Raw genomic sequence first — 57,671 nt, 5'->3', positions numbered from 1 at the left:
TCCACGGCGCGAGCTCCCCGTCCGTCGTCCACAGGGCACCCGGACGGCCCAACCGCGGGCCCGGTCGCCGTGGAAGGATGCGGGCGCCAGCCCCGCAGCGGGAGCACCGGCGCCGCACCGTTCCGCACCACCCCGCCACGCCCTGCCCCCGCAGCGCGCCCCGAGAGACCGGGAGGTCGTCCGTGACAGCCCGCTTCCTGCCCCTGGCGGACGTCGCCGAGATGCTGGCGATCTCCTCCGCGCAGGCCTACGCCCTCGTGCGCAGCGGCGACCTGCCGGCCATCAAGGTGGGCGGGCGCGGCCAGTGGCGGGTCGAGGAGTCGGTCCTCGAGGCCTTCATCGCGCGCATGTACGAGCAGACGGCCCGCGAGACCGGGCACCACCACACCGCCCGCTGACCCGGCGGCCCACCACCCGGCTCAGCCCGGCAGCTCCTCGACGCTGAGGAGCGCGGCGAACGGCACCGTCGTCACCGCGCCGCGCGCACCGCCCGGCGGGACCACCCCCGGCGGCCCGCCGCTGACGTCGAGGTGGTCGCGGCCCACCCGCGCCACGCACCCGCGCACGTCCTGCGCGAAGGTGCGCACCAGCACCGGCTCGGGCCCCAGCAGCGCCCGCACCGCCAGCAGCAGCGGGCGCGGGCGCCCGCCGGCCCCCGCCGTCGGCAGGGAGAAGCGCTCGACCCCCCGCGCCAGCGCGACCGCCGCCGCGGGCACCAGGACCTGCCGCGGCGGCGTCCCCGCGCCCGGGGTCGCCGCGCGCAGGAGCACCCAGTCGTCCCCCGCGTCCAGGCACGGGCCCTCGAGCCAGCTGCCGTCGCGCAGCTGCAGCGCCACCTCGCCCCGGCTGGCCAGGACGCGCTGGGTCCAGCCGACCTCCGCGGCGTCGCGCAGGGCCCGGTCGGCGACCTCCGCCTCCAGGTCCTCCCGCTCCGCCTGCGCCGCGCGCCCGGACAGGTCCGCGAAGAGCTCGTCCCAGCGCACGGTCCCACGCTACGGCCGATCACCGGCTGTCACGCGCGTGCGCCCGATCGGGCGGAGAGGCCCGCGCACCGTGGCGTGGAGCGAGCGCCGAGCGCTACACATCGACTCCGAACGACATCAAACGACACCATCCGGCACCCACTGGCTCCGTCGAGGGCCGTCGTGCGCCGAAGAGGAGAGATCGTGCCCACCGCTCCGTCCCGCCCGGCCCGCTCGTCCCGGGCGCTCGCCGGGCAGCGGCCGTCCGCGGTGCGGCTCGTCGCGGCCGCCGCGACCGGGGCCGTGCTCACGGCCCTGCCGCCGGCCGGCGCCACCGCCCTGCTGCTAGTGGCACGACCCGCTCTCGCGGCCGCCGCCGGACCGGCCCGCAGCGGCGAGGACCTGCTGCTGGCCGCGGCCGCGCTGGCCGGCTCGCTCGTGCTGGCGCTGCTGACCGCGTCGGTCGCCGGTGCCGCGGTCGGCGAGCTGCGCGCCCTGCGCCACGGCCGGCGACGCACCTCCCGGGAGGCCGCCCGGCCCGTCGCCCGCGTCGTGGCGCTCCTCGTCGGCCTGGCCGTCGGGTCCGGGTCGGCCGCCGCTTCCGCCGCCCCGCGCACTCCCGACGCCGGGTGGGCCGTCGCCGCCACCGCTCCGGCGCTCGCCGGAGCGGGACAGCCGGGCGGGACGGTGCTGAACGCCACGGTGCCCGAGGTGCTCACGGCGGCGCGGGCCGGCGTGCCCGACGCAGGGTGGGCCCCGGCGCGGGCCGTGCCCGTCGACCTGCCCGGCGCGCTGCGCGCCCCCGCACCGGCCGGTCAGGGGGCCGGCCAGGGGGCCGAGCACGTCGTCCAGCGCGGCGACACGCTCTGGTCCCTGGCCGCCGACCGCCTGGGGCCCGACGCCGAGGCCGCCGACGTCCTCGCCGAGGCCCACCGGCTGCACGTCCTCAACACCGACGTCGTCGGCGCCGACCCCGACCGCCTGCTGCCCGGCCAGGTGCTGCGCCTGGGCTGACCCCGGCCCACCACCGCACCGGCCCGCCGGCCGCCCCCGCCGCCCTCGCCCACCCCGTCACCCAGGAGACCGCCGTGCCCACCGCGCTCGCGACCGCACCGCTCGCACCCGCCCCCGTCCTGCCGTCGCCGGCGCGCCCGCGCCTGCTGCGCCGGCCGGTGCCGCTGGCGGCACCGCCGCTCGTCGGCCAGCCGGGCGAGGTGCGCTCGGTCTTCGGGCACGTCAGCGACGGGCAGGGGGTCCTGCCCCTCGAGGTGCCCGACGCGGCGGGCCGGCCGGTGCCGGCCGAACTGCCCGAGCCCACCGACTGGACCCGGCGCTACGTGCACGTGCTGTTCGAGGTGCTCGCCGCGCGGCGCCCGCCGCAGCAGCTCCTGCGGGCCTGCTCGGCCGACGTCTACGCCTACGTGCAGCGCCGGGCCGTCCTCGTCGCCCAGACCGCCACCCGCGCGCCCGCGCGTGCGGGCACCCCGCGCCGGGCCGTGCCCGCCCGGCCGCCCGTGGTGGTGCGGGTCCTCGTCAGCCGGCCCCTCGACGACGTCGTCGAGGCCTGCGCCGTCGTCCGCGACGGCGAGCGGCACCGCGCGGTCGCGCTGCGCCTGGAGGCCACCGGCACCCGCTGGCGGGTCACCGCGCTGGAGCTGTGACGCGAGCGGCCGCGGCGCCCCGAGGGGCACCGCGGCCGGGTCGCGCGCCGCCGCGTCCTGCACGGCCGGGAGCGCTCAGCCGCGCTCGCGCTCCGCGGCGCGGCGCTGGGCGCGGTTGCCCACCGCGGCGTCCGTGCTCGACTCGTCGCCGGCGTGGACCTCGACGTCGCCCTCGGCCGTGGGCGCCGTGTACTGCAGCTGCTGGTGCGCCGGCTGGGCGAACTGCTGCGCGGCCTGCCCGGTCACCGCCGCGGCACCGGCCGCGGGCTGCACCTGCAGGCTGAACAGGTAGCCGACCGACTCCTCCTTGATGGCGTCGGTCATCGCCAGGAACAGCTGGTAGCCCTCGCGCTGGTACTCCACCAGCGGGTCGCGCTGCGCCATCGCGCGCAGCCCGATGCCCTCCTGCAGGTAGTCCATCTCGTACAGGTGCTCGCGCCACTTGCGGTCCAGCACGGACAGGACCACGCGCCGCTCCAGGTCGCGCACGACCTCGGCGCCCAGCTGCTCCTCGCGGGCGTCGTAGCAGGCCTGCGCGTCACCGCGCAGCTCCTCGACCAGGCGCTCGACGGTGAGGTTGCCGCGGCCGCCGGCGGCCTCCACGACCTCCTCGATCGTCACCGACACCGGGTACAGCGAGCGGACCGCCTCCCAGAGCGACTCCAGGTCCCAGTCCTCGCCGAAGCCCTCCGCGGCGGCCTCGGTGACGTAGGCGGCGACGGTGTCGTCGATGAAGTGGCGGACCTGCTCGTGCAGGTCCTCGCCCTCGAGCACCTTGCGGCGCTCGGCGTAGATGACCGCGCGCTGGCGGTTCAGGACGTCGTCGTACTTCAGGACGTTCTTGCGGATCTCGAAGTTGCGGGCCTCGACCTGGCCCTGGGCGCTCTGGATGGCCCGCGAGACCATCTTCGACTCGATGGGGACGTCCTCGGGGATGCCCGTGCGGGTCAGGAAGGTCTCCACCAGCGCCGCGTTGAACAGGCGCATGAGGTCGTCGGTCAGCGACAGGTAGAACCGCGACTCGCCCGGGTCGCCCTGGCGGCCCGAGCGCCCGCGCAGCTGGTTGTCGATGCGCCGCGACTCGTGCCGCTCGGTGCCCAGCACGTACAGCCCGCCGAGGTCGCGGACCTCGTCGTGCTCGGCGCGCACCGACGCCTCGGCCTGCTCCAGCACCTCCGGCCAGGCCGCCTCGTAGGCCTCCGGGTCCTCGTCCGCGTCCAGGCCGCGGTCCTTCATCGCCTGCACGGCGAGGAACTCCGCGTTGCCGCCCAGCATGATGTCCGTGCCGCGGCCGGCCATGTTCGTGGCGACGGTGACCGCGCCGCGGCGGCCGGCCTGCGCGACGATCGCGGCCTCGCGCTCGTGCTGCTTGGCGTTCAGGACGGTGTGCTCGACGCCGGCCTTCTCCAGCAGCTTCGACAGGTACTCGCTCTTCTCCACGCTCGTCGTGCCCACCAGCACCGGCTGGCCCGTCGCGTGGTGCTCCACGATGTCCTCGACGACCGCGTTGAACTTGGCGGTCTCGGTCTTGTAGACGAGGTCGGGCTGGTCCTTGCGGACCATCTCGCGGTTCGTCGGGATCGGCACGACGCCCAGCTGGTACGTGGACTGGAACTCCGCGGCCTCCGTCATGGCCGTGCCGGTCATCCCGGACAGCTTGTCGTACATGCGGAAGAAGTTCTGCAGCGTGATCGTCGCGAGCGTCTGGTTCTCGTTCTGGATCGGGACGCCCTCCTTGGCCTCGATGGCCTGGTGCATCCCCTCGTTGTAGCGGCGGCCGGCGAGGATGCGCCCGGTGTGCTCGTCGACGATGAGGACCTCGCCCTTGGGCGAGACGACGTAGTCCTTGTCGCGCTTGAACAGCTCCTTGACCTTGACGGCGTTGTTCAGGAAGCCGACCAGCGGGGTGTTCACCGACTCGTAGAGGTTGTCGATGCCGAGCAGGTCCTCGACCTTCTCGATGCCCGACTCCGTCACGCCCACGGTGCGCTTCTTCTCGTCGACCTCGTAGTCGACGTCCTTGGTGAGGCGCCGGGCGATCTTGGCGAACTCCGTGTACCACTTCGTCGGCTGGTCGGCCGGGCCGGAGATGATCAGCGGCGTGCGGGCCTCGTCGATGAGGATGGAGTCCACCTCGTCGATGACGGCGAAGTGGTGGCCGCGCTGGACCATCTCGGCCGTCGACCACGCCATGTTGTCGCGCAGGTAGTCGAAGCCGAACTCGTTGTTCGTGCCGTAGGTGATGTCGGCCGCGTACGCCTGGCGCCGCTCGTCCGGGCGCATCCGGGACAGGATGCAGGAGCTGGTCAGGCCCAGGAAGCGGTAGACGCGGCCCATCAGGTCGCTCTGGTACTCGGCGAGGAAGTCGTTGACCGTGATGACGTGCACGCCCTCGCCCGTCAGGGCGTTGAGGTACGCCGGCAGCGTCGCCACGAGGGTCTTGCCCTCGCCGGTGCGCATCTCGGCGATGTTGCCCTGGTGCAGCGCCGCGCCGCCCATCAGCTGCACGTCGAAGTGGCGCTGGCCCAGCGTGCGCCGGGACGCCTCGCGCACGACCGCGAACGCCTCCGGCAGGAGCGCGTCGAGCGTCTCCCCGGCGGCCAGGCGCTCCTTGAAGCGGTCGGTCTCGCCGCGCAGCTCCGCGTCGGACATCGCGCGGAAGTCGTCCTCGAGCGCGTTCACCTGCCCGGCGATGCGGTGCAGACGCTTGACGACGCGGCCCTCGCCCGCGCGCAGGACCTTCTCGACGATGGCAGGCACGACGCCACTGTAGTCGCGCGGCCCGCCGCGCAGAGCACCGACGGGACGAACGCCGTCGCGGTGCGTGACTCGGCGGTCATGGAGGGTCATCGGTCAGCGCGGCGGCCGGCGCGCCCGCCGCCACCGGCGGATCAGCGCTGCGCCCCCAGCAGACGGCGCAGCTCCGCCGGGCGCACCGCCCGCACCGGCGCGGGGGCGGGCGGCGCCCCGGGCGGCGGCCCGGGCGGGGCTGCGGCCACGCCCCCCTCGTCCTCGGCCACCTCGCCCTCGTCGAAGGGCCGGGCCGCGTCCCCCTCGTCCCCGGCCGCGTCGTCCCCGGCGCCGGCCGCGTCGTCCCCGGCGCCGGCCGCGTCGTCCCCGGCGCCGGCCGCGTCGTCCCCGGCGCCGGCCGCGTCGTCCCCGGCGCGCGCGAAGCCCGCCTCCAGGGCGGCCGCCACCGACCCGGCGGCCTCCGCGGCCGACACCAGCGCGAGCTCGGCCGCCGGCGCGGGCACCCCGAGCAGGTGCCCCTGGGCCTGCGAGCACCCCAGCTCCCGCAGCGCACCCGCCTGGTCGGCCCGCTCCACGCCAGCGGCGCCGACCCGCAGGCCCAGCGCGCTCGCCAGGCGCACCAGCGCCCCCACCGCCGGCGCCACCTCCTGCGCGCGCTCACCGGCCAGGGCCGCCACCAGCGAGCGGTCGAGCTTCACCCCGTCCAGCGGCAGGGTGCGCAGGGGCGCCAGCGCCCCCTCGCCCAGCACCCCCCCGCCCAGCACCGCTCCGCCCAGCACCGCCCCGGGCCGCCCGGCGCTCACCGCGGCGCCCACCCCGTCCACGACCAGGCACGCGCCCGTCTGGCGCAGGCGGTGCAGGCGCGCGCGCAGCAGGTCGTCGTCACCGGCCGCGGCGCCCTCGGCGGCGCCGCCCGCGCCACCGGCCAGGACGGGCACGAGCGCGGCCGGCAGCTCCAGCACCAGGGCCGCCGGGTCCAGCCCCGCCGCCACCACCGCCGCGCGCACGTCCTCGGCCGCCGAGCGCGACAGGGCGTGCGCCGCCGACAGGTTCACCGACACCCGGAAGCCGGGCGCGCGCCGGCACCAGCGCGCCGCGTCCTCGCACGCGCGGTGCAGCACCCAGCGCCACAGCCGGTCCGCCGCCGGCGAGCGCTCGGCGCCGGCCAGGAACGTCGCGGCGTCCAGCAGCCCCCGCGCCGGGTGCCGCCAGCGCAGCAGCGCCTCGGCCCCCACCACGGCGCCGTCGGCCAGCCGCACCACGGGCTGGTAGGCCAGCTCGAACTCCCCGCGCTCCACCGCGCCGGCCAGGTCGGACTCCAGCTCCCGGCGCAGGGCGTCGGCGTCGGCCAGGCGGGCGCTCCAGACGGCCACGCCCCCGGCCGCGTCCGCGTCCGGCCCCGCGTCACCCTCCCCGCCCGCGGCGGGGTCGGCGCCGTCGCGGGCGCTGAGCACGGCGCTGTCCGCGCGGCGCAGCAGCTCCGCGGCGCCCACCTCGCCGTCGGCGACCGCCACGCCCACGCTGCAGCCGACCCGCACGGCGCGCCCGTCCAGCTCCCACGGCTCCAGCAGGCTCCCGCGCGCCCGCTGCGCCACCCGCAGCGCGGCCCGCAGGGGGTCCTCGTCGCGCACCACGACGGCGAACTCGGCCGCGCCCAGGCGGGCCGCCACGTCGTCGCCGCGCAGGCAGCGGCGCAGCCGGGCGGCCGCGCGCTGCAGCACCGCGTCACCGGCGGCGTGCCCGAGGGAGTCCTTGACGGCCTGGAACCCGTCCAGGTCCAGGAACAGGACCGCGGCGCCCAGGCCGTCGGTGGCCCGGGCCGCCAGCGCCACCTCCAGGCGGCGCAGCAGCGCGGCGCGCGTCGGCAGCCCCGTCAGCGGGTCGTTCGCGGCCTGCTCGGCCGCGCGCACCGTGTCGGCGTGGCTGAGCGCGGTGCTGGCGTGCTCGGCGAAGGCGCGCAGCACCGTCGCCGCGACCGCGTCCAGCGGGTCGTCGGCGGCGGCCACGAGCGCGCCCACCCCGCGGCCGTTGACGTGCACGGCGGCGGCCGCGGGCGCGCCGTGCCCGCCCACGGACAGGCCGAACCCGCCCAGACCGCCCGCGGCGGCGAGCGCGGCCCCCTCCGCCAGCGCCGGGGAGCCCACGGCGGCGACCACCCGCAGCTGCATGCCGGCGCGCGGGTCGGCCAGCACCAGCGTCACGGCGCGCCCGTCCAGCAGCTGCGAGGAGCTCCTGGCCAGCTGCACCAGCAGCTCGGGCAGCGGACGGCGGCTGGAGACGGCCCGCTGGAAGCGCACCGAGGTGGTCAGGACCTGCTCGCGCTGGCGCAGCGCCTGCTGCAGGCGGTGCAGCTCCGCGGCGCCCCGCTCGTCCTGCTGCTGCTGCCAGCGCTCGCGCTCGCGGCCGTGCCTGCCCAGCACCACCAGCGAGGCGGCCCGCGCCACCATCGCGGCCACCGTCAGGTCGCGGGCGCGACCGCCCGGCGAACCCTCCGCCCGCCCGACGACCAGGTGCAGCGCCAGGTCCGGGACGGCGACGACCTCCGCGCGCACCCGGCCCAGCCCCGGCACCGCGAAGGACCCGCCGCGGTCGCGCACCACGCGCGCCAGCCCGCGCTGCGGGTCGCCGGCCGCGCCGCCCGCGCCGCCCGCGCCCAGGCCCACCCCGGCGTGCACGTGCCCGCCCTCGCACACCGCGGCGACGTCGGCGTCGGCGAGGTCGGCGAGCAGGCCGGCGGCGCGCACCAGCACCTCGCGCTCGGTGGTCGCCTCCCCCAGGTGGTCGAGGACGTGCTCCAGCAGCGCAGCGGCCTGCTCGAGACCGTCGGGTGTCACCGCGGAGACGTCCACCCGCCGTTCCTCGGGACGGCGGGGCCCCGCGTTGAGGCGCCGGCGGCGATCTGACCCGAACGCGCCGTCCGACCGGGTGACCCGCTCACCCCGCGACGTCCCGCGCCGCCACCTCCGCGGCGAGCGGGACGGCCAGGTCGCCGCGGCCGGCGACCTCCGTGCGGACGCAGCCCAGCCACCCCGCCAGGTCCGCCAGCTCCGCGGCCAGGGCCGCGGCGACCTCCCCCGGGGCCGGTGCGGCCGGGCGCGCGCCCCGCCCCGGCGGTGCGGGCGGCTCCGCCCACGCCGCCAGGACCCGCAGCACCGGGCCGCCCGGCGCGGCGCGGTCGTTCTTCAGGTCCACGCGGGCCGCGACGCGCTCGCCCAGCAGGAACGGCGTGACGTAGTAGCCGTGGACCCGCAGGTGCGCGGGGACGTAGAACTCCAGCCGCACGCGGGCCCCCAGCAGCTCCTCGGTGCGCTCGCGGTGCCACACCAGCGGGTCGAAGGGGGTCAGCAGCGCCCGCGCGGCCACCCGCGGGGCCACCGCCGCGTGCCAGCGGTAGGCCGGGCGCCGCTGCGCCGAGGCCCAGCCGCGCACCCGGACCGGCACCAGCTCACCGGCCTCGACCAGCTCGGCGACCGCCCGCCGCGACTGCTCCGGGCGCAGCCGGAAGTAGTCGCGCAGCGTGGGCTCGGTCGCCACCCCGGTGGCGCGCGCGGCGGTGCGCACCAGCTCGCGCACCGCCTCGGCCGGGTCCGGGTCCGGGGCGGCCAGGACCTGCGGCGGCAGCACCCGCTCGGGCAGGTCGTAGCGGCGCTCGAACTGCGCGGTGCGGCCCGCCGAGGTCAGCCGCCCGGCGAAGAACAGGTGCTCGCAGGCCCGCTTGACCGCGCTCCAGTTCCAGCCCCAGTGGTCGCCCGGGCGTCCCGCTCCCGGTGCCAGCGCCGCCTCCAGCTCGCGGGCGGTGCGCGGGCCGCGGGCGGCGACGTGGGCGACGACCTCCTCCAGCAGCCGCGGCTGCTCGACGGCGACGCTGCGCACGCTGCCCCACGCGTCCTGGTCCGCGCGCGCCATCCGCCAGCGCAGCAGCCGGTGGGTGGCCGGGCTGACGTAGGAGGCCTCGTGCGCCCAGTACTCCACCAGGGCCCGCGGGCGGCGGTGCGCGGCGGCGTCCACCGCGGCCACCGGGTAGGGGCCCAGCCGGCTGAAGAAGGGCAGGTAGTGGCTGCGGCACAGCACGTTGACGCTGTCGATCTGCACGACGCCCAGGCGCTCGACGACCCGCCGCACGTGCGCGGACCCCGGGTCGGCCGGGCGGCGGCGGCTGAAGCCCTGCGCCGCCAGCGCGGCCCGGCGCGCCTCGGTGGCGGTGACCTCCTCCACGGGCGCGGCCGTCAGGACAGCTCGACGATCTTCTCGCGCACGGCGTACACGACGGCCTCCATGCGCGAGTGCAGCTGCAGCTTCTCCAGGAGGTTGCGCACGTGGTTCTTCACGGTGTTCTCGCTGATGCCGAGCTGGCCGGCGATCTCCCGGTTGGCCATCCCGCGGGCCAGCAGCCGCAGCACGTCCAGCTCGCGCGGGCTCAGCCGCGGCGCCCCGGCCGCGCCCAGCACGCGCTCCTCGTCGCGGCGGCGCATCGCGGCGAACTCCCCCAGCAGCAGACCGGCCATCCGCGGGGTGATGAGGGACTCCCCGGCCACGACGGCGCGCACCGCGTCGGCCACCTCCTCGGCGGGCACGTCCTTGAGCAGGTAGCCGCTGGCGCCGGCGCGCACGGCGCCGAACAGGTCGTCCTCCTCCTCCGAGGAGGTGAGGATCAGGATGCGCGTCGAGGGGGCGGCGGCCTTGATGTCGGCGCAGGCGTCGATGCCGCCGCGGCGGGGCATCCGCACGTCCATCAGCACGACGTCCGGCAGCAGCTCCTCCACGCGGGCCAGGGCCTCCCGCCCGTCACCGGCCTCGCCGACGACCTCGATGTCGTCCTCGGTGGACAGGACCATCTGCAGACCGCGCCGGTACAGGGAGTGGTCGTCGACGACGACGACGCGCACGGGGGCGGTCGCAGCGCCCGGCAGCTGGCTCGTCACGGGTCCCCCTCGTCCGGTACCGCCCGGCGGCCGCGGCCGGGGTCGCCGATCATGGCACGACGGGCGGTGAGCGCCAGTCGACCGCGCTGGCCGGCGGGCCGCCCGAGCGTCCCGCCGGCGGTGGTGCGGGCCGCGCCCCGCGGGGGGCGCGGCCCGCACCGGCCGGTCAGCGCCCGCTCAGCGCAGGCCCGCCGCCACGACGGCGTCCAGGCCCGCGCGCTGGTCCACCGCGCCGTCCAGCCCGGCCGCCTCCTGCGCGCCGGCGTCCCCGGCGTCCTCCACGTCCAGGTGGATGACGCCGTAGTCCCACCCGCGGCGCCGGTACACCACGCTCGGGCTGCCCGTGGCGGCGTCGACGAACAGGTAGAAGTCGTGGCCCACGAGCTCCATCTCGTACAGGGCCTGGTCCAGGGTCATCGGCGTGGCGCGGTGCCGCTTCTCGCGGATCACCACGGGCGAGCCGCCCTCGGCGTCCAGCGCGGCGCCGTCGTCACCGGTGGCGACGACGTCCCCGCCCGCGGCGGGGGACGCCACGGCCTCGTCGTCGTCCGCGCGGACCTGCTCGGCCAGCGGGCGGGAGGGGTCCAGCGCGGGGGCCAGGGCCTCGTCGGTGAGCCCGGCGGGGGCGGCGGTGCGCACGGAGGTCATCCCCCGGCGGCCGTGGTGGACCTTGCGCCGGTCCCGAGAGCGGCGCAGGCGCTCCAGCAGCTTCGTGGTCGCGAGGTCCAGGGCGGCGTACGGGTCGTCCGCGCACGCCTCGGCGCGCACCACGGGACCCTTGTCGCGCACGGTGATCTCCACGCGCTCGCAGCTGCTCGCCTGCCGGCGGTTCTTCTCGTGCGACACCTCCACGTCGACCCGCTGCGCGCGCGGGGCGAACTGGCTGACCTTCTCCAGCTTGTCCTCGACGTGGCGGCGGAACCGCTCCTTGACGTCGGTGTGCCGACCGGTGACCACAACTTCCACGGGATGCCTCCCTCTTGCGGGTTTCCGGCGGGCGCGGCGTGGGTGCCGGCCCGCCTCGGACCGTCACCTCGCGCCGCGCACCACCCCCGGACGGGGAGCGCGCGCGACAGGCGGCCTGGAGCGCCCGGGAGGCGTCCCGCGGGCCGTCCCGACACCGGGACCCCCGCCGCGCCCGCCGAACTCGGCTGCCATGCACCAACGCTAGACCAGGTGGCCCCCGGCTGCGACGAGGCGGCGCGTCGCCGACCCGCCCGGAGCGGGGCTCGGGCGCTGGGACGGGCGCCCGGACGGGTGGACGGCGGCGGTCAGGCACACCACGGCCCGCACGTCGGCGCCGCCGCGGCGCAGCGCCCGCACCGCCTCGCCGGCCGTGGCGCCCGTGGTCACGACGTCGTCGACCACGACGCAGGCGCCCGCGGGGGCCGCGCCCACGAGCCGGAAGGCGCCCTCGACGTTGCGGCGCCGCCCCGCGGCGCCCAGCCGCGTCTGGTCGGCCACGCGGCGGTGCACGACCAGCGCGCGGGCCACCGCGGCCGGGTGCCCGCGCGCGCGCCGCGAGCGCGCCGCCCGGGCCGCCAGGTCAGCCACCAGGTCGCCGCCGCGGGCGCGGCGGCTGGCCCGCCGGGCGGGCACGGGCACGAGGACGACGGGCCCGTCGTCCACGGACCCCTCCCGCACCGCGCCGGCCAGGGCGGCGGCCAGCAGGTGCCCGGCGGCGGGCCGCAGCTCGGCGCGGGCGCCCTCCTTGACCGCCAGCAGCAGGGCGCGGGCCGCGCCGGCGTGCTCGTCCGCCGCGTGCACGGGCGTGCCGTCGGGCAGCCGGGCGGCCGCCCCGGCCGCCCACCGGCCCGTGGCCGCCGCGCACGAGCCGCACCAGGGGGTCCCGGGACGGGCGCAGCCGGCGCAGGAGGCGGACCACACGAGGTCGGCGGCGGCCGCGGCGGCGCGGCCCAGCGGCCGCAGGACGGCGAGCGGACCGGTCGGGGTGGAGGGGTGCACCCGGGCAGCGTGCCGCCGCCGGGGCCGCGCCGGGCGCGCCGTCCACCGCCCGGCGCGGCCCGGGCGGTGGCACCGCCCTGTGGACCCCTCGGCGCGGTGACCCGTCCCCGGCCTCAGCCCGGGTAGGCCGGGTCGCGCCCCTGCGCGAAGACCAGCCACTCCGCCCCGCTGCGCGCCAGCAGCCGGCCGTCGGCGGTGGCCACGACGACGTCGCGCTCGCTCGTGCCGGCCGCCACGGACACCGCCCCCGGGACCGCCGGCAGCGCCTGCCAGGGGCCGGAGACCCCGCTGAGCACCGGCACCGGGTCCGGCTCGGAGGCCAGGCGCACCAGGAGGACGACCTGGTCGTCCACCGGCCACGACACGTCCAGGACCTCCTCGGCCCCCGGCACCAGCGGCGCGGAGCCGTCGCCCACCCGCAGCGGGCGCCCGTCGCGGTCGCGGACCAGCCCGTGCACCCGCACCTGCTGCGAGCCGTCGGGGGCGCGCACCACCACCAGCGCCCGCGCCCCGTCGCGCGAGACCCGCCAGCGCTGCACCACCCCGCCCATCCCGGCGGCGGGCAGCTGCACGCGCACCGGCGGCTCGTCGGGCGCGTCCACCGCGACGACCACCGGCTCGGCGTCCTCCTCGGCGGGCACCGTCCACACCCACCCCGAGCGGTCCACCGACGGCGGGCTCAGCGGCACCGCCGAGCGGTGCACGACGCGCAGCGGACCGCCCGGGCGCTGCACGGCCAGCTCCCGCTCGCCGTCCAGCAGCACCGCGTACGCCTCCCCGTCCGGGGACACCGCCGGGTGGGCGGCGTCCTCGGCGGACGACAGCCCCGGGCCCGTGCCGGGCACCGCGCGCACCGACGTGCCGTCCCAGCGCGAGAGCCCGCCCGGCCCCAGCAGGACCGGGCGCGCGTCGGGCGCGCCGTCGGCGACCACCGGCCCGGTCCCGTCCCCGGGCGCGCCGCGCGAGAGCTCGGCGCCGTCCACGACGACGCGCACCCGCCCCACCGACGGCAACCGGGTCAGGCTGGCCCGCAGCTGCGCCAGCAGCAGCGTGCGCCGCTCGGGGTCCGCCTCCAGCACCGCGCTGGTCAGCTCGACCGTCGCGGTGCCCGCCTCCACCGGCACGGTGCCCACCCGCAGCGCCGTGCCCTCCGGCGCGCCGCTGCGCACCGCCGGCGCCAGCCACGGCGACGGGCCGGCCAGCAGCTCGGCGACGATCCGCGTGGGGGTCGTGGAGTCGTAGGGGAACCAGCGCACGTCCCCCACCAGCTGCCGCCCGTCGGCGGTGGCGAAGTAGACGGGGAAGGGGCGCAGCGAGCGGGAGGCGTCCACGCGGGTCAGGACCAGGCCGTCGGGCAGCTCGTCGATGCGCCACTCCCCGTCGGCCTGCACCAGCCGGAAGGCCAGCGAGGCGCGCGTGCCGCCGGGCCGCTGCTCGTAGTGGCCGGCGGCGTCCACGACCGCCAGGACCTCCCCGGTGACCGCGACCTGCGCCGCCTCCGCGGCGTCCACGGGCGCCGGCGTCACGTCCGCGGCGTCGCGCAGCAGGGTCGTCCCGGCCGCCGGGCGCCACCGGCCCGCCGCGTCGCCGGTGAGGAAGGAGCGGGCCACCGCGAAGTCGTCCGCGGCCGCGCCGCCCGCCAGCAGGAAGCCGCGCACGACCTCCGCCGGCCCCGCGCCGACCCGCGGGCCGCGCGGGATGACCTGCAGCACCCCCGCGCGCGGGTCGTCCACCACGCGCGAGCCGCTGAGGACCGGCCCCGAGCGCGGCAGCCCGCCGCAGCCGCCCAGCACCAGGGCACCGGCGAGCGCGGCGGCCACGACCGCGGCGCGCGCCCCGCGCCCCCGCGCGCGTCGTCCCGTCACGGCGCCCCGCTCCCGCCGCCCACCGCGGGCGGGACCACCGGCGCCGGCAGCGCCGCCACCGGCTCGCGCCAGCCCGCCGGCACCACCGGCAGCGGCGAGGCCCGCAGCGAGCGGCCCGCCTGGCGCGGCAGCGTCAGCACGAAGTGGCAGCCGCGGCCCGGCCGGCCCCACACCTCCAGCCACCCGCCGTGCAGCCGGGTGTCCTCCAGCGCGATCGCCAGCCCCAGCCCGCTGCCGCCGGTGGTGCGGGCGCGGGCCGGGTCGGCCCGCCAGAACCGGTCGAACACGCGCGGCAGCTGGGTCGGGTCCAGGCCCACCCCGTGGTCGCGCACGCCCACCGCCACGGCGTGCTCGTCGCACACCACGGTCACCTCGATGGGCCGCGCCTCGCCGTGCTCGACGGCGTTGCCGAGCAGGTTGCGCAGCACCCGTTCGATGCGCCGCGAGTCCACCTCCGCCGTGCACGGCGAGTGCGGCTCGCTGACGCGGACCTCGCTGCCGCGGCGCTCGGCCAGCTGCGCGGTGAAGTCCACGACGCGGTGCACGATCGCCCGCACGTCCTGCGGGTCGGCCTCCAGCGCGGCCGCGCCGGCGTCGAAGCGGCTGATCTCCAGCAGGTCGCTCAGCAGGGTGTCGAAGCGCTCCAGCTGCGTCATCAGCAGCTCCGCCGAGCGCGCCACCGCCGGGTCGAAGTCGGCGCGGGCGTCGTGCAGCACCTCCCCGGCCATCCGGATCGTCGTCAGCGGCGTGCGCAGCTCGTGGCTGACGTCGGAGACGAAGCGCCGCTGCAGCCGCGAGAGCTCCTCCAGCTGCTCGATCTGCTCCTGCAGCCCGGCGGCCATCGCGTTGAACCCGCGCGCCAGGCGCGCCAGGTCGTCGCTGCCGCGCACCCGCATGCGCTCGTCCAGGTGCCCGGCGGCCAGCCGCTCGGCCGTGCCGGCGGCGTCGCGCACCGGCTGCACCACGGTGCGGGCCACCAGCCAGGCGACGGCGCCGACGAGGACCACCAGGGCCAGGCCGCCGCCGATGAAGGTGGCGCGGACCAGGCCGATGGTCGCCTGCTCGCTGGCCAGGGAGTAGACGAGGTAGAGCTCGTACTGCCCGGCGCGCGGCAGCGTCACCGTCGAGCCGACGACCAGCGAGGGGGCGCCGCTGCCGTCGCGCAGGTCGACCAGCTGCAGCTGCTGCACGTCGCTGCCCCGCACGGCCGCGCGCAGCTCGGCCGGGACGCTGTCGGCCGACAGGCCCGGGGAGGTCACGTCGCGCACCACCGGCTGCGTCACCGGGTCCGCGCCGCCCGCGGTCTGCGGGGTCCGCAGCAGCAGGACGCTGCGCACCCGGTCCGGTCCCGCGCCCTCCAGGGAGGACACGACGTCACCGGCCAGCTGCTCCAGCTCCGGGGTGGAGGTGGAGGTGGCGGCGTCGAACTGCGACTGCGCCGTCGCGGCGCTGCGGGCGGCGTCGGCGACCGCGACGCGCTGGCGGTCCTCCAGCAGCCCCTCGGCGATGCCGTCCAGCAGGAACGTGCCGACGCCGAGGACGACGACCATCCCCAGGGCGGTGGTCAGCGCCACCACGCGCGTCTGCAGCGAGGACCGCCACCGCGCGAGGGGGCGCAGCAGGACCCGGCGCACCGCTACAGGGGCCCGGCGCGGTACCCGACGCCGCGGACGGTGACCACGATCTCCGGGTGCTCCGGGTCGCGCTCGATCTTCGAGCGCAGCCGCTGGACGTGGACGTTGACCAGCCGGGTGTCCGCGGCGTGCCGGTAGCCCCACACCTGCTCCAGCAGCAGCTCGCGGGAGAACGCCTGCCACGGCTTGCGCGCCAGCGTGACCAGCAGCTCGAACTCCAGCGGCGTCAGCGGCAGGCTGCGCCCGTCGCGGCGCACCGAGTGCCCGGCCACGTCGACGACGAGGTCGCCGATGCGCAGCGTCTCCGGCGGCCGCTCGCCCGAGGCGCGCAGCCGGGCCCGCACGCGGGCGACGAGCTCCTTGGGCTTGAACGGCTTGACGACGTAGTCGTCGGCGCCGGCCTCCAGGCCGAGCACGACGTCGACGGTGTCGCTCTTGGCGGTGAGCATGACGATCGGCACGCCGGACTCGGCGCGGATCTGCCGGCACACCTCCATGCCGTCCGTGCCCGGGAGCATGAGGTCCAGCAGCACCACGTCCGGGCGCGCGGCGCGGAAGGCCGCGAGCGCCTCGTCGCCGTCGCTGCAGACGGTGGTCTCGAAGCCCTCGCCCTTGAGCACGATCTGCAGCATCTCGGCGAGCGCGGTGTCGTCGTCCACGACCAGCACACGGCCCTTCATGCCCCCAGTCTGCCCCGCGGGCGCTCCGGCGCGGGGCAGCACGCGCCCACGGCCGCCGCGGGGGTGCCCTCTGGCACGATGACGGGGACCGCGGGCCGACGTCCGCGACCGCACCACGGGGGGACGCCGAGGATGAGCCAGGGGCAGGAGCCGGGGGCACCCGGGCCCGGTGACGGCGGCGGGTGGCACAGCCCCGCCGAGCGCGGCGCGGGCGGCTGGCACGGCCCGGCCGACCCCCCGCCGCCCGGCCCGGCCCCGGTGGCGCCGGACGCCGCGGGCGGGAGGGCCGGGCAGGGCGCGCCGGGCGGCTGGGACGGCGGCGGGTGGCAGGCCCCGCCGGCACCGCCCGCCCCGCCGCGGCCGGGCATCGTGCCGCTGCGGCCGCTGGGCCTGGGCGAGATCTGGGACGGGGCGTTCCGCGCCTTCCGCCTGAACCCGCGCGCCATGGTGGGCCTGTCGGCGCTGGTGGTGGGCGTCACGACGGTCGTCATCGTCATCGCGAACGTCGTGCTGACGCGCGACGTCGTCGGGCTGGCCTCGCAGCTGGAGACGGGCGCGGCGGGGCCGGCGGAGGCGCTGGGCGCGCTGCAGCGCTCGGTGCCGCTGTTCCTGGTCTCCACGCTGCTGCAGGTGGTGGCGGTGCTGGTGCTCAACGGGATGCTGATCCTCGCCGTCAGCCGGGCCGTGCTGGGCCAGCGCACGGGGCTGGCGGAGCTGTGGCGGCTGACGCGGCCGCGGGTCCTCGCGCTGGTGGCCGTCTCGCTGCTGGTGACCGTCGCCGTGCTGGTGCTGGGCGCGCTGCTGCTGGCGCCGGGGATCGCGCTGCTGGCCACGGAGGTCTCCGTGGGCGCCGGGGCGCTGGCGCTGGTGGCCGGGCTGCTGGCCTGGCTGGTGCTGGGGGCGTTCGTCTACGTGCGCTGGGCGCTGGCCACGCCGGCGCTGCTGCTGGAGCGGCTGGGCGTGGGGGCCTCGCTGGGCCGCTCCTGGCGGCTGGTGCGCGGCAGCTGGTGGCGCGTCTTCGGGATCCTGGCGCTGACCAGCGTCGTGGCCACCGTCGTGGTGACGGCCGTGCAGGCGCCCTTCTCCCTGCTCAGCGGGGCCGCGACGTTCTTCAGCGCCCAGGAGGTCCCCGGCACGGCGGAGATCGTGCTGTCGCAGACGGTGACCGGGATCGGGACGCTGCTGGGCAGCGTCGTGGCCTACCCGTTCCTGGCGTCGGTGACGGCGCTGGTCTACGTCGACCTGCGGATGCGCCGCGAGGGCCTGGACGTGGAGCTGCACCGCGCGGCCGCGGCGGGGCCGGGCGGCGACGGGCGGGACCCCGCCGCGTGACCGGCGCCGCGCTCGGGGCCGTCCTCGGGGCCGTCCTCGGGGCCGCCGGCGTGCCCGTCGAGCCGGACCGGGCGGGCGCGCGCGAGCTGCTGGCCCGCGAGCTGGCCGGCGCGGAGTACCGCGAGGCGCGGGCGCCGTGGCTGCTGCGCGCCTGGGAGTGGTTCGCCGACCGGCTGGCGCAGGTGGAGGTGCCCGGGCTGGGCACGAGCTGGACGGGGCCGCTGCTGGTCCTGGTGCTGGTGGCCGCCGTCGCGGTGGCGGTGCTGCTGGCGGCGGGGCCGGTGCGCCGGCAGGCGCGCGCCGCCCGCCCCGACGCGGTGTTCGCGGCCGGCCCGGTCGCGGCGGAGGAGCACTTCCGCGCCGCGGACGCCGCCGCGGCCGCCGGCCGCTTCGACGAGGCCGTGCAGGAGCGCTTCCGCGGCCTGGTGCGCTCCCTGGAGGAACGCGTCCTCATCGAGCGCCGCCCGGGCCGCACGGCCCACGAGGTCGCCGACGAGGCGGCCGCGGCGCTGCCGGGGTGCGCCGGGGAGCTGCGCCGCGCGGCGCGCACGTTCGACGACGTCCGCTACGGCGGGCGGGGCGCCTCGGCGGCCGCCGACGCGGACCTGCGCGCGGTGGTCGAGCGGGTCGCCGCCGCGCGGCCCGCGGCGCCCGAGCGCGCGCCCGGGTCCGGCGCGCCGGTGGCGGCGCCGTGAGCGTCCTCACGGGCCCGGGGACCCGCGGGGCCCCCGCGGGCGGTGCGGGCGCCGCGGCCCGGCCCACCGCCCCCTCGCGCTGGGAGCGCTGGCGCGGGCCGCTGCTGGTCGCCGCGCTCCTCGTCGCCCTGGCGCTGGTGCTGGCGCTGCTGGCGCCCCGCACCTCCCGCGAGCCGCTGGCGGCGGACTCGGTGGCGCCGGAGGGCTCGCGGGCGCTGGCCCGGGTGCTGCAGGAGCAGGGCGTGGACGTGCAGCCGGTGCGCCGCTTCGACGACGCGCTGGCGCGGGTGCGGGACGCGCCGCGGGGCGCCACCGTGCTCGTCACGGCGCCGGAGGTGCTGGTGCCGGAGCGGCTGCGCGCCCTGGCCGACCTGACCGCCGGCGGCACCGACCTGGTCCTGGCCGCGCCGGACGCGCCCGCGCTGGCGGAACTGGCGCCGCAGCTGCGCCCGGCGGGCACGCGCCCGGCCGCCCCGGCGGACCCGGGCTGCGCGGTGCCCGACGCGGTGGCCGCCGGCGAGGTCCTGGCCGGCGGCAGCACGTACGCCGTCGTGGACGGCGCAGAGGGCGCCGGGGACGCGGCCGTCTGCTACGGCGGCTCCTACGCGGTGCTGGACCCGGGCGCGGACGGGCCCGGGCGCGTGGTGGTCCTGGGGCAGCGCCGCGTCCTGACCAACGACGTCCTGGACGAGGACGGCAACGCGGCCCTGGCGCTGCGCGGCCTGGGCACCTCGCCGGTCCTCGTCTGGTACCGGCCCGACCCGCTGGACACCCCGGCCGGGCAGGCGGTGCCGCTGCGCGAGCTGGTCCCGGCGTGGGTGGTGCCGGCCGGGGTCCTGCTGCTGCTGTCGGCCGCCTGCGTGGCGCTGTGGCGGGGTCGGCGGCTGGGCCGCCTGGTGCCCGAGCCGCTGCCGGTGGTGGTGCGGGCGGTGGAGAGCGTGGAGGGCCGCGGCCGGCTGTACGCGCAGGCCGCCGCCCGCGACCGCGCCGCGGAGGCGCTGCGCGCGGCGACCGTGCGGCGGGTGCGGGCCCTGGTGCGGCTGGACCCGCAGGCCCCGGTCGTGGACGTGGCCGAGGTCGCCGCCTGGGAGTGCGGGCGCGACCCGGCCGCGGTGCGGGCGCTGCTGCTGTCCGGGCCGCCGGACGACGACGCGGCGCTGGTGCGCTTGGCCGGGGAGCTGGACGCCCTGGAGCGCGACCTGCGCGGCCGCTGAGGAAGACTCCACCCGACGACACCGGTCGACACCCGTCGGCCGCCCCGGGACCGGCCCGGGGAGCCCGCCACCAGGGAGGCCGCAGCACCGTGAGCGAGACGACCCCGAGCCCCGGCGCGGCGGCCACCGGCGACGCCCCCGACCCCCGCCCCGCCGGCCAGGCCGTCGCCGGGACCGCCGACGAGGCCGTCGAGGAGGCCCGCCGGGCGCTGCGCTCGGTGCGCCAGGAGGTCGCCAAGGCCGTCGTCGGGCAGGACGCGGCCGTCACCGGCATCGTCATCGGGCTGCTGTGCCGCGGGCACGTGCTGCTGGAGGGCGTGCCCGGGGTGGCCAAGACGCTGCTGGTGCGCACCCTGGCCGCGGCGCTGGAGCTGGACACCAAGCGGGTGCAGTTCACCCCCGACCTCATGCCGGGCGACGTGACGGGCTCGCTGGTCTACGACGCGCAGACGGCCCGCTTCAGCTTCCGCGAGGGCCCGGTCTTCACGAACCTGCTGCTGGCCGACGAGATCAACCGCACGCCCCCCAAGACGCAGGCGTCGCTGCTGGAGGCGATGGAGGAGAAGCAGGTCTCGGTGGACGGCCGGCCGCGGCCGCTGCCGGACCCGTTCGTGGTGGCGGCGACCCAGAACCCCGTCGAGTACGAGGGCACCTACCCGCTGCCGGAGGCGCAGCTGGACCGCTTCCTGCTGAAGCTGACGCTGCCGCTGCCCCCGCGCGAGGACGAGGTGGAGGTCCTGGCCCGGCACGCGGCCGGGTTCGACCCGCGCGACCTGGGCGCGGCGGGGGTGCGCCCGGTCGCCACGCCGGAGCAGCTGCGGCTGGCGAGCGCCGCCTGCCGGCGCGTGCAGGTCTCGCGGGAGGTGCTGGGCTACGTGGTGGACGTGTGCCGGGCCACCCGCACGTCCCCGTCGCTGTCGCTGGGGGTGTCCCCGCGCGGGGCGACGGCGCTGCTGGCGACGTCGCGGGCGTGGGCGTGGCTGTCGGGGCGCGACTACGTGTCCCCGGACGACGTGAAGGCGCTGGCGCGCCCGACGCTGCGCCACCGCGTGCAGCTGCGCCCGGAGGCCGAGCTGGACGGCGTGAGCGTGGACGCGGTCCTGGACTCGGTGCTGGGCGCGGTCCCCGTGCCCCGCTGATGGCGCTGACGGGGCGCGCGCCCCTGCTGGTGCTGGCCGGGCTGGTGCTGGTGGCGCTGTGGCCGTCGGCCGCGGCGGTGTGGGCGTGGGCCGGGGTGTGCGCGGCGCTGGTGGCCCTCGACGTGCTGCTGGCGCCCTCGCCGCGCGTCCTGCGGCTGGCGCGCGATCCGCTGCCGGCGGTGCGGGTGGGCGAGCCGCGCGAGGTGGACCTGGTGGTGGCGAACACGGGCCGGCGGCGGCTGCGGGGGGTGCTGCGCGACGCGTGGGTGCCCTCGGCGGGCGCGGTGGACGAGCGGCACCGGCTGGACGTGCCCGCCGGGGAGCGGCGCCGCCTGACGACGGTGCTGGTGCCGACGCGGCGCGGTGACCGGCCCGCGGACCGGGTGACGGTGCGCAGCCTGGGGCCGCTGGGCCTGGCGGCGCGCCAGCGCTCGACGCCGGTGCCGGGGCGGCTGCGGGTGCTGCCGCCGTTCACCTCCCGCAAGCACCTGCCCTCGCGGCTGGCGCGGCTGCGGGAGCTGGACGGGCGCAGCGCGGTGCTGCACCGCGGGCAGGGCACGGAGTTCGACTCGCTGCGCGACTACGTCGACGGCGACGACGTGCGCTCGATCGACTGGCGGGCGACGGCGCGCCGGCAGTCGGTGGTGGTGCGCACGTGGCGGCCCGAGCGCGACCGGCGGGTGCTGCTGGTGCTGGACACCTCCCGCACGTCGGCGGCGCGGATCGGCGGGGGCACCGGGGAGGGCCCGGCGGGGGTGGAGGTGCGCCTGGACGCGGCGATCGAGGCGGCGCTGCTGACGGCGGCGCTGGCCGGGCGCGCCGGGGACCGGGTGGACCTGGTGGCGCACGACCGGCGGGTGCGGGCGCGGGTGCGGGGCTCCTCGCGCACGCAGCTGCTGCCGCAGCTGGTGGAGGCGCTGGCGCCGCTGGAGCCGGCGCTGGTGGAGGCGGACTGGGACGCGGTGGCCGGGGAGGTGAACGCGCTGGCGCGCCAGCGCGCGCTGGTGGTGCTCATCACGGCGGTGGACACGTCGGTGCTGGACTCGGGGCTGCTGACGGTGCTGGAGCAGCTGGGCGCGCGGCACACGGTGGTGCTGGCCTCGGTGGAGGACCCGGCGCTGGCGCAGCTGGCGCGCTCGCGCGCGGACGCGGAGCAGGTGTACGCGGCGGCGGCCGCGGAGGCCGTGGTGGCCGAGCGCTCGGCGACGTCGGCGCTGCTGCGGCGCCTGGGCGTGGAGGTGGTGCACGCCGCGCCGGACGACCTGGCGCCGGCGCTGGCGGACACGTACCTGGCGCTGAAGGCGGCGGGCCGGCTGTGAGCTCCCCCTCCCGCCCGCGCGGCGGGCTCCTGCGCTCGGTGCTGCGCCGGCAGCGGCGGCCGGTGGCGGTGGGCACGCTGTCCTCGACGGTGCACCAGACGTGCGAGGCGCTGGTGCCGGTGGCGATCGGCCTGGCGGTCGACCGGGCGGTGGCGCCCTCGGACCCGGTGGCGGCGGCGCTGGCGGTGGGCGGGGTGCTGCTGCTGTTCGCGGTGCTGACGTCGGCGGGCGCGTGGGCGTTCTGGACGCTGGACGCGGCGCGGATGCGCGAGGCGCACCTGCTGCGGGTGGAGGTGCTGGGCGCGGTGCTGGGGCACCCGGGCGCGGTGCGCGAGCGCAGCAGCGGCGACGTGCTGAGCGTGGCGACGTCGGACACCCGGCACGTGGCGGAGGTGGTGCCGCTGCTGACGTACCTGACGTCGGCGACGGCGGGCCTGGTGGTCTCGGCGGTGGTGCTGCTGCGCATCGACGTGGTGCTGGGGGTGGGTCTGCTGGTGGCGGTGCCGCTGCTGGTGGTGGGCCTGCAGGCGCTGGCGCCGCGGCTGGAGGGGCGCGTGCACGAGCGGCAGCGGGCGGCGGGGCGCGCCTCGGCGGTGGCCGCGGACCTGCTGGCGGGGCTGCGGGCGCTGCGCGGGGCGGGCGGGGTGCCGGAGGCGGTGCGCCGCTACGCGCGGGTCAGCCGCTCGTCGCGGGACGCGGCGGTGGGGGCCGCGGGGGCGACGGCGACGCTGACGGGCGCGAGCACGGCGGCGACGGGGCTGCTGCTGGTGGCCACGGCGGCGGCCGCGGGCACGGCGGCGCTGGACGGGCGGATCAGCGTGGGCGAGCTGGTGACGGTGGTGGGCGCGGCGTCCTTCCTGGCGGACCCGGTGCGCACCGTCACGGCGAGCGTGCAGGGGCTGGCGGTGTCGCGGGCGGGCGCCCGGCGGGTCGCGGGCCTGCTGCGGGAGGTGTCGGCGGTCCCGTCCCCGGCGGCGGCGCCGGACGCGGCTGGACCTGCGGCTGCCGGTGGCGCGGACGACCTGGTGCCGGCGCCCGGGGAGGTGCTGGGCGTGGTGGTGGCCGACCCGGTGCTGGAGGAGGTGGTCGTGGCCCGCTGCGCGGCGGGCCGGGCGGCGGACGAGGTCCTGGCCGAGCCGCACGCGGTGCACCTGCTGGGCCCCACGCTGCGCGAGGCGCTGGACACCGGCCGCGGCGGCGCGGCGGGCGGGCAGGTCGGCGTGGCGGCGGCGCTGCGCGCGGCGGCCGCGGAGGACGTGGTGGCGGCCGTGCCGGGCGGGCTGGACGGCGAGCTGCTGGACGCGGGCGCGAACCTGTCGGGCGGGCAGCGCCAGCGGGTGGCGCTGGCCCGCGCCCTGGTCGCGGACCCGCCGCTGCTGGTGCTGCGGGACCCGACGACGGCGCTGGACGCGCTGACGGAGGACGCGGTGGCGCGGGGCCTGCGCGCGCTGCGGCACGAGGACGGGCGGGGCGCGCGCAGCACGGTCGTGCTGACGTCGTCGCCGCTGCTGCTGGGCCGCTGCGACCGGGTGGTGCTCGTCGCGGCGGACGGCGCGGTGCGCTCGGGGACGCACGCGCGGCTGCTGGACGAGCCGGCCTACGCGGCGGCGGTGCAGCGGTGAGCGGGGGCGCGCTGCCGGTCGCGACGGGCCGGCGCACGCTGTCGGTGCTGCTGGCGACGGCCGCGGCGGACCGGCGGGTGCTGGTGCCGGCGGTGGTGAGCACGACGGTGGCCAGCGCGGGCCTGGTGGCGATGCCGCTGCTGCTGGGCGAGGTCGTCGACGTGGTGGCGCAGCAGCGCCCGGCGTCGCGGCTGTGGTGGCTGGTGGCGGCGCTGGCGGCGGTGGCCGTGGTGACGAGCGTGGCGGCGGCCCGCTCGCGGGCGCGCTCGGAGCAGCTGGGCGTGCACGTGGCCGCGGACCTGCGCGAGCGGGTGGTGGACCGGGCGCTGCGGATGGACGCGCGGACGCTGGAGCGCGCGGGCACGGGGGACGTGGCCTCGCGGGTGACGGAGGACGTGGAGCTGTTCACGGCCTCGGCGCAGCTGGCGGCGACGGTGCTGACGTCGGCGGTGACGGTGGTGCTGTCGGCGGTGGGGTTCGCGGCGCTGGACTGGCGGCTGGCGCTGGCGTTCGCGGCCGTGGTGCCGGTGCACGTGCTGGCGCTGCGCAGCTACCTGCCGCGGGCGCAGCCGCGCTACGCGGCGGAGCGGCGCGCGGCCTCGGACCGCTCGCGGGTGCTGCTGGAGTCCCTGCACGGCGGGGCGACGGTGCAGGCGTACCGGATGGCGGCGCTGCAGACGGAGCGGGTGCGCGAGGCGTCGGCGCGCACGGTGGGCGCGGGCCTGGCGGCGCTGCGCACCTTCGCGCGGCTGTCGGTCTCGATGAACGCCGCGGAGGCGGTGGGCCTGTCCGCGGTGCTGCTGACGGGCTTCTTCCTCGTGCGCGCGGACGAGGTGACGGTGGGCGCGGTGACGGCGGCGGCACTGCTGTTCCACCGCCTGTTCGGCCCGCTGGGCGTGCTGCTGCTCAGCTTCGACGACGTGCAGCGGGCGGGGGCGGCGCTGGCGCGGCTGGTGGGCGTGGCCGACCTCGAGCCGCCGCCGGCGGGGGCGCCGCGGCCGCTCGTGCGGCCGGTGGCGCTGTCGGCGCGCGGGGTGCGCCACCGCTACGCCTCCGGTGAGCAGGAGGGCCCGGAGGTGCTGCGCGGGGTGGACCTGGACGTCCCGGCGGGCGCGTCGCTGGCCGTGGTGGGCGGCAGCGGGGCGGGCAAGACGACGCTGGCGGCGGTGCTGGGCGGGGTGTTCCCGCCCACGGCCGGGCAGGTGCTGGTCGGCGGGGTGCCGCTGGCGCAGCTGGACCCGGAGCAGGTGCGCGAGCGGATCGCCGTGGTGGCGCAGGAGACGCACGTGCTGACGGGCACGCTGCGCGAGGACCTGACGGTGGCAGCGCCGGGCGCCCCGGACGAGGACCTGCGCGCGGCGCTGGCGCGGGTGGGCGCGGACGGCTGGGTGCGGGCGCTGCCGGAGGGCCTGGACACGCGCGTGGGGGCGGGCGAGCACCCGCTGACACCGGCGCAGGCGCAGCAGCTGGCGCTGGCGCGGGTGCTGCTGCGCGACCCGCCGGTGGTGGTGCTGGACGAGGCGACCGCGGAGGCGGGCAGCGCGGGCGCGCGGGACCTGGAGCGGGCGGCGCTGGCCGTGGTGGCCGGGCGCACGGCGGTCGTGGTGGCGCACCGGCTGAGCCAGGCGCGCGCCTGCGACCGGATCGCGGTGGTGGCCGGCGGGCTCCTCGTGGAGACCGGCACCCACGAGGAGCTGGTGGCGGCCGGCGGCGGGTACGCGCGGCTGTGGCGGGCGTGGTCGTCGACGGCGGGCGTGCCGGGCGGTGCGGACGGGGTGGGCGAAATCCGTTGATCGCGCCGGGCGCGCCCGCCACGATCACCGGGTGAGCGCTCCCCTCGACGACGACCAGCGGCGCTTCGTCGCCTCGTTCCGCGCCTTCCTGGACCAGGTCGTGCACGACGCGCGCCTGGCGGTCAGCGGCACCGGCCCGACGCTGGCGGACGTCGTCTCGGAGCACCTGGGCGCGGACGCGACGCGGCTGCCGGTGGTGCGCGAGGAGGTGCGCGAGCACCAGTACGTCGACGTGGACGTGGCGCTGGCGGCGCTGGCCGCGGAGCACGGCGGGGAGCGCGTCGTGGGTGTGGGCGGCGGCGACCAGCGGCACCACAGCAGCTTCGGCGACCTGCTGAGCGGCGTCTTCGCGCGCTTCGAGGTGGCGGCCGTGGACCACGTGCACCTGCCGACGGGCCCGGACACCTCGCGGCGGGCGGTGGGCTTCGGGGTGCGGCTGCTGCGGGTGGACGGGGTGCCGGTGGCGGTGCTGCAGCGCTCGGCGCACCGGCAGTACGGGCGCGAGCCGGGGCTGGAGGTGGTGGCCGCGCAGGAGGGCACGGCCGCCCGGCTGCTGGAGGAGGTGCGCCGCACCGCGCTGGAGCGCAGCGTGCTGCGCGGGCAGGTGCTCTCGTTCGACGGCTCGCCGTACGACCCGGCGGCGGGGGGCATCACGTTCCTGCGGCGGCCGTCGGTGGCGGCGGCCGACGTCGTGCTGCCCGAGGGCGCCCTGGAGCGGGTGGTGCGGCACGTGGTCGGTGTCGGGGAGCAGGCGCAGCGGCTGACGGCGGCGGGCCAGCACCTCAAGCGCGGCGTGCTGCTGCACGGTCCGCCGGGCACGGGCAAGACGCACACGGTGCGGCACCTGCTGTCGGTGACGCCGGGCACGACGGCGGTGCTGCTGTCGGGGCTGGGCCTGCGGCACGTGGCGACGGCCGCGCACCTGGCGCGGGCGCTGCAGCCGGCGCTGGTGGTGCTGGAGGACTGCGACCTGGTGGCGGAGGACCGCAGCCAGCACGCGGGCGACCAGCCGCTGCTGTTCGAGCTGCTGGACGCCATGGACGGCCTGGACGGGGACGCGGACGTGGCGTTCCTGCTGACGACGAACCGGGCGGACCGCCTGGAGCGGGCGCTGGCGCAGCGCCCGGGCCGGGTGGACCTCGCGGTCGAGGTCCCGCTGCCGGACGAGCGGGCGCGGCGCGCGCTGCTGCGCCTGTACGCGCGGGGGCTGCCGCTGTCGCCGGCGGCGCTGGACGCGGCGGCGGTGCGGGCGGCGGGCACGACGGCGTCGTTCACCCGGGAGCTGCTGCGCCGGGCGGTGCTGCTGGCGGCCACCGACGGGCGCGAGGTGGCCGACGGCGACCTGGCGGCCGCGCTGGAGGAGCTGCTGTCGGACGCGGAGGCCCTCACGCGCGCGCTGCTGGGCAGCGGCGGGCGGACGGCGGCCGGACCGGCGGAGGTGGACGGGGCGCTCGACCCGGACGTGGGCTGGGACGACTTCGCCTGACGGGGACCGGCCCCGCGTGAGAGTCCTCTCACGCGGCCCTCACGGGAGCGTCATCCGGCAGCGCCACGGTGGTCGCGTGCGCACTCCGGTGGTGGTGACCCTCCTCGCCGCGAGCGCCGTGGGGGTCACGGCGCTCGGGCTGGCGATGGCGTCCGCGCAGGACCCGTCCCGCGACCTCGGCGGCACGGTGGTCGTCTCGGCGTCCCCGCGGGCGGGTGAGCCGGGGCCGCCGGACGGGCCCGCGGACCCCTCGGGCGACCGCGCGCCGGCCCCGGCGGACGTGTCCCCGGACGCCCCGCCCGGCGGGGACGACGTCCCGGCGCCCGGTCCCCCGGCCCCCGCGCCCGCGGAGCCGGCCCCGGCGCCCGCGCCCGCCGAGCCGGCCCCCGCGCCCGCTCCCCCACCGCCGCCCGCACCGGCGCCCGCCCCGGCGCCGGTGGTCCCCGTGCCGCCGCCGCCCGCCGTCGTGGTGGGCGACGACGACGGGGACGACGACGGGCGGGACGACCGGGATGACGACGGGGACGACGACGGCGATGATGACGACGACTGACGGGCCGCCCGCGACCGCGGCCGGCCCGCCGCCCGCGCCCCGCACCACGTCCACCGGGCCCACCGGGCCGCCGGTGGCGGGTGCCGCGCCGAGCCGGAGGACGACGACGACCGTGAGCCCTCCCGACCCGCCGCGCCCCGGTGCGCCCGCCCACCTGCGAACCCGCCTGCGGCGGGTGTTCCGCACGGTGCGCGCGCGGGTGCTGACGGCGGTGCTGGCGGCGACGGCGCTGGGACTGGCGGTGGCGGGGGTCGTCTCGCACGCGGTGCAGGAGGACGTGGCGCGCGCGCGGATCGACCGCTCGCTGGACCAGGAGGTCGCCGAGCTGCGCGAGCTGGCCGCCAACGGCTACGACGGGGTGCGGTTCGCCTCGGTGGCCGAGCTGCTGCGCGCGAGCATCCGCAACGACCTGCCGGACGCGAACGAGTCGGCGGTGGGGATCGTGGTGGGCGGGCAGACGTACGCCCCGGCGACGCGGCCGTTCGAGCTGGAGGACTCCCCGCGGGTGCGGGAGCTGGCCGCGGCGGTGACGCCGGACGCGGCGCCGGTGCGCGAGACGGTCGAGACGGCGGCGGGCTCGACGCGGATCGTGGCGGTGCCGGTGTCGCTGCCGGGCGGTGCGCCGGGCGAGCCGGTGCTGGGCCTGTACGTGGTGGGCCACGCGGTGGAGCCGGAGCTGCGCGCGGTGGCGGACAACGCCCGCACGTTCGCGGTGGTCGCGCTGGGCGCGCTGCTGGCGGTGGCGGCGGTGGCGTGGCTGGTGACGGCGCGGCTGCTGCGGCCGCTGGACGACCTGCACGCCACGGCGGTGGCGGTGGGCGCGGCGGACCTGTCGCGGCGGGTGCCGGTGCACGGCGACGACGACGTGGCGGACGTGGCGCGCAGCTTCAACGAGATGCTCGAGCGGCTGGAGGAGTCGTTCGCGACGCAGCGGCGGTTCCTGGACGACGCCGGCCACGAGCTGCGCACGCCGCTGACGATCGTGCAGGGGCACTTGGAGCTGGTGGACGTCGCGGACGCGCGGGACGTGACGGAGACGCGCGCGCTGGTGCTGGACGAGCTGGACCGGATGACGCGCCTGGTGGACGACCTGACGCTGCTGGCGAAGGCGCACCAGCCGAACTTCGTGGCGCTGCGGCCGGTGGACGCCGGGCAGCTGCTGGACGAGGCGTTCGACAAGGTGGTGCCGCTGGGCGAGCGGCGCTGGCGGGTGGACGCGCGCGCGGACGCGGAGGTGGTGGCGGACCCGCAGCGGGTGCAGCAGGCGCTCATCCAGCTGGTGTCGAACGCGGTGAAGTTCTCCGGCCCCGGGGACCTGGTGGCGCTGGGCAGCGCGGTGCACGGGCGCGACCTGCTGCTGTGGGTGCGCGACTCCGGCCCGGGGATCGCCCCGGAGGACGTGGAGCGCATCTTCGAGCGGTTCGGGCGCGCGGAGACGGGCCGCGGCGTGGAGGGTTCCGGGCTGGGCCTGGCGATCGTGTCGGCGATCGCGGAGGCGCACGGCGGCCGGGTGGACGTGGCGAGCCTGCCGGGCGCGGGGGCGACGTTCACGCTGGTGCTGCCGCTGCGCCCGGTGGACGCGGAGGGACCGGCGGCGGACGCGGACGTCGTGGTCGCGGGGGGTGCGGCGTGACGAGCGTGCTCATCGCCGAGGACGAGGCGCGGATCGCGGCGTTCGTGGAGAAGGGTCTGCGCGCCAACGGGTTCGCGACGACGGTGGCGCCGGACGGGCGCACGGCGCTGGACCTGGCGAGCACCGGGGAGTTCGACCTGGTGGTGCTGGACATCGGCCTGCCGGTGATGGACGGGTTCACGGTGCTGCGCCGGCTGCGGCAGACGAAGCTGCCGGTGCCGGTGGTGGTGCTGACGGCGCGCGACGACGTCAGCGACACGGTGGCGGCGCTGGAGGGCGGCGCGGACGACTACGTGACGAAGCCGTTCCGGTTCGAGGAGCTGCTGGCGCGGGTGCGGCTGCGGCTGCGCCAGGACCGGGCGGCGGAGGTGACGCTGCTGTCGGCCGGTGACCTGCAGCTGGACCTGCTGACGCGCACGGCGGCGGTGGCGGGGCGCTCGGTGACGCTGTCGAGCCGGGAGTTCGCGCTGGCGGAGGCGTTCCTGCGCCACCCGGGGCAGGTCCTCTCGCGCGAGCAGCTGCTCAGCTCGGTGTGGGGCTACGACTTCGACCCGGGCTCGAACGTGGTGGACGTGTACGTGCGGTACCTGCGCAAGAAGCTGGGCGCGGACCGGGTGGAGACGGTGCGCGGCATGGGGTACCGGCTGCGCACGCACTGACCCGGGCGGGCCCCGCCGAGCGCCCGGCGGGGGCCATGCTGGGCGGGTGCGCGCGGGCCGCCTGCTGACGATGGTGCTGCTGCTGCAGTCGCGCGAGCAGGTGAGCGCGCGGGAGCTGGCCGAGCGGCTGGAGGTGTCGCAGCGCACGGTGCAGCGCGACGTGGAGGAGCTGCTGGCGGCGGGGGTGCCGGTGCGCTCGGTGCGCGGGCCGGCGGGCGGGTACCGGCTGGACGGGTACCGCTCGAAGTTCGCGGGCCTGTCGCCGGCGGAGGCGGAGGCGGTCTCGTTCCTGGGCCTGGCCGGTCCGGCGGCGGCGCTGGGGCTGGGCGACGTGCTGGGCGGGGTGCGGCTGAAGGTGCGGGCGGGCCTGTCGCCGGAGGGCCGCGAGCGCTCGGACCGGGTGTCGGCGCGCTTCCACCTGGACACCGACCGCTGGTTCGGCACGGCGGAACCGGCGCCGGCGCTGGCGGCGCTGGCGCGCGCGGTGTGGGAGGACCAGCGGGTGCGCGTGCGGCACGCGGGCCGCGGGGGTGAGAGCGAGCGGGTGCTGGACCCGCTGGGCCTGGTGCTCAAGGGCGAGTGGTACCTGCTGGCGCGCCGCGACGGCGAGCTGCGCACCTACCGGGTGTCGCGGCTGCGGGAGGTGGAGGTGCTCGACGAGCCGGCGCACCGGCCGCAGGGGTTCGACCTGCGCGCGGCGTGGGCGGAGCACCTGGCGCGCGCCGGGGCCGCCCGCGAGCGGGTGGAGGCGCTGGTGCGCGCGCGGGAGGAGGTGCTGCCGGGGCTGCGGCGGGTGGCGAGCGCGTCGGCGCAGGACGCGGTGCCGGTGGTGGCGGACGGCCTGGCGCGCGACGGGCTCGGCCGGGTGGAGGTGAGCGTGGTCCTCGACTCCGAGCGCTGGGCGGTGATGGCGCTGCTGGGGTTCGGGGCCGCGGTGGAGGTGCTGGCGCCGGCGTGGCTGCGGGCGGAGGTCGCCGCGGCGGCCGCGGCGACGGCGCGGCTGTACGAGGCGGACTGACGTACCCGACACGTCCTGTCGGGTACGGCCACCACGCTGGGGTGGTCAGCGCGAGACCGAGCACCGGGAGGACCCGATGACCAGCACGCAGCCCGACGCCACCACCCCCGCCGGCACCGAGCAGCCCGACGTCCGCCGCCTGTTCGTCCTGGCCGACGAGGCGCTGCTGGCGGTGGTGCGGCAGGTGCGCGAGGAGGAGTGGGACACCCCGACGGCCTCGGAGGTGACGACGAGCGACCCCTCCAGCGACCCGACGCTGCGGTTCGTCGTCAACTACCACGCGTACGAGGACGCGTGGGTGCCGGCGATGCTGGCCGGCCGCACGATGGACGAGGTGGGCCGCGACGCGCACACCGGCGACCTGCTGGGCGCGGACCCGGCGGCGAGCTTCGAGCGGTACGTGCAGGAGGCGGTCGCGGCCGTGGAGGCGCTGGACGACCTGGAGCGCACCGTCCACTGCTCGTTCGGCGACTACAGCGCCCGCGACTACCTGTGGCAGACGGTCTTCTTCCGCGGGCTGCGGGCGGTGGAGATCGCCCGGCTGATCGGCGTGGACGACACCGTCGACGAGGAGCTGGTGGCCGGGCTGCTGCCGTACATGCGCGAGCACGCCGAGGAGTGGCGCGCGTTCGGGGTGCTGGGCCCGGAGGTCGAGGCGCCCGAGGGCGCGAGCGCCCAGGAGCAGTTGATGGCGGTGACCGGGCGCCGGCCGCGCCGCACCCGTCCCCCGGTGCGCTGACGGTGCGCTGACCTGCGGGGAAGCCTCGCGGGCGCCGCCTGGTTGTGCCCGGTATGACGACGCAGGCGCTGACCCTGGAGACGCACGACGAGACCGTGAAGGACGGCATCGTCCTCATCGACTTCTGGGCGGAGTGGTGCGGCCCGTGCAAGCAGTTCGGCCCCGTGTTCGAGGCGGCGTCGGAGAAGCACGAGGACATCTCCTTCGTGAAGGTCGACACCGAGGACCAGCAGCAGCTCGCCGCTCGCTACGGCATCACGTCCATCCCGACGCTGGTCGCCTACCGCGACGGCATCCCCGTGTTCGGGCAGCCGGGCGCGCTGCCGCAGCCGGCGCTGGAGCAGCTCATCGAGCAGGTGCGCGCGCTGGACATGGACACCGTCAAGGAGCAGTACGCGCAGGCGCTGGCCCAGCAGCAGGCGCAGCAGCAGGCCGCCCAGCAGCAGGCTCAGCAGCAGCAGGCCGCCCAGCAGCAGGCTCAGCAGCAGCAGCAGGCCCCGCAGCGCACGGGCGTGCGCGCGGGCACGGACCCGGCCGCCTTCTGAGCCGACCGGCCCCGCACCGCGACGGCCCCGCACCCCACCGGGTGCGGGGCCGTCGCGCGTCCGGGCCGGGATCAGATCGCCCGCCGCCGTCACCGCCATCACGAGCGCTCCCTCCTCCCCCTCCGTGATCTCGCAGGGTTTCCCAGCAAGTTCACGGAGGGAGGGGACGGTTCGACGAGTATCGGCCTGCTTATCCGAAGCGCTAACCTGCTCAGTACTGGCGCCGTGCAGCGGGAGGAGTCGATGGCCGCTCTACCGGAGGAGATCGCCCACGCACCTCTGCGGACCTTCACCACCTCCGCCCTCGCGCACCGCTACACCCAGCCCGCCGTCCAGGTGCACCGCCTGCGCGCGCAGGGGAGGGTGCGCCGGGCCGCCCGCGGCGTGCACTACGCCGTGCCCGAGAGCGCCCCGGCCTCGTGGCGGCCCAGCCTGGAGGCGCTGGCCGCGGGAGTGGCCACCGCCCTGTACGGCGAGCGCGTACCCGTGCTGATGCACCTGTCCGCCGCCCGACTGCTGGGGGTGGTGCCGCGCGCGCTGGCGCGCGCGGTCGTCGCCGTCCCCCGCCAGCACCCCGCCGTGACGCTGGACGACCGCGACGACGCCCGGGTGCACTTCGTCCAGCGCGACACCGACGGCCTCGACGCGCAGCTGGTGAGCACCGACCTCGGGCCCGCCCTGATCACGAGCCCGGAGCAGACGCTGCTGGACCTCGCCCGCCGCCCGGACCTGCTCGGACTCGCCGGCGAGTCGTGGGACGCGGTGCGCGGCTTGTGGCCGCGCTGCGACGAGGACCTGCTGCGGGAGCTCGCCGGTGCTCAGCGCGGGCGTGCGGCGCTGCGGCGCGCGCAGCGGGTGCGGGAGGACGCCGGTCGCAGGATCCCGACCAGGACCGGCGACGACGGGTGACCACCGACGAGGCCGCCGAGCTGCGGCTGCGCTACGAGAGGGCCGTGCCGGCGGACGGCTGGTGGACGGACGTGACGTGGGACGAGCCGGGATGGATGGACGACACGTGGCTGGAGCTGGCCGGCGCCTACGCCAGCACTGCCGCAGGTCGCGACCACCTGCGCCGCGACCAGGCGGAGGCGGGTCAGGCCGGTCAGGACGCCGCGGCAGCGCGTCTGAGCGCCGCGCTGCTGCGCGGGGAGACCATCCGGGCCGAGCACGAGGAGAGCCAGCGGCGTGCACTCACCAGGCGCCCGCGCGCGCCGCGGCCGCAGGAGATCGCCGGTGTGGCCGAGCGCTTCGGCGCCGATCCCGATCAGGTGCGCCGTGACCACGTCATCAGCCACGTGCTCGCCGCCCTGTCCACCCTCGACGGCGCGGCGAGCCCCGACGGTGACCTGGTGTTCATCGGAGGTACGGCGCTCGCGCGCACCGTCCTGCCCACGCTCCGCTTGAGCGAGGACATCGACCTCCTCGGCTACGCACCACGTCGGGAGATGGCCGCTGCCGTCGAGCACGTCCTCCGGCGCCGCCTCCGGCGCACCCACGGCGTCCTGACGTGGGCAGGCCCCAGCCTCAGCGACGTGGCCGACACCGAGGCAGCCGTGGTGGTCCTCGGGGACGTCCAGGTCCGTCTGCAGTTGCTGCCCGGCGCCTCCTACCCGCCCTGGCCCCGGCAGGTGCGCGCCCTGCACCAGCGCTACTCCGACGCCCCTGCCGCGTCCCTGACCACGCTGAGCACGTCGGCCTTCGTGGCGAGCAAGCTGAGCGCCTGGCACGACCGGCGCTCCCCTCGCGACCTCTACGACCTGTGGGCGCTGGGCATCAGCGGCTGCTTCGACGCCGAGGCGGCCGCCCTGTTCGCACGTCACGGACCGGGAGCAGCTCCCACCTTCACACCGCCGGGCGAGAGTGCTTGGACGACAGCTCTGGCCCACCAGGGCCGCGTCCGCATCGACGCCGCCGGCGCGGCCCGGGACGTGCACCGCATGTGGGGACGCGCTTCGGACCGCACCTGACGTTCGTACGCCGCGCTCCACCACGCCACGCCACCGACGCCGACAGCGACCGGCGCTCCCGTCGTCCCCCTCCCCGCCGTGATCTCGCAGGGAATCCCAGCAAGATCACGGCGGGAGCTGGTCAGCGCCAGCGGGGCCGGGGCCTCAGCGGCGCTCGGCGGCGGCGCGCTCGCCGTCGCGCACGTCGACGGTCGAGGCGCGGCGGGTGACGAGGAACAGGACGACGCCGGCGAGCAGCAGCACCGCGGCGAACGCCCAGACCCGGCCGGGCTGCTGGGTCATCAGCGCCAGGCAGGACAGGACGCCCAGGACGGGCACGACCCGCGGGACGCGGAAGTGGTGGTGGCCGACGTCGTCGCGGCGCAGGACGAGGACGGCGACGTTGGTGCTGATGAAGACGAACAGCAGCAGCAGGACGACGGTGGCGGCCAGGGTCTCCAGGTCGCCGACGAGCACGAGGGCCATCGAGACGAGGGTGGTGACGACGATGGCGACCCACGGGGTGCGCCGGTGCGGAAGCACGCGCGTCAGGGGCCGCGGCAGCAGGTGCTCGTCGGCCATGCCGTAGGTGAGGCGGCTGGACATGATCGCGGTGAGCAGGGCGCCGTTGGCGACGGCGATCAGGGCGATCAGCGAGTACAGCCACGGCGGCAGCCCGACGTCGGCGACGGCGACGACCTCCAGCAGCGGCCCGTCGGAGCCGGCGATGGCCTCGGGCGCGACGACGGTGGAGACGGCCAGGCCGACGCCGACGTAGACGATCCCGGCGACCAGCAGCGCGCCGAACAGGGCGCGCGGGTAGGTGCGGGAGGGGTCGACGGCCTCCTCGGCGACGTTGGCGGAGGTCTCGAAGCCGACGAAGGAGTAGAAGGCGATGACGGCGGCGGCGAGGATGCCGGCGGCCGGGGCCTGGTCGGCGGAGAACTCCAGCACGCGGGAGGGCTGCCCGTCGCCGCGGCCGAGGACGACGACGGCCAGGGCGATGATCAGCAGCAGGCCGCCGACCTCGACGACGGTCATGACCACGTTGGCGCGCAGGGAGTCCTTGATGCCGCGGGCGTTGAGCGCGGCGACGGCGGCGAGGAAGACGAGGGCCGCGGGCAGGGCGGGCACGTCGACGAGGGCGCCGAGGTAGTCGCCGGCGAAGGCGAGCGAGAGCCCGGCGACGCTGGTGACGCCGGCGGCGAGCATGCAGAAGCCGACGAGGAACGAGACCAGCGGACGGCGGTAGGCGCGCTGGGCGAAGACGGCGGCGCCGCCGGCCTTGGGGTACTTGGTGACGAGCTCGGCGTAGGAGCCGGCGGTCAGCAGGGCGAGCAGGAGCGCGGCGAGCAGCGGCACCCAGATCGCCCCGCCGACCTCACCGGCCAGGACGCCCACGAGGGCGTAGATCCCGGCGCCGAGGACGTCGCCGAGGATGAACAGGAACATCAGCTTGCCGGTGATGGCGCGGCGCAGCGGCGTGTCGCGCGCGGGGGCGTCGGAGGTCACGAGCCTCTGTACCCCGTGATCGGCCCGGGGATGCGCGTGGCGGGTCACGTGATCGCCCGAACTGCTACTTGACACGTGTGAGGTGTCCGCTGCACTCTTCCTGACACGTGTTAGCCCTGGATGCGAAGGAGCACCGCATGGCCGACCTCACCCGCAGATCGATGCTCGGGCTCGCCTCGGCGGCCGCCGTGGGCACCGGGCTGTCCTGGCGGCGCCTGACGGGCGCCGACGTGCCCGGCCGCGGCGACGACGCGCTGACGATCGCCATCCTCGGCACCGCCCAGGACGCCGCCGCCCGCCAGCAGCTCGTCGACGCCTTCCGCGAGCGGCACCCGGGGATCCCCGTGCGGATCCAGGCCGTCCAGGGCCAGGACTGGACGCAGTTCTTCACGAAGATCCTCACGATGGTGGCCGCCGGCACCCCGCCGGACGTGTGCGTCGTGGCGACCGAGGGCGCCCAGCTGTTCGCCGACCGCCTGGCCGAGCCGCTGGACCGCTTCGTCACCCGCGACGCCGACGAGGTGGGCGACTACTTCGCCGACGTGCACCCCGCGCTGGTGGAGTCCTTCATGTACGAGGGCAACCTGTTCATGCTGCCGGTGGACTTCAACGCCGCGAACGTCTACTACAGCGCCGCCGCGTTCGAGCGCGCCGGCGTCGGGCGCCCCGCGGACGACTGGACCCACGCGGACTTCCTCGACGTGTGCCGGCGCACCCGCGACGCGGCGCCCGGCGCCTTCCGGCCGTTCTTCTGGACCAACCGCCTCTGGGGCGGCGTCGTGCCGTGGCTCTACAGCAACGGCACCAGCGTCCTGGCCGAGTCGAAGGCACCGGGCGGGGACTGGCTGTGGGACCGCTTCTACGCCGGCGACGAGCGCGCCGCCGGCCGCAGCGGCGGCTACCGCTGGACGGCGGCCACCGCCGAGGACCCGGCCGTCGTGGACACGTTCGAGTTCCTGCGCGACATGACGGCGGAGGGGCTGGGCTCCTCCCCCGCCCAGGGCGGCGGCAACGAGCTGGTCGCCCGCTTCGCGCAGGGCGTCATCGGGATGACGCCCGCGGGCGGCTTCTGGGTGAACGGCCTCGCCGAGGCGGGGATGGGCCCGGACGACTACGACGTCACCTACTTCCCGCGCGGGACGACGCAGCGGCACCAGTTCGGCGCCGCCGGGTACGCGGTGCTGCGCACGTCGCGGCGCAAGGACGAGGCGTGGGAGTGGATCAAGTTCTGCGCCTCCGCCGAGGGCATGCGGCTGTCCTTCCCGCGACCGGACACCACCCCGGTGCGCCGCTCGCTGGTCGACGCGGCCTTCTACGCGGACACGGGCCCGCGCAACTGGCAGGTGTTCCACGAGACGCTGGAACGCTTCCCGGACACCGGCCCCATCCCCGCGCCGCCGCAGCAGGCCGCCGTCGAGGCGGCCCTGGTCAAGAACGTCGTCGGCGCCGTCACGGCGCGGCCGGGTGGTGTCGCACCGGCCCTCGCGACGATGCAGCGCGACCTCGAGCTCGCCCTCAGGAGCCGGTGATGGCCACGGTCCTCCCCCGCAGCGCCCCCGTGCCCCCGGAGGGCGCGGCGCCCGCACCCGCGCCGGTGCGCCGCCGGCAGCGCGGCCGCACCCTGCTGGCCGCGGTGTTCCTGGCGCCCACGATCGGCGGCATCGCGCTGTTCACGCTGCTGCCCATCGTCGCCAGCCTCGTCCTGGCGTTCTTCCGCTGGGACATCATCTCCCCGCCGCAGTTCGTCGGGGCCGAGAACTTCGCCGACATCGCCCGCGACCCGGTGGTGCGGGTGGCGTTCCTCAACACGTTCGCGTTCGTGGCGCTGGCGGTGTCGCTGCAGCTGGTCGTGGCGATGGTGCTGGCCACCCTCGTGCAGTCGCGGATGCCGACGTGGCTGCGGGCGTTCTTCCGCTCGGCGCTGTTCTTCCCGCTCATCCTGTCCGCGGCCTCGGTCTCGCTCGTCATGGCGTACCTGTTCAACGAGGACTTCGGCCTCGTCAACGGCGTCCTGGGCGCGCTGGGCGTCGGCGCGGTGCCGTGGCTGACGACGCCCGCGGGCGCGACGGCCGTCATCGTCCTGGTGTACGTGTGGCAGAACTTCGGGTTCACGTTCCTGCTGTTCGTCGGCGGGCTGGCCTCCGTGCCGCGCGACGTGTACGAGGCGTGCGCGGTGGACGGCATCACCGGCTGGGCCAGGTTCCGGCACATCACGCTGCCGCTGCTGAGCCCGACCGTCCTCGTCGCCTCCGTCATGGCGATGATCAACGCGCTGCAGGTCTTCGACCAGCCGTACGTGCTGACGCGCGGCGGTCCGGGCGACTCGACCCGCACGGCCGTCATGGTCATCTTCGAGTCGGCGTTCCAGCGGCTGGAGTTCGGCCGCGCCTCCGCGGTGGGCCTGGTCCTGACCCTCGTCATCGTCGCGGTCACCGCCGTGCAGTTCCGCCTCAGCCGCCGCTTCGTCTTCTACCAGTGAGGTCCGCCGTGAGCACTCCCACCACGAGCAGCGTCCCGGTCGTGGACGTCACCGCTCCCTCCGCCGCGCAGCGCCCGCCGTTGCGGCGCAACCCCTCCCGTGCGCTGACCCCGGGTCTCGCCGGCCGGGTCGCCGTCCTGGCGGTGGCGACCGCCCTCACCCTGGGCCCGGTCGTCTGGACGGTGTGGACGTCGCTGTCGGTGCGCGCCGACGGCTCCCCCGGCGCCGGGTTCGGCGCCTACGGCGACGTCGTCGACCAGGTGGCCCTGGGCCTGCTGGTGTGGAACAGCGTGCTGGTGACGGCGCTGTGCGCGATCGGGCAGATGGTCACCGCGGCGCTGGCCGGGTACGTGTTCGCCCGGGTGCCGTTCCGCGGCTCCGGCGCCCTGTTCGCCGTCGTCCTGGCCACCATGATGGTGCCGCTGCAGGTGACGATCGTGCCCGTGTTCGTGCTGGTGCGCGGGATGGGCCTGTCCGACACGCTGCTGGCGCTGGTGCTGCCCGCGGTGCCCACCGCGTTCGGCACGTTCCTCATGCGCCAGTACTTCCTCGGCCTGCCCGGCGAGCTGGGCGAGGCCGCGGCCATCGACGGCGCCGGGCCGCTGCGGACGTTCACGTCCGTCTACGCGCCGCTGGCGGCGCCGGGCCTGGCGATCGTCGGGATCCTGGCGTTCAACTACCACTGGAACGAGTTCTTCCGCCCGCTGATCCTGACGGTCAGCGAGCAGAACTTCACCCTCCCCCTCGGCCTCGTCACCCTCCAGGGCAACCTGGGCACCGGGAGCGTGGCCACCGTCCTGGCGGGCGTCGTCGTCTCGATGGTCCCCGCCCTCGTCGTCTTCGTGCTCGGGCAGCGCCCGCTGCGCGAGGGCCTCACCGCTGGAGCCGGCAAGTGATCGATCCCCACCTCCCCGCCCTGCACGTGCGCCCGCCGCGCGGCTGGGTCAACGACCCCAACGGCCTGGCGCGCGTCGACGGCCGCTGGCACGTGTTCTTCCAGCACAACCCCGCCGCTCCCGTGCACGACGCGATCCGCTGGGGGCACGCCAGCTCCGCGGACCTGCTGCGCTGGCAGGACGAGCCGGACGCGCTGCTGCCCCGCGAGGGCGGCCCGGACGCGGCCGGCTGCTGGACCGGCTGCCTCGTCGACGACGGCGGGGTCCCCACCGCCGTCTACAGCGGCGTCACCGGCACCGGGGGCGTCTCGGAGGTCGTGCTGGCCCGCAGCGACCGCACCCTGCGCACCTGGGCGCAGGACGAGCGCGCCGTCGTGCCGATGCCCGACCTGCCCGGCGTCAGCCACGTGCGCGACCCGTTCGTGTTCACCGCGGGCGGGCGCCGCTGGGCCGTGCAGGGCGCCGGCCACCCCGGCGGGACGCCGCGGCTGCTGCTGTTCTCCTGCGACGACCTGACCCGGTGGGAACCGTGCGGGGAACTGCTCACCGGCGACGACCCGGTCGCCGCCAAGCACGCCGAGGCGGACGTGTGGGAGTGCCCCAACGTCGTCGAGGTCGACGGCCGCTGGGTCCTCGTGCTCTCGCTGTGGCGGTGGACGGACGGCGCGCACGCCCTGGCGGGGGTGAGCTGGCTGACCGGCGACCTCGACCTGGCCGACGGCGCCCCGAGGTTCCGCCCGTCGGCGGGCGGGCCGCTGGACGACGGGCCCGCGTTCTACGCCCCGCAGGCGCTGCCGGCCGAGGGCCGCACCCTCCTGTGGGGGTGGTCGTGGGAGCTGCGTGAGCAGGAGGAGGTGGACCGCGCCGGGTGGGCGGGCTGTCTGACGTTCCCCCGCGAGCTGCGGGTGGACGGCGACGTGGTGTCGTCCGAGCCGGCCGCCGAGCTGACGGGCCTGCGCCGGGAGGAGCTGGACCTGAGCGGCGGCCGCCTCGCGCCGGGGGCGTTCGAGCTGGAGACCGCCGGCGGGCTGCACCTGGCGCTGGCCGGTCCGGACGGCGAGCGCCCCGTCGTGGACGTGCCGCCGACCGCGGCCGGGCGCCCGGCGCGGGTCCTCGTGGACGGCAGCGTCGTGGAGGTGTTCGCCGGCGGGACGCCGGTGACGACGCGCGCGTACGCCACCGGGGGTGAGGAGTGGGTCGTGCGCGCTCCCGGTGCGGTGCGCGGGTGGCGGCTGGGCCTGCCGGGCTGATCCGTCCCGGTGGTCGGAGGCCTCCTCCCTCAGCGCTGGTCGCGCCAGCCGGTGAGGTCGACGACCACCGCGGCCGTCGCGGCGACCCCGCGCCCGTCGGTGCTCACCCGGTGGGTGCCGGCGGGGGCCCGCTGCTCCAGCAGCGCCGCCGCGCGGCGGCTGCGCTCGACGTGCGCCTGCAGCTCCGAACCGGTTTCGCGGCCGCGCAGGCGGTCGTGGACCTCCGCGTCCGAAGCGGTGAGCAGGACGGCGGTGATGGACGCGCGGCCGCCGACGGCCCGGACGACGAGGTCGGGCTCCAGGACGCTGACGGTGTTGACGTAGACCAGGCGGTGGTGACCGGCGGCGGCGTAGGTGGCCCACAGGGCGGCGAGGTTGGCCTCGGTGAGCCTCGTGCCGTGCGGGTCGTCGGCCGGCTTCGGGTGCGCGGCGTCGAGGTTGTCGCCCTCGACGTGGCAGTGCGCGACGCCCAGCGCCCGCAGCCGCGCCGAGACCTCGTGGGCGGTGCTGGTCTTGCCCACCCCGGAGCGCCCACCGATGAGCAGCACCTGCGGGACCTCGCGCGTCACGTCCGGCACGCGGCCCATCCAGCCAGGGGCGACGGCGGGCGTCCAGCCCGGCGGCTCGGCGGGCGCACCGCTCAGCGCGACGGCGGGGCGATGGACCCGCGCTCGACGAGCGGGCACTCCAGCAGGACGCGCGACGTCCCCGGGGTGCCCGCGCCGTCGCCGTCGCCGTCCCCGTCCAGCTCGGCGAGGAGGTGGGCGACGGCCCGCTCCCCCATCTCCCGGAACGGCAGCCGCACCGTCGTCAGCGCGGGGACGAGGACGGGGGCGACGTTCTCGTCGTCGTCGTAGCCGACGACGGACACGTCGCGCGGCACGGACAACCCGAGGCTGGCGGCGGCCAGGACGGCGCCGACGGCGACGCGGTCGTTCGCGCACACCAGCGCGGTCGGCCGGTCGGGACGGCTGAGGACCTCGACGGCGGCGCGGTGCCCGGCGGCGATGTCCCAGCCGGTGACGACCCGCCGCAGCGGCGCCAGCCCGGCCTCCTCGACGGCCGTGGCGAGCCCCTGCGCGCGCTGGTCGGCGGCCACGACCCGGTAGTGCTGCCCGGCGACCTCGGGGGTGCCGTCGAGGGCGACGACGTCGCGGTGCCCGGCGTCCAGCACCGCCCGCACCTGCCGCGCGCCACCGGCGACCTCGTCGGGCACGTACCCGGTGACCCGCCCCGCCGGGTCGTAGGCGTCTGCGAGGACGGCCGGCAGCGTGCGCATGACCTCGGGCACGTCGTACTCGCGGTGGGTCATCGCGGCGAACAGCAGGGCGTCGACTCGGCGGTCCAGCAGCGTCTGGAACGCCTGGCGCTCGCGCTCCTCGTCGTGGTGGGTGTCCAGGACGACGAGGACGTGCCCGGCGTCCTCGGCGGTGCGGGCCGCGCCCTCCAGCAGCCGCCCGCCGAACGCGGAGGTGGCGATGGCGTCGGTGACGACGCCGAGGGTGCGGGTGCGCTGGGTGCGCAGGCTGAGGGCGACGGAGTTGGGCGTGTAGTCCAGCTCGGCGGCCGCCCGCAGGATCGCCGCCTGCTTGTCGGCGGCGATGTTCCCGGCGCCGCGGCCGTTGAGGACCATCGAGACGGCCGACCGGGAGACCCCCGCCAGCTTCGCCACGTCCTGCGACGTCGCTCTCCGTGCCACCCGCCGACCGTACCTGACTCGCGTGAGGCGCCGGTCGGCGGTCGTTGGACGAGCGCCCCGCACCGCGCGAGGCCGTCTGCGAGGATGGGCGCGGCCGCGCGCGGCCGAGGGCCTCTAGCTCAACTGGCAGAGCAGCGGACTTTTAATCCGCGGGTTCAGGGTTCGAGCCCCTGGGGGCCCACCGCGGTGACCTGCGACTTCACCGTCAGGTGGATCTCGTTTACCGGTGAACGCAGCTTCTCGTGACCACGTCCTGACCACATCAGCGCTTCGAGCGTCTCGCGTGTAGGCGACGGCTGCGGCGATGGCGTCGGCCGCGGAGCGGGCCACGGCGGGTACGACGTGCGTGTACAGGTTGGCCGTGATGTGGGTGGTGGAGTGGCCCAATCGGTCACTGACGACCTTGATGTCCACCCCGGCGGCCAGCGCCAGGCTGGCGTGGGTGTGGCGCAGGTCGTGCAGCCGGATCGGCGGCACTCCCGCGGCCTCGACGAGCGTGCGGAAGGTGTGGGTGACGACGTCGGGACGCAGCAGGTCGCCGTTCTCCCGGGTGAAGACCAGCCCGTGCTCGACCCATGCCTGGCCCCACGCGGCGCGCTCGGCGTCTTGTGCGGCGCGGTGGTGGCGCAGCACGTCGACGGTCAGCGGATCGATGGGTACGACGCGCGACCCGGCTGCGGTCTTCGGCGCGCCGAGGCGAGGCCCGTCGTCACCTTCGGTGATCTGCCAGGCGACGACGACGTGCGCGCGCTGGAGGTCGACGTCGCGCCAGTGCAGCCCGATGGCCTCACCGCGCCGCATGCCGGTGAAGGCGATGAGGTGGAAGAGGGCGGAGAGCCGGTGCTCGGCGGTGGTGTCGAGGAAGGTGGCGATGTGCTGCGGTTCCCACACGGAACTGCGCGCCGCGCGGTGCTCGGGCAGCTCGACTTGCACCGCCGGGTTCCACGGGATCAGACGGCGCTTGACGGCGGTGTTCAGCGCCGAGCGCAGCGTGCGGTGCACGTGGTGCACGGTCGAGGCGGAGGCCCTCGTGTACCGCCCGTCGAGCAGATCGGCGTAGAGAGCGTCGATGTGATCGGCCCGCAGGTCTTGCAGTCGGTAGTGCCCGAGGGCGGGCGCCAGGTACAGCCGCACATGCATCGCGTAGCTGCGCCGGGTGGTCTCGCGCAGGTTCCGCTTGCCAGCCAGCCACTGCTCGAAGAACCGCCCGACGGTCAGCGTCGGCTCGTGGCTCACTCCGGCGCGCTGGCGGTCGATCTCCTCGTCCAGAGCGCGCTGCGCGTCACGCTTGGTGGTGAACCCCGAGCGCGTGATCTGCCGGCGCCCGCCGTCGGCGCGTCGCCCGAAGTCCACGGTGAACTTCCACGTGCCGCGGCAGCGGTGCTCGAGCATCTTGCCCCGGTCGTCGCGCGGGCACGCTGGACCGTGGCGCTGGGAGATGTGCCCCTTCCTCACCGCCGCACCCCGACGAGGTCGAGGAGCGGTGCGGTGGGAACCCGGATGAGCTTGCCCAGCCGGACGACGGGCGTGGGCCAGCTGTCGGTGCGGATCAGCTCGTAGGCGGCGGTGCGCCCGATCCCGAGGACGGCCGCCGCGGTCGGCACGTCGACGACGGGCGGCAGGGTGCGGATCTGGTCCAGGTCCAGCTGGAGGCGGCTCATCGGTCCTCTCCCGTCGGGGTGCTGCTCAGGATGGCGCGGACACCGGTCCGGCGCGGGCGGCGTGCGTGGCGCATCAGTCGGTGAAGGAGACGTGGACGTGGTCGTAGTGGCCGCCGGTGGCGCTGTCGGCGTCGTAGACACCACCACCGGTGTAGGCGCGCCAGCCCTCGTCGTCCCGGCCCGCAGACCATATGCGCCCCTGCCAGATGACGTACTTCACGTGCAGCGCAGCGGCGTTGGCCTGCAGCCACGTGGCCAGCTGCCAGCCGGCGGTGACCTCAGCACCGCCGGGGAACTTCCCCAGCTTGCCGAAGGTGATGTCGCAGCCCTTGCCCTGCGGGTGGTCGGAGGTGGGGTTCCACGCGTGGGCGTCCCAGCAGGAGGTGGGCCGCTTGCCGAACGTCGCCCAGATCTGCTGCACGCCCCAGTTCGTGGCTGCGGTGACGCACCCGCCGGTGCCGGTGGGGTCGGGGACCGTGCAATCGGCCGAACGGCCGGCGAAGGCCGTCGCGGCTCCGCCGCCCACCGTGGCCGGCTCGGCGGTGAACTCGTCCAGGTAACGGTGGATCGCCTCCAGGTACGCGGCGACCTGGTCGGCGCACCCGGCGCCGCACCCCGCCTCCCCGGCGACGGGAATGCCCGTGGCCGAGCCGGTCACCCGTGAGCAACCCGCGATGTGGCACACCGCCATGGCGTCGAGAGGGCTGACGCCCTTGCCGGTGGCCTGCATGTGCCTGGTCATGGCGCGCAGGTTGGTGCACATCCACGGCAGGACGACGCTGAAGTGCCGCCGCGGGTCCCACACGTCGTGCTCCGCCGGTGGGCGGCCGCCTGCCGGCCAGCCCACCCCTCCACCGGCAGCGCTCCACGTGCCGGGCATCGCCTGCAGCAGGCCGGCGGCGCCGGCGGAGGAGGCGGCGCGCGAGTTCCAGCCGGACTCGACCTGCACCTGGGCGACCAGCCACGTGAGCGGCAGCTCAGGGCACGAGGCCGCGCGTGCCGACTCCAGCGCGTCGAGCCACATGAGCGCCGCGTCGGGCAGCGCCTCGACCTCGAGCGCCTGACCCGGCGCCACAGCGGCCTGCGCGTCAGCGTCAGACATGGCGCCACCGATGAGGACCGTGCCGCAGAGGAGCGCCAGGAGCCCGGTGATCGCGGACCTCATGAGCCACCACTCCCCTCACGGCTACGGTTGGCCTCTGCACCGCGTACGGCGGTGGCCGGTACGGCGTGGGGCGTACCGGCGTGGACGGGACAGGGGCAGGTGCTGCGGCTCGACGCACGGATCAGCACGTCAGCGGTCGATCCGACCTGCCATTTACACCAGTTAACGGGATGCCTCGAAGGCTAGTCCCTTGTGAACAGATGTCAAGGTACGGCACAGACGGGAGGGGACGGCTCGTGGCGGACGTGCGCCCGGAGGGGGACGGCGCGGCTGACAGCACAGGTGCGGGTGCGGCACCGGCCGGGCCGCTGGCGGCCAAGGTCGACCACCTCTTCCGCACCGTGCGGCCGGCGAAGGGCGAGTACTCCTACGAGCACGTCGCCACAGCCATCCGGGAGGCGGGCGGGCCGACGATCTCCGCGGCCTACCTGTGGATGTTGCGCAACGGCAAGCGCGACAACCCCACCATGCGTCACCTGGAGGCGCTGGCGTCGTTCTTCGGCGTTCCCCCGGGCTACTTCTTCGACGACGCGCTGGCCGCCCGGGTCGACGATCAACTGGCTCTACTTGCGACCTTGCGCGACGTTGACGTACGAAGGGTCGCGTTGCGGGCCTCGGGCCTGAGCAGCGAGAGCCTGTCGACGATCGCCGAGATGATCGAACGAGTGCGTGAGCTCGAGGGTCTGCCGGAGCGGGCCACCGAGGAGCACCAGGACTGAGAGGACGGTGCAGCCGTGAGCCTCCGGGCGCTCCGGCACCGCTGCGCAGCACGCCTGCGCGACCTGACCCTCCCCGACACCTTCAGCGTGGACGCGTTCACGACCGCGGTCGCCGATGTCCGTGGCCGCCCTGTGCACGTGCTCCCCCACCGGACGGCCGGCCCCTGCGGCGCGTGGGTGTCGACGGCGACCGCCGACTACGTGTTCGTCGACGAGAGCACGAGCGGGCTGCACCGCCGGCACATCCTCGCCCACGAGCTCGCGCACGTGGTCTTCGACCACGGCGGGCCGGACGTCCTCGCCGGTGACGTCGCCGCGCGTCTGCTGCCGGACGTCGACCCCTCGACGATTGAGCGGGTCCTGCAGCGCAGCTCCTACTCGACCGCCGAGGAGCGGGAGGCCGAGGTCTTCGCCTCGATGGTGCTCCAGCGCATGCCGGCGTCCGCTCCCTCCTCGTCCGGCTCGTCACAGGAAGTGAGGGCACTGGCGCGGAGCTTCGGAGCGGCTCGTGTCTGAGCGGCTGTCCAGCGTCGTCACGCTCGCGCTCTGCCTCGCGGCCCTGCCGCGCCTGCGCGAGCTTCTGCCCGGCGTGGACGCCGGCCGCCGCGCGGTGGCGACCGCCGTCGTCACACTCGCCGCGTCCGCGGTGGCGCTCACCTTCCCCGGAGAGCGAGCCTTGTACGCGCTGACGGGTGTCCCGCACATCGGCGACCTCGTCGGCCGGGCGTTCCTCATGGTCGCGGCCGTGGCGGCGCAATGCATCTTCCTCTTCGCCGCCGAACCGGCGCAGCAGCCCCGCGTGCGGCTCCGCCGGCGGGTGCAGGCGCTGCTGGCCGCACTGGCCGTGCTCCTGGCGGCTTTCACCTTGGCGCCAACCCATGACACGTCGGCGGACTACCTCGTCGTCTACGGCGGCGAGCCCCTGGTCGCGGTCTTCGTCGTCACCTTCACCGCCTTCCTGGGGTGGTGCTTCGCCGACGTGCTGACCGCCTGGTCACGGCTGGAGCGCCGCACCAGCGGCTCCCTGCACACTGGCCTGCGCACGCTGGCCGCCGGTGCAGCAGTGGGACTCGGGTACGTCGTGCTGCGCCTGACCGGCCAGGTGGCACTGCTGGCCGGCTGGCCGGGGGTGGTGGCGAGCACGCGGATCGGCTGCCTCGTGACCGGCTCAGTGGCAGCGCTCCTGGCGGTGGCCGCGGTGAGCTGGCCGGCCGTCAGTGAGGCCAGCCGCGCTGTGCACGAGTGGTCGCGGTCCCGGGCCCGGTTGCGCCAGCTCTACCCGCTGTGGAGCGACTTGACGGAGGTGGTGCCGCACGTCGCCCTGGAGCGACCCCGACCTCCGACGCGAGAACTGATCTCGCTGCTGGACGTGCGGTGGCGGCTCTACCGACGGGTCATCGAGATCCATGACGCGCGGCTCGCCCTGCGCGCCTACGCGGACGCGCCGTCACGTCGTACCCGGACCGCGCCAGCTGCTGAGGCGCGCCGACTCGCCCGGGCCGTCGCTGCGGCCCGGCGTGGCGCTGCGGTTCCCGAGTCGGTCGCCGGGCCGGCTGCAGCCACGGTGGCTGACGACATCGATCGGGAGGCTGAGTGGCTGTCGAACGTGGCCAGGGAGTACCGGACGCTGACCCGGTCGAGGCCGGCACGAGCAGTCGCTTGGAGCCCGGCGTGATCGAGGCACCTCGTCGACCCGAGGATCGATCGGTGGCCACCCGCGTGGCGACGATCGTCAGCGAAGTCTTCGCGCCGTGGATCTGCGCGGCGGTGATGCCGCCGCTGGTCGGGGCGATGACCACGACGCCGTGGTGGCGTGGTGCGCTGCTCGGCCTGCTCGTGACGGTGCTGAGCGCTGGCGTGCCCTATGCCGTCGTCGCCCGCGGTGTCCGGACCGGACGCTATGAGGACCACCACGTCAGTCGTCGCGAAGATCGCCCGCTCCTGCTGGCGTTGGCGGTCGGCTGCGTCTTGACATCGCTGCTGCTGGTGCGCTGGCTGGGTGCCACGACGGCCACTCAGGTCTTCACCGGGCTGATGCTGGCAAGCGTCGCCGTCGGTGCGGTCATCTCCCGCTGGTGGAAGATTTCCATGCACACCCTCGTGCTCTCGGCATCGGTGACGGTCCTCGTTGCACTCGAGGCCGCCTTGGCGCTCCTGATCCCGCTCGTGGTCGCCACCGCCTGGTCCCGGTGGCAGTTACAGCGACACACCTGGGGTCAGGTGACGATGGGCAGCGCGGGCGGCGTCGCGTTGGCGGCCGCAGCCGTGGCCATGGCTTCTTAGTCCGCACGCAAGAAGTCTTTGTCGGTAGCGGTTCTCGAGCTGGCTTAGGACCAAGGCTGCGGCAACGATCTCAGAGATGCGCCACGGGTACAGGTTGACCCGACGCAAGGCCCCCAGCGGGTCTTCAGGTGGTCGATGCCGTGTGCGACGAAAGTACGTTCCGTATTGACGTACCCCCCTTCCACTCGAAGCTAATGACGGTTCGGATCACCAAATACTGGTGCCCAGGCAGTTCAACCGGCAAGTTCCACAAGTCGGACTAGTGCTGAGTCAGGCATCTCGATGCAGAGCGGTCAACCGGCGCAGTCGCCACCTGACCTGCTGGCGCACGGTGATGCGCGGCTCACTAAGACCTAACTGGTCCAGCATAGCCCGCTCCATTACGCCTATGTTGACTTGGGCGCGCTTGAGCCGTGACTCGACCAAGCGTCCATCTCCCCGGTCGGCATGCCGCACTGCCCAGTAGAAGTCCGTACCGAGGAAGGTGGCGGTGTAGTGCACAGAGCCAATCCCCATGAGCTTGACCCCATCGATCAGCCGCTGTAGCTCTTCCAAGGTCGCCTGCACCTGCTGCGCCGTAGGCACTGGTTTCCCCACTTGAGGAGAGATAACCCGGGCGTAGTCGGCGCAAGTGCGCAACGTGTCCTGCGCTGCCGACAGCAACTCCACGTAGGCCTCGTGGCGCATCTCCCGCCACGCCGCCCGATCCTCCCGGCCCCGGCCCGCTCGCGCCACAACCCACGCCACGGCGGCACTTAGGAAGACGCCGACGCCCCCATTGCCGAGCAGCGTGAGCCATGTCGGGTCGCTGACTACTGTCACAGCGCTAATCATGCCGTGCTGGATCCTGAGGCGGGCGGCGCTTCGCGCTCTCGCCAGGACCGGCGCGGGGTGATGCCCAGCTGAGCGACCATCTTGTCGCGCAACTCCTGAAGATCATCAGATAGCTTTTTGTGCTGGCGCAGGCACTCCTGTCTGGTGCCTGCCGACGGGGAGCTGCCGGGCAGGATGTCCATGTCGCCAGGCACGGCCAGCGCTAGGTGCTGGGTGGCGGCGATCAGGTCGCTGGCCGCCTCGGTAATCTCGTCTCCGGCCAGGATGATCATCTGGTTGTAGTGCTCATAGGCGGGATCGAACAGCGACTTCTCGAAGGGCTTGGCGCCCACGTCGTTGGAGCCGTTCCAGGATGTTAGGGTCTCCTCCAACCCGTTGAGCGTCCCGCCTATGCCGTTGACGAAGCCTGCGTAAATTTTGTGCCGCTCAGTCGCCCAGAATGCCCGATCGGCGCGCTCCTCGGTCCTCTCCCGGTCTTTGCGGGCCCACCGGCGCTGAAAGCCGCCGCCGAGCAGACCGGCGCCTAAACCGATCAGTGCCACAAGTAGCGGCGACTCGAGGACGACTTGGAGCCAGCCCGGGTCAGCGGCAGGCTCCTGCCCGCCAACTGTGATCCGAATCAGCGAGGACTCTCCTATCACGCACCCAACTCTACTCACGAAATAGTCACCCTTTGCGCTCTTTGTAGCCACTCTCGGTGTCGTCACGCTGAGCGAGAGGACCGCCTTAGAGGACACCATCAAGGGCCACAAGAGCCCGGAAGATCGTGCCAGTGCCCAGCTAGTGGTCTGACAGCACTGGGCGCTAGCCCCTCGGTGCCACTAAGGCGGCCTCCCAGCTATCCCGGCGCCAGTTGGTGGTCAGTCGCCGCTGCCACGGCATCTTGAGCGACGTCGCAGTCGCCATGGAGCCGACGGTGCACCACGACGAGCGCACCTACCGCCGCGTGGACGCCAGCCCGCCGCCCGAGCCCTATACCAACGCCCCTCGCCGCCGTCGCGGCGGGACTCTTCGACGTCTCTGCCGTTCGCCCGCTCGGCTCAATATCGGTGAACTGCATGAGTGACCTGGCCTGCAGCGCCGTCACTGCGGGTGCGCCCCGGCCACGATCGGCTGCATGTCTCTCCTCGACCACCGGCCCGCGAGCTCCCCGCCGGACACCCTGCCCAAGCCGCAGCCGCGCTAGTTCATCCTGGTCCTGGCCGATCTCAACCTGGGCATCGGCCTGCTCGCGCTCTTCGGCTTCCTATGGAAGGGTTCGGCTCTCCCGGGCCGCCAAGTGCGGCAAATTCGACTACAGCCGTACCGTCGAGCTGGGCACTGAGGCTTTGTCAGTAACGGTTCTTCAGCCTGCTCAAGACTAGGGGTGCAGCGACGATCGCGCTGATGCGCCACGGGCACAGGCTGACGCGGCGCAGGGCCCGCCAGCCGGTCTCCAGGTGGGTGATGCCATGCTCGATGAAGGCGCGCTCGGCGTTGACGTAACGGTTCCAGTTGCGCGTGCCGAGGTCGACAACATGCCCGCCGGCAGTGCGTCGAACGGGCACGCAGATGCCGGCCTCGGCGCCGGTGCAGGCCTTGTCGGCCAGCGTGGGTACACCGGCGCGAGCCGCGCGGTAGAGCGCGGGCAGGGCGTGCAGGCGGCCTGCGGTCAGCTTGTGGGTGCAGCCGGGCTCGACCGGTGACACCCACACCGGCCGCCCGTCAGCGTCGGTGACGACCTGCACCAGACCGCCGTGCTGGCGGTGCTTTCCGGAGTACCACCGGCCCGGCGGCCGGTCCGGTCATGGATTCGGTCGGTGTCGATGAGGGTGCCGTCCAGCAGGAGGTGCTCGGTTCCTCCGTGCACCGCTTCGTCGACGACATCGGACAAGTCAGGGGCCTGGTCGGCGAGCACGTCGAGGGCTTCGTGCGGGTATCGGTAGGCGCTGGAGAGGCTGACACCGTTGTCGCGGGCTGATTCGGCGATCATGGCGCGCTGGCGCATGAACCGCAACAGCAGAATCGCCTGGGCGAAGCAGCCCAGAACGCAGCGGCCTTGGCGGGTCCAGATACGACGCGGTAGGCGAGCAGCAACTGGGCGACGGCTTGGGCCAAGGCGCGGGGGACGTCGAGGCTGGCACGATAGGTGAGCACGCAGGGTCCAGGTGGGTAAGGCGAATAGGGCTTGGTCGCCTCCATCGTCTCGTTCAGACCCGGCGTGCCTCAGCGCCTTCCACTCCTGACCCGATCGTTCGCTCACTGCGCTAATGACAACGACTTCATGATGGTGGTTGTTTCTGGTCCCGGCGCTGTCCTCGACGCCGTCGACGAATCGCGTGCCCTTTCACTCGCCCGCACGTCACCGCGATCACCGCTGGCGGCCCAACGGGGGCCATCCGGACAAGAACGAGTTTCGATTTGCCCGGGCAGGGCGGCGAATCCCGAGACCGCGCGGATCAGAGCCCAAAGTCGAGGGTGTCGGGATCGGACAGGGGCGTGGCCGTGCGGGCGGCCCGATCGCTACTGGCCTGTGGCCAGTGCACGTCCTGCGCGGCGAGCTCGGCGCGGGTGAGCACGGGAGCGGCTAGTACGGCATCGAGCAGTTGCTGCTGATCGTCTTCGAGTTCGACGAGGCGGGTCAGGATGCTGAGCAAGTCCAGCAGGTCACTACTCCACTGCGCTTCCCAAGCGGCGGGGTTGATGTCGTCCAACGGGCTGCTGCGTCTTCCACCTGGGTCGGCCTTGCGGTAGTCGAACCACGACTTCACGACGTTCCTGCCACCAACGGTGTAGTCCCACACCGCTTGCGCTACGGGGCCGACCTCGCCGCCGCCGAAGGTGATGGTCTGCGCCTGGGGGTCGTAAGCCATCGCGGTGGGCATGCTGGTGACCGGGGTCCGCAGGAGGGGACGCGCAGCGGACTCGGCGGGTAGGCGCACGTTGTTCTCGGCGCGGCCCTGGGCGGGGTCGGCGAAGCGGGTTCCGTAGGTGTGCGCCCAGATGACGTGCCTACCCAGGGCTATTGCACGCCGCCACAACGCGGGCTCAGCGCTGAAGGGGACCCGGACTCCAGGCTCGCGCATCTGCATCGCGAAGGTGTTTCGGAAGCCCGGGTGGGCAGTGAGGGCGGCGAGGTAGGCGGCGACGTCGTCGGCGCTGACGGGTTCGTCGAGGTGGGTGGCCAGGGCGGAGAGCAGGCCAGGAGCGAGGTTGGCGGTGCCGTCGGCGTGCAGCAATGGCAATGCCCGTCCCCCACGGTTGTTGAAAGTGTGCATGTCGGGGATGAGGTGGCTGAACAATAGGGACGGGCCCGCCCCAAAAGAGTGGGCGTGCTGTTCGATGATGAAGACCTGCCCGGGGATCCGTGCGGCCCACAGCGTGGGGCGCGGGCGGTGCATCGTGCGGGAATCGGCGATTACCCATTGGCGGTCGAAGGAGCGGTAGGTGACCTGCACTAGGGCCGGTTCGCGGGAAATCTCTGCGTTGAACGGCCCCTGCCCTTGGTGGACGTCGCTGCCGGGTAGGGGGTCACGCACGGCGGCAAGTTTCGCGGTGGGGGTCTCCTTGAATAGGGCCTGCTTGCGCTCGGGATCGCCCTCGCCGACCACTGCCTGCCACCGTTGCATCAGCGCCGCGCGGGACGGGGAGTACACCCACGTGCGGTTGGGGGTCACCCCGGAACTGGTCCAGGGCAGGACGTCGTCCATGGTGGGCCAGGTATCCCAGGCGCCGGCGGCGGCGGGGGTGAAGCGGTCCGTCCACCCGGTGCGGGTCGGGATCCACTGCTCATCGTGCAGACTGATGGCCGACAGCTGAGCAAACTTCTCGCGCTGACGCCCCTGCAGGGCGCGGGTCTTGAGCGCGGCGGGGATGTCGTTGCTGGTGCCGGGACGGCGCACGAACAGCCCGATCGCCAGCGGTTGGCGCACGCCAGGGAAGATACGGGTCTGCACCGGAGGGGTCTGCCCCTCGGGAGTGAGGTCGAGGATCCACCCTTCGGAAGCCCACCGGCGGATGTAGTTGCGCATGCCTTGGTAGGCGGGCCCGTCGATGTAGGCGGCCGGGGTGATGAAGCAGACCACACCGGTGTCACTGGCGGTGGGGGTGGACTCCCACACCTTCCACGTCGCCCACCGCCAGAAGTAGGCGTACATGTTCTTCAGGTTCTGGGCGTACACCCCATCGCCGGGGATCCGGAAGTCGTTCATCGGCGCCGCGGTCCCGGTGCCAGTGACACCTTGTTCGACCCAACCGCCACGACCGGCGGCGTTCTCGTCATAGGGAGGGTTGCCGATGACGACGGTCACGTTGGCGTCGGACTTGACCCGGTTAGCGGCACGACGTGAGGCGGCGATCAACTGCAGGCCTGCCCCGATCTGGGTCTGCTCCGCTAGCGGATCGTCCAGGGTGTCGGTGAGGTAGAGCCGGACCCCGGTCCCGTGCTCGCCGCGACCAGCGGCGGAGGGCGAGGGAACTGCAGCGGCGGCACCATAGGTGCGCAGCAGGTCCGCGATGCGGAGTTCGGCGACGGCATAAGGACCAGTCTGGATCTCGAAGCCGACCAGGCGGGTAGCGGCGGCACCGAGTGCGGCCGGGACCGCGCCAGGCCCGTCCAGATCGGCGATCTGTTGCGCGCAGCGCTCCAGGATGGTCTGCAGGTAGGTACCGGTGCCCATCGCCGGATCCACCGTGGTCACCCTGTCGTCCAGGAACCCCGCACCGATCCCCAGGCGCGTCTTCAAGACCTCTTCGGTGAGGCGGACCATATCCGCAACCACCTGCTGAGGGGTGTAGTAGGAACCGGACTTCTTACGGAGGTCGTTGTCGTAGACGTCCAGGAAGTCCTCGTACAAGAACAGGTAGGTGTCGCGGCGTCCTCGCCGGACCCGGCTCCAGTCGACGGCACCGATGACCCGGACCAGCAGATCCAAGGTCACCTTGAAGTCGCGGGCGACGTGGTCGGTGAGAACCTGCAAAGCCCGCCCCATCAGCGAGTGCCCCGCACTTAGCCGTCCACCGACCTCGTGCAAGCCGACCCCGTCGAGGGTCACTCCTTCGGTACGGGCCAGCAGCAACGCGAACGTCACCGTCTGGGCGTAGCCGTCAGCGAAGGTGGCGTCATCGGCCAGGGGGAACAGCAGGGCCCGCCAGTCCCCGGCCAGGCCCCGAAACGGTTGGGAGTCGGCCTCGGCGCCCGCGGCGAGGGCGGCGTCCTCGGCGGCGATCTGGTCCAAAACCTCCCCGCGCAGCGCCCGAGTCAGGGGCGCCACCGCGCGCACCAACGCGCCCACGCTCGTGATCGGGGCCGGGCGCCAGTCCAAGAAGGCGCCCATCAACGCCTGGAATGTCGCGGGGGCGCTGAGTTCGATGGTGTCGCTGGGGTCCAAGCTTGCGCTGAAGGTCACCGGCGCTGCACTCGCACCGTCCACGGTGACGGGCGCGCCATTCTGGAATAGTCGCCACTGCACCCCGTTGGTGTAGAGCAGGTTCGGTAGGTCGCGCAGACGTTCCCACTGGGCCTTGTCGTGGCCGGTGAAGCGCTCGGGGTCGATACCACGCCCAGGAGCCTTCACCTCGATGTAGCCGGTAATCGCGCCGTCGACTCGGACACCGTAGTCGGGGCGAACCCGGCGTTCGGTGTCGCGGACCTCGTCGTGGAAGATGGCCTGCACCCCCAAGGCACGCCCGACCGCACCAAGCAGACGTTCCAGGGGCCCCCGGATCTGCGCCTCAGGATCACCCACCCCCGGCACGGCCAGCTTCTGGCGGCACTCCCGCCCGAACTCGGCGACCTCCTGGCCCAGCCACGACATCAGCGTCATCCCCCGTCCCGATTGCCGACCGCTACCATCGGTGGCCCGCGCGTCTAGTGCAGACTGACACGAGCTTCACACGCCGCGAGGCCGACGCGCCGCCCACCGGTGGAGCAGCTACCGCACTGGTGCTGAGCGTCTAGGAGAAGCGCGACTGACAAAGGCTCATGGACCATCGGGAAAACCATTATGGGCGTATGTCGCGGGCGAAGTAGGCCGTGGCCCGGCGCAGAATCTCGTTCTTCTACTCCAGCTGCTTGTTGCGTCGGCGCAGCTCACGGTTCTCCGCCTGCAGGTCGGTGCCGGCCGCGGGTGGTTGCTCCACTGGTCCGTCCTCGCGGTTGGCGGTCGCCATCCAGCGGCCCAGGCAGGACTCGACGATTTCGAAACTACGGGCGACCTCCGCGTGGGATAGACCGCTTTGGCGGGCCACGGCGATCACGTGCCGGTGAAACGTGGCGGGGGAGGGCTTGGGCACGGTGCTTGTCTTGCAGCGAGGATCATAACCCTCACAGGTCAGGAGCCAACTGAAACCAGGGTAGCCCACCTTTTTGAGTTCAGGGGTGGGTAACTCGACCTGACCGACGTCGAACGCCGCCACTTGGTGGTCGCCAGCGTCGAACTAGGTGCTCCAGCGCTGACGCGGACGTTGAGGGTTGGGAGATGGAGCGTGCACGCCACTCGGCCCACCATGCACCGGCGGTGACGTGCGAAGGCCTTGATGTCGGGCTCGCACGGCTACCGACCCGCGATCTAGTCGACGATGCAAGCACGGTGCGCCCGATGATCACCAGCCTGCACATCGGCGGCCACAGCGACGACTTCGACGACCCGGGCAGACAGAACCTGCTCGAGCTAGCGCTGACCGATTAGCTGGCCACACGCTTGTTGAGCCGCCGGTTCCTGCGCGGGATCAGGCAGTGTACGAGCGATGGGACTGCGGACCTGACGCATCAGGGAGAGGTCAGCTCATCCTTATCACCCTCACATCCGAAGTTCCTATAAGGTCTGTTCATGGCCGAGCTATATCTGACCGCCGACGACGATCACGTCGAGCGACTTGCCCATGAAAATGACCCTGTTCGGGCGATCGTCGAGTTGATCTGGAATGCAGTGGATGCCGAAGCGTCGACTGTCACTGTCGAGGTGGAGATCGATGACACACTGGGCGGCATCACGGAGACGATCGTCTCCGATAACGGTCACGGCATCGACCGCGACGAACTCGACTCAACCTTCGGGCGCATCGGCGGCTCCTGGAAGCGCTTCGCAGCGAAGACCAAGAACGACAAGCGCGGCCTGCATGGCAAGCGAGGCGAAGGTCGACTGCGGGCCTTCGCACTTGGTAACCGCGTGACCTGGACGAGCGTCAGTGTCGACACTTCCGGCGTACTGCAACGCCTGGAAATTACTGGCAAGACGGAGCACCGCCACGTTTTCACCTGGGACAGCCAGGCAATCGAGAACGGCAGTATCGGCACGGTGGTCGCGGCCTTCAACGAAAGTCAGAAGTCGCTCGGCGCACTGGAGGCATCGCGGACGCGGTCCATTCTCTTATCGCACTTCGCGCCGGTCCTCATGGACGATGGCGACTTGAGGATCACCTACCTTGGCACGGACCTCGATCCTGCTGAGGAGGTAGCCAGCAGCGCCGACTATCCCCTCCCCTTCCAAGATGAGGCTGGTAACGCGCACGAGGCTGCGCTCCGCATCATCGAATGGAAAACAGTGAGGCATCGAGCGATCTACTACGGTCAGGACGCAGAACATTTCGTGTACGAGGAGTCTGCCGTCGACGTCGAGACCCAATGCCGCTACTCCGCCTACGTGACTTGGGATGGCCTCGATCACGATGCGCTCTCCGTCCTCGGGCTCGGCGACATGTCGGACACACCTGCCGCGGCACTCTGGACAGCGGCGCGGGGCGGCATTCGTGAACACTTCCAGAACCGACGACGGGAACGCCGCAGGGAGCAACTGGAAGGATGGAAGAAGGAAAAGGTTTACCCCTTCGAAGGTGACGCCACATCTGAAACCGAAAAGGTCGAGCGGGCGATCTTCGACGTGGTTGCGGGAACGATCGCGGCACAAATTCCGACCAAGAAAGACTCGGCGAGGGTTACCCTCGGCCTTTTGCGCACCGCACTCCGCCAGGATCCAGAGCAACTCGGCGTCATCTTCAACGAAGTCGCATCTCTGACGCAAGAGGATCGCGAGTCGCTGACGCGCCTCCTTGGCGAAACCACCATGTCCAGCATAATCAAGGCCGCCAACGTCGTCACTGGCCGCAACAAGTTTCTTGCAGGCATCGAGCGACTTATCTTCTTGCCTGACGAAGCAGGCACCATCGGCGAACGCGATCACCTGCATCCCATGCTGGAGCGAGAGCTCTGGATTTTCGGCGAGGCGTACCACCTCATGAGCAGCGAGCGAGGTCTCACCGAGCTGGCGCGGAATCATCTCAAGTTGCTGGGGCTACCAAGTAATAAAATCGAACCTGTAAAGCGCTGGGACGAGAAGTCGGGTCGCGTTGACCTTCATCTAGCCGTAAAGATGGAGGAGTTCGAGGTCGCTCGCCACCTCGTGGTCGAGCTGAAGGCGCCAGGGATTACTCTTGGACGGAAGGAACTGAACCAGGTCGACGACTATGCCGAGGCAATTTTGTCCCGGTCGGTCTTCGCGACGGACAGGGCGAGTTGGGACATCATCCTCGTGGGTACCGACTTCGACAGCAACGTGGAGAACCGATTCATTGCCGGGTTCCATTCTCAGGGTCTGGTTCTTGGCCCCGAGCCGAAACCTGGTCGCCCACGAGTTCGAGTGTTCATTCGCCGGTGGCGGGACATCCTGGACGAGAACCGAGCGCGCCTGCGCCTAATCACCGACAGCCTCGATCACAACCCGTCTTTGGAGGACGGCTTGCGCCACATTCAAGACGTATACGCGGATCTCCTGCCGGCTTCTCTGCAAGCCGCCGCAGAAGAGAGGGTCTCTGCCGGTCGGTAGTTGAAGGCAGGTCAGCACGAGTGCTGCGGCGGCGATCATGGTAGTCGCCCATGAGTTGAAGCTGACGTGCTGCAGGACCCGCCAGGGCAGCAGACCTTTGACTCGCTCGCTGGCAGTGCGCAGCGCGGCGTGGCAGCGGTTACAGCTGCGTGCGGTGTCGTTCAGCCGCTGGCTACCGCAGGATTGGCGGTAGGACTCGCGCACTCGATGTCGGCACAAATATGACCCCTATCAGCCAG

General features: G+C 75.0%; 48 protein-coding genes, 1 tRNA gene and 2 pseudogenes. 30 read left to right on the top strand and 21 right to left on the bottom strand.

What is annotated here, in order from left to right:
• Nucleotides 1–182: 182 nt before the first annotated feature.
• Nucleotides 183–398, top strand: a complete 216-nt coding sequence (locus AB8M62_RS04515) for a helix-turn-helix domain-containing protein (RefSeq protein ID WP_369068766.1) — start codon at nt 183–185, stop codon at nt 396–398.
• A 21-nt stretch (nt 399–419) separates the two neighbouring features.
• On the opposite strand, the gene AB8M62_RS04510 is transcribed toward AB8M62_RS04515, so the two are convergent.
• Complete coding sequence (locus tag AB8M62_RS04510; protein ID WP_369068765.1) at nt 420–983, bottom strand: hypothetical protein; 564 nt, start codon at nt 981–983, stop codon at nt 420–422.
• Between the two features lie 183 nt (nt 984–1,166).
• On the opposite strand from AB8M62_RS04510, the gene AB8M62_RS04505 reads away from it, so the two are divergent.
• On the top strand, nt 1,167–1,976 hold the full coding sequence (locus AB8M62_RS04505; protein ID WP_369068764.1) for a LysM peptidoglycan-binding domain-containing protein: 810 nt from the start codon (nt 1,167–1,169) through the stop codon (nt 1,974–1,976).
• Nucleotides 1,977–2,050: 74 nt separating this feature from the next.
• Complete coding sequence (locus tag AB8M62_RS04500) at nt 2,051–2,623, top strand: Rv3235 family protein (RefSeq protein WP_369055059.1); 573 nt, start codon at nt 2,051–2,053, stop codon at nt 2,621–2,623.
• Nucleotides 2,624–2,698: 75 nt separating this feature from the next.
• Here the strand turns inward: AB8M62_RS04500 and secA are convergent, their stop codons facing one another.
• The 9 genes from secA to mtrA form a co-directional block, all read right to left on the bottom strand.
• Nucleotides 2,699–5,383: a preprotein translocase subunit SecA gene (gene secA, locus AB8M62_RS04495; RefSeq protein ID WP_369055061.1), complete on the bottom strand. Its 2,685-nt coding sequence runs from the start codon at nt 5,381–5,383 to the stop codon at nt 2,699–2,701.
• 131 nt (nt 5,384–5,514) lie between these two features.
• Nucleotides 5,515–8,223 carry a putative bifunctional diguanylate cyclase/phosphodiesterase gene (locus tag AB8M62_RS04490; protein WP_369068763.1) on the bottom strand — a complete coding sequence of 903 codons (2,709 nt, stop codon included), beginning with the start codon at nt 8,221–8,223 and terminating at the stop codon, nt 5,515–5,517.
• Nucleotides 8,224–8,308: 85 nt separating this feature from the next.
• Nucleotides 8,309–9,589, bottom strand: coding sequence for a winged helix-turn-helix domain-containing protein (locus AB8M62_RS04485; protein ID WP_369068762.1), 1,281 nt, complete (start codon nt 9,587–9,589; stop codon nt 8,309–8,311).
• 11 nt (nt 9,590–9,600) lie between these two features.
• A complete protein-coding gene (locus AB8M62_RS04480; protein ID WP_369055065.1) occupies nt 9,601–10,296 on the bottom strand; it encodes a response regulator in 696 nt (231 codons plus the stop codon).
• 177 nt (nt 10,297–10,473) lie between these two features.
• A complete protein-coding gene (gene hpf / locus AB8M62_RS04475) occupies nt 10,474–11,262 on the bottom strand; it encodes a ribosome hibernation-promoting factor, HPF/YfiA family (RefSeq protein ID WP_369068761.1) in 789 nt (262 codons plus the stop codon).
• Nucleotides 11,263–11,463: 201 nt separating this feature from the next.
• On the bottom strand, nt 11,464–12,261 hold the full coding sequence (locus tag AB8M62_RS04470; protein ID WP_369068760.1) for a ComF family protein: 798 nt from the start codon (nt 12,259–12,261) through the stop codon (nt 11,464–11,466).
• Nucleotides 12,262–12,374: 113 nt separating this feature from the next.
• On the bottom strand, nt 12,375–14,126 hold the full coding sequence (locus tag AB8M62_RS04465) for an LpqB family beta-propeller domain-containing protein (RefSeq protein ID WP_369055069.1): 1,752 nt from the start codon (nt 14,124–14,126) through the stop codon (nt 12,375–12,377).
• Nucleotides 14,123–15,760 (bottom strand): MtrAB system histidine kinase MtrB, encoded by a 1,638-nt coding sequence (gene mtrB / locus AB8M62_RS04460; RefSeq protein WP_369055071.1) that lies wholly within the window; start codon nt 15,758–15,760, stop codon nt 14,123–14,125. The genes AB8M62_RS04465 and mtrB overlap by 4 nt, the downstream gene beginning before the upstream one ends.
• 2 nt (nt 15,761–15,762) lie before the next feature.
• Nucleotides 15,763–16,440: an MtrAB system response regulator MtrA gene (gene mtrA / locus AB8M62_RS04455; protein WP_369055072.1), complete on the bottom strand. Its 678-nt coding sequence runs from the start codon at nt 16,438–16,440 to the stop codon at nt 15,763–15,765.
• Between the two features lie 132 nt (nt 16,441–16,572).
• On the opposite strand from mtrA, the gene AB8M62_RS04450 reads away from it, so the two are divergent.
• The 16 genes from AB8M62_RS04450 (at nt 16,573) to AB8M62_RS04375 (ending at nt 34,154) form a co-directional block, all read left to right on the top strand.
• The gene (locus tag AB8M62_RS04450) at nt 16,573–17,772 is read left to right on the top strand and encodes a hypothetical protein (protein WP_369068759.1); all 1,200 of its coding nucleotides are present in this window, start codon (nt 16,573–16,575) and stop codon (nt 17,770–17,772) included.
• Nucleotides 17,769–18,467, top strand: coding sequence for a DUF4129 domain-containing protein (locus AB8M62_RS04445; protein WP_369068758.1), 699 nt, complete (start codon nt 17,769–17,771; stop codon nt 18,465–18,467). Before AB8M62_RS04450 ends, AB8M62_RS04445 begins: the two co-directional genes overlap by 4 nt.
• On the top strand, nt 18,464–19,681 hold the full coding sequence (locus AB8M62_RS04440; RefSeq protein ID WP_369068757.1) for a DUF4350 domain-containing protein: 1,218 nt from the start codon (nt 18,464–18,466) through the stop codon (nt 19,679–19,681). Before AB8M62_RS04445 ends, AB8M62_RS04440 begins: the two co-directional genes overlap by 4 nt.
• Nucleotides 19,682–19,770: 89 nt before the next feature.
• On the top strand, nt 19,771–20,820 hold the full coding sequence (locus AB8M62_RS04435; RefSeq protein ID WP_369068756.1) for an AAA family ATPase: 1,050 nt from the start codon (nt 19,771–19,773) through the stop codon (nt 20,818–20,820).
• Complete coding sequence (locus AB8M62_RS04430; RefSeq protein ID WP_369055078.1) at nt 20,820–22,139, top strand: DUF58 domain-containing protein; 1,320 nt, start codon at nt 20,820–20,822, stop codon at nt 22,137–22,139. Before AB8M62_RS04435 ends, AB8M62_RS04430 begins: the two co-directional genes overlap by 1 nt.
• Complete coding sequence (locus tag AB8M62_RS04425) at nt 22,136–23,761, top strand: ABC transporter transmembrane domain-containing protein (RefSeq protein WP_369055079.1); 1,626 nt, start codon at nt 22,136–22,138, stop codon at nt 23,759–23,761. The genes AB8M62_RS04430 and AB8M62_RS04425 overlap by 4 nt, the downstream gene beginning before the upstream one ends.
• A complete protein-coding gene (locus AB8M62_RS04420) occupies nt 23,758–25,554 on the top strand; it encodes an ABC transporter ATP-binding protein (RefSeq protein WP_369055080.1) in 1,797 nt (598 codons plus the stop codon). The genes AB8M62_RS04425 and AB8M62_RS04420 overlap by 4 nt, the downstream gene beginning before the upstream one ends.
• 31 nt (nt 25,555–25,585) lie before the next feature.
• Nucleotides 25,586–27,040, top strand: a complete 1,455-nt coding sequence (locus tag AB8M62_RS04415; protein ID WP_369068755.1) for an AAA family ATPase — start codon at nt 25,586–25,588, stop codon at nt 27,038–27,040.
• Nucleotides 27,041–27,116: 76 nt separating this feature from the next.
• Entirely contained in the window at nt 27,117–27,593 is a 477-nt protein-coding gene (locus AB8M62_RS04410) for a hypothetical protein (RefSeq protein WP_369055083.1), read from the top strand.
• Between the two features lie 112 nt (nt 27,594–27,705).
• Nucleotides 27,706–29,226 (top strand): sensor histidine kinase, encoded by a 1,521-nt coding sequence (locus AB8M62_RS04405; RefSeq protein WP_369068754.1) that lies wholly within the window; start codon nt 27,706–27,708, stop codon nt 29,224–29,226.
• A complete protein-coding gene (locus AB8M62_RS04400; protein ID WP_369055086.1) occupies nt 29,223–29,885 on the top strand; it encodes a response regulator transcription factor in 663 nt (220 codons plus the stop codon). The genes AB8M62_RS04405 and AB8M62_RS04400 overlap by 4 nt, the downstream gene beginning before the upstream one ends.
• Nucleotides 29,886–29,931: 46 nt before the next feature.
• Entirely contained in the window at nt 29,932–30,903 is a 972-nt protein-coding gene (locus tag AB8M62_RS04395; protein WP_369068753.1) for a helix-turn-helix transcriptional regulator, read from the top strand.
• Between the two features lie 76 nt (nt 30,904–30,979).
• The gene (locus tag AB8M62_RS04390) at nt 30,980–31,642 is read left to right on the top strand and encodes a hypothetical protein (protein ID WP_369068752.1); all 663 of its coding nucleotides are present in this window, start codon (nt 30,980–30,982) and stop codon (nt 31,640–31,642) included.
• A gap of 53 nt (nt 31,643–31,695) precedes the next feature.
• Nucleotides 31,696–32,187 carry a thioredoxin gene (gene trxA, locus AB8M62_RS04385; protein WP_369068751.1) on the top strand — a complete coding sequence of 164 codons (492 nt, stop codon included), beginning with the start codon at nt 31,696–31,698 and terminating at the stop codon, nt 32,185–32,187.
• 243 nt (nt 32,188–32,430) lie between these two features.
• Entirely contained in the window at nt 32,431–33,096 is a 666-nt protein-coding gene (locus AB8M62_RS04380; RefSeq protein WP_369055092.1) for a type IV toxin-antitoxin system AbiEi family antitoxin domain-containing protein, read from the top strand.
• Entirely contained in the window at nt 33,093–34,154 is a 1,062-nt protein-coding gene (locus tag AB8M62_RS04375) for a nucleotidyl transferase AbiEii/AbiGii toxin family protein (RefSeq protein ID WP_369068750.1), read from the top strand. Before AB8M62_RS04380 ends, AB8M62_RS04375 begins: the two co-directional genes overlap by 4 nt.
• Nucleotides 34,155–34,298: 144 nt before the next feature.
• On the opposite strand, the gene AB8M62_RS04370 is transcribed toward AB8M62_RS04375, so the two are convergent.
• Complete coding sequence (locus AB8M62_RS04370) at nt 34,299–35,585, bottom strand: APC family permease (protein ID WP_369055159.1); 1,287 nt, start codon at nt 35,583–35,585, stop codon at nt 34,299–34,301.
• Nucleotides 35,586–35,782: 197 nt separating this feature from the next.
• Between AB8M62_RS04370 and AB8M62_RS04365 the strand changes: the two genes are divergently transcribed.
• The 4 genes from AB8M62_RS04365 (at nt 35,783) to AB8M62_RS04350 (ending at nt 40,270) form a co-directional block, all read left to right on the top strand.
• The gene (locus AB8M62_RS04365) at nt 35,783–37,174 is read left to right on the top strand and encodes an ABC transporter substrate-binding protein (protein ID WP_369068749.1); all 1,392 of its coding nucleotides are present in this window, start codon (nt 35,783–35,785) and stop codon (nt 37,172–37,174) included.
• A complete protein-coding gene (locus tag AB8M62_RS04360; protein WP_369055097.1) occupies nt 37,174–38,124 on the top strand; it encodes a carbohydrate ABC transporter permease in 951 nt (316 codons plus the stop codon). The genes AB8M62_RS04365 and AB8M62_RS04360 overlap by 1 nt, the downstream gene beginning before the upstream one ends.
• A gap of 80 nt (nt 38,125–38,204) precedes the next feature.
• Nucleotides 38,205–39,020 (top strand): carbohydrate ABC transporter permease, encoded by an 816-nt coding sequence (locus tag AB8M62_RS04355; RefSeq protein WP_369055160.1) that lies wholly within the window; start codon nt 38,205–38,207, stop codon nt 39,018–39,020.
• Entirely contained in the window at nt 39,017–40,270 is a 1,254-nt protein-coding gene (locus tag AB8M62_RS04350; protein ID WP_369055099.1) for a glycoside hydrolase family 32 protein, read from the top strand. Before AB8M62_RS04355 ends, AB8M62_RS04350 begins: the two co-directional genes overlap by 4 nt.
• A gap of 29 nt (nt 40,271–40,299) precedes the next feature.
• On the opposite strand, the gene AB8M62_RS04345 is transcribed toward AB8M62_RS04350, so the two are convergent.
• Complete coding sequence (locus tag AB8M62_RS04345) at nt 40,300–40,848, bottom strand: hypothetical protein (protein WP_369055101.1); 549 nt, start codon at nt 40,846–40,848, stop codon at nt 40,300–40,302.
• Nucleotides 40,849–40,910: 62 nt separating this feature from the next.
• Nucleotides 40,911–41,969, bottom strand: a complete 1,059-nt coding sequence (locus AB8M62_RS04340) for a LacI family DNA-binding transcriptional regulator (RefSeq protein WP_369055102.1) — start codon at nt 41,967–41,969, stop codon at nt 40,911–40,913.
• Nucleotides 41,970–42,077: 108 nt separating this feature from the next.
• Here AB8M62_RS04340 and AB8M62_RS04335 point away from each other — a divergent pair.
• A tRNA-Lys gene (locus AB8M62_RS04335) sits at nt 42,078–42,150 on the top strand.
• 218 nt (nt 42,151–42,368) lie between these two features.
• On the opposite strand, the pseudogene AB8M62_RS04330 reads toward AB8M62_RS04335, so the two are convergent.
• The 3 genes and pseudogenes from AB8M62_RS04330 to AB8M62_RS04320 form a co-directional block, all read right to left on the bottom strand.
• Nucleotides 42,369–43,361: pseudogene (locus AB8M62_RS04330) on the bottom strand (site-specific integrase); the annotation flags it as partial.
• Between the two features lie 59 nt (nt 43,362–43,420).
• Nucleotides 43,421–43,630, bottom strand: a complete 210-nt coding sequence (locus tag AB8M62_RS04325) for a DNA-binding protein (protein WP_369068748.1) — start codon at nt 43,628–43,630, stop codon at nt 43,421–43,423.
• A gap of 73 nt (nt 43,631–43,703) precedes the next feature.
• The gene (locus AB8M62_RS04320) at nt 43,704–44,732 is read right to left on the bottom strand and encodes a VldE C-terminal domain-containing protein (RefSeq protein WP_369068747.1); all 1,029 of its coding nucleotides are present in this window, start codon (nt 44,730–44,732) and stop codon (nt 43,704–43,706) included.
• Nucleotides 44,733–45,103: 371 nt separating this feature from the next.
• Here AB8M62_RS04320 and AB8M62_RS04315 point away from each other — a divergent pair, with 371 nt between their 5' ends.
• From AB8M62_RS04315 to AB8M62_RS04300, 4 genes are all read left to right on the top strand, one after another.
• A complete protein-coding gene (locus AB8M62_RS04315) occupies nt 45,104–45,514 on the top strand; it encodes an XRE family transcriptional regulator (RefSeq protein WP_369068771.1) in 411 nt (136 codons plus the stop codon).
• Nucleotides 45,515–45,691: 177 nt separating this feature from the next.
• The gene (locus AB8M62_RS04310; protein ID WP_369068746.1) at nt 45,692–46,030 is read left to right on the top strand and encodes an ImmA/IrrE family metallo-endopeptidase; all 339 of its coding nucleotides are present in this window, start codon (nt 45,692–45,694) and stop codon (nt 46,028–46,030) included.
• On the top strand, nt 46,023–47,189 hold the full coding sequence (locus tag AB8M62_RS04305; RefSeq protein ID WP_369068744.1) for an MAB_1171c family putative transporter: 1,167 nt from the start codon (nt 46,023–46,025) through the stop codon (nt 47,187–47,189). Before AB8M62_RS04310 ends, AB8M62_RS04305 begins: the two co-directional genes overlap by 8 nt.
• A gap of 32 nt (nt 47,190–47,221) precedes the next feature.
• On the top strand, nt 47,222–47,797 hold the full coding sequence (locus AB8M62_RS04300; RefSeq protein ID WP_369068743.1) for a hypothetical protein: 576 nt from the start codon (nt 47,222–47,224) through the stop codon (nt 47,795–47,797).
• A gap of 270 nt (nt 47,798–48,067) precedes the next feature.
• Here AB8M62_RS04300 and AB8M62_RS04295 read toward each other — a convergent pair whose 3' ends face one another.
• The 3 genes and pseudogenes from AB8M62_RS04295 to AB8M62_RS04285 all read right to left on the bottom strand — a co-directional run.
• The gene (locus AB8M62_RS04295; protein WP_369068742.1) at nt 48,068–48,466 is read right to left on the bottom strand and encodes a hypothetical protein; all 399 of its coding nucleotides are present in this window, start codon (nt 48,464–48,466) and stop codon (nt 48,068–48,070) included.
• A 161-nt stretch (nt 48,467–48,627) separates the two neighbouring features.
• A complete protein-coding gene (locus tag AB8M62_RS04290) occupies nt 48,628–49,272 on the bottom strand; it encodes a hypothetical protein (protein ID WP_369068741.1) in 645 nt (214 codons plus the stop codon).
• Nucleotides 49,273–49,962: 690 nt separating this feature from the next.
• Nucleotides 49,963–50,388, bottom strand: a pseudogene (locus tag AB8M62_RS04285) (transposase family protein); the annotation flags it as partial.
• A gap of 29 nt (nt 50,389–50,417) precedes the next feature.
• On the opposite strand from AB8M62_RS04285, the gene AB8M62_RS04280 reads away from it, so the two are divergent.
• Nucleotides 50,418–50,591, top strand: a complete 174-nt coding sequence (locus tag AB8M62_RS04280) for a hypothetical protein (RefSeq protein WP_369068740.1) — start codon at nt 50,418–50,420, stop codon at nt 50,589–50,591.
• A gap of 478 nt (nt 50,592–51,069) precedes the next feature.
• On the opposite strand, the gene AB8M62_RS04275 is transcribed toward AB8M62_RS04280, so the two are convergent.
• Nucleotides 51,070–54,426, bottom strand: a complete 3,357-nt coding sequence (locus AB8M62_RS04275) for a type ISP restriction/modification enzyme (RefSeq protein ID WP_369068739.1) — start codon at nt 54,424–54,426, stop codon at nt 51,070–51,072.
• A 244-nt stretch (nt 54,427–54,670) separates the two neighbouring features.
• A complete protein-coding gene (locus AB8M62_RS04270) occupies nt 54,671–55,027 on the bottom strand; it encodes a transposase (protein ID WP_369068738.1) in 357 nt (118 codons plus the stop codon).
• A 413-nt stretch (nt 55,028–55,440) separates the two neighbouring features.
• On the opposite strand from AB8M62_RS04270, the gene AB8M62_RS04265 reads away from it, so the two are divergent.
• Entirely contained in the window at nt 55,441–57,432 is a 1,992-nt protein-coding gene (locus AB8M62_RS04265; protein WP_369068737.1) for an ATP-binding protein, read from the top strand.
• The last annotated feature ends 239 nt before the right edge of the window (nt 57,433–57,671 follow it).

Source organism: Kineococcus terrestris, from assembly GCF_041020755.1.
GTDB lineage: Bacteria > Actinomycetota > Actinomycetes > Actinomycetales > Kineococcaceae > Kineococcus > Kineococcus terrestris.
This window is presented reverse-complemented; position numbering and strand designations above follow the sequence as displayed.

Excerpts from the sequence above, each read along its gene's own strand:
- AB8M62_RS04265 (WP_369068737.1), top strand. The coding sequence starts at position 55,441 with ATGGCCGAGCTATATCTGACCGCCGACGACGATCACGTCGAGCGACTT.
- AB8M62_RS04450 (WP_369068759.1), top strand. The coding sequence starts at position 16,573 with ATGAGCCAGGGGCAGGAGCCGGGGGCACCCGGGCCCGGTGACGGCGGC.
- AB8M62_RS04280 (WP_369068740.1), top strand. The coding sequence starts at position 50,418 with ATGGATTCGGTCGGTGTCGATGAGGGTGCCGTCCAGCAGGAGGTGCTC.
- AB8M62_RS04360 (WP_369055097.1), top strand. The coding sequence starts at position 37,174 with ATGGCCACGGTCCTCCCCCGCAGCGCCCCCGTGCCCCCGGAGGGCGCG.
- mtrA (WP_369055072.1), bottom strand. The coding sequence starts at position 16,440 with ATGAAGGGCCGTGTGCTGGTCGTGGACGACGACACCGCGCTCGCCGAG.
- trxA (WP_369068751.1), top strand. The coding sequence starts at position 31,696 with ATGACGACGCAGGCGCTGACCCTGGAGACGCACGACGAGACCGTGAAG.
- AB8M62_RS04275 (WP_369068739.1), bottom strand. The coding sequence starts at position 54,426 with ATGTCGTGGCTGGGCCAGGAGGTCGCCGAGTTCGGGCGGGAGTGCCGC.
- AB8M62_RS04320 (WP_369068747.1), bottom strand. The coding sequence starts at position 44,732 with ATGTCTGACGCTGACGCGCAGGCCGCTGTGGCGCCGGGTCAGGCGCTC.
- AB8M62_RS04380 (WP_369055092.1), top strand. The coding sequence starts at position 32,431 with ATGGCCGCTCTACCGGAGGAGATCGCCCACGCACCTCTGCGGACCTTC.
- AB8M62_RS04365 (WP_369068749.1), top strand. The coding sequence starts at position 35,783 with ATGGCCGACCTCACCCGCAGATCGATGCTCGGGCTCGCCTCGGCGGCC.
- AB8M62_RS04430 (WP_369055078.1), top strand. The coding sequence starts at position 20,820 with ATGGCGCTGACGGGGCGCGCGCCCCTGCTGGTGCTGGCCGGGCTGGTG.
- AB8M62_RS04325 (WP_369068748.1), bottom strand. The coding sequence starts at position 43,630 with ATGAGCCGCCTCCAGCTGGACCTGGACCAGATCCGCACCCTGCCGCCC.
- AB8M62_RS04390 (WP_369068752.1), top strand. The coding sequence starts at position 30,980 with ATGACCAGCACGCAGCCCGACGCCACCACCCCCGCCGGCACCGAGCAG.
- AB8M62_RS04370 (WP_369055159.1), bottom strand. The coding sequence starts at position 35,585 with ATGTTCCTGTTCATCCTCGGCGACGTCCTCGGCGCCGGGATCTACGCC.